43 protein-coding genes and 5 pseudogenes (1 of these 48 running past the window's edge) are annotated in these 57671 nt (G+C 57.9%); 17 read left to right on the top strand and 31 right to left on the bottom strand.

Annotated features, from left to right (window positions below; translation table 11 throughout):
- The 3 genes in view from KGA98_RS14160 to KGA98_RS14150 are tightly spaced (at most 58 nt apart) and all read right to left on the bottom strand, a layout consistent with a single transcriptional unit that may run on beyond the window.
- Window positions 1–579 carry the 5' portion of a YncE family protein gene (locus tag KGA98_RS14160; protein ID WP_154862923.1) on the bottom strand. 348 nt of this gene lie to the left of the window's left edge, so 579 of the gene's 927 nt are visible here — the first part of the coding sequence; its start codon is at window positions 577–579; its stop codon lies off the left edge, out of view.
- A gap of 37 nt (window positions 580–616) precedes the next feature.
- Window positions 617–1900 carry an MFS transporter gene (locus KGA98_RS14155; protein ID WP_154862925.1) on the bottom strand — a complete coding sequence of 428 codons (1284 nt, stop codon included), beginning with the start codon at window positions 1898–1900 and terminating at the stop codon, window positions 617–619.
- A 58-nt stretch (window positions 1901–1958) separates the two neighbouring features.
- Entirely contained in the window at window positions 1959–3011 is a 1053-nt protein-coding gene (locus KGA98_RS14150; protein ID WP_154862926.1) for a 4-hydroxythreonine-4-phosphate dehydrogenase PdxA, read from the bottom strand.
- A 464-nt stretch (window positions 3012–3475) separates the two neighbouring features.
- On the opposite strand from KGA98_RS14150, the gene KGA98_RS14145 reads away from it, so the two are divergent.
- On the top strand, window positions 3476–4438 hold the full coding sequence (locus KGA98_RS14145; protein ID WP_154862928.1) for a LysR family transcriptional regulator: 963 nt from the start codon (window positions 3476–3478) through the stop codon (window positions 4436–4438).
- Here the strand turns inward: KGA98_RS14145 and KGA98_RS14140 are convergent.
- Window positions 4380–4532, bottom strand: a complete 153-nt coding sequence (locus tag KGA98_RS14140; RefSeq protein ID WP_223502636.1) for a hypothetical protein — start codon at window positions 4530–4532, stop codon at window positions 4380–4382. The genes KGA98_RS14145 and KGA98_RS14140 overlap by 59 nt on opposite strands.
- 578 nt (window positions 4533–5110) lie before the next feature.
- Between KGA98_RS14140 and KGA98_RS14135 the strand changes: the two are divergent.
- Window positions 5111–5932 (top strand): annotated as a pseudogene (locus tag KGA98_RS14135) (DeoR/GlpR family DNA-binding transcription regulator).
- Window positions 5933–6126: 194 nt separating this feature from the next.
- The gene (locus tag KGA98_RS14130; RefSeq protein ID WP_191622223.1) at window positions 6127–6597 is read left to right on the top strand and encodes a cyclic nucleotide-binding domain-containing protein; all 471 of its coding nucleotides are present in this window, start codon (window positions 6127–6129) and stop codon (window positions 6595–6597) included.
- Between the two features lie 845 nt (window positions 6598–7442).
- Here KGA98_RS14130 and KGA98_RS14125 read toward each other — a convergent pair.
- Window positions 7443–9497: a TonB-dependent receptor gene (locus KGA98_RS14125; protein WP_154862931.1), complete on the bottom strand. Its 2055-nt coding sequence runs from the start codon at window positions 9495–9497 to the stop codon at window positions 7443–7445.
- Between the two features lie 261 nt (window positions 9498–9758).
- Here KGA98_RS14125 and KGA98_RS14120 point away from each other — a divergent pair.
- Window positions 9759–9917, top strand: a pseudogene (locus tag KGA98_RS14120) (c-type cytochrome); the annotation flags it as partial.
- A 174-nt stretch (window positions 9918–10091) separates the two neighbouring features.
- On the opposite strand, the gene acs reads toward KGA98_RS14120, so the two are convergent.
- The 7 genes and pseudogenes from acs to gabT form a co-directional block, all read right to left on the bottom strand.
- On the bottom strand, window positions 10092–12047 hold the full coding sequence (acs, locus tag KGA98_RS14115) for an acetate--CoA ligase (RefSeq protein ID WP_223502594.1): 1956 nt from the start codon (window positions 12045–12047) through the stop codon (window positions 10092–10094).
- Window positions 12048–12298: 251 nt separating this feature from the next.
- A pseudogene (locus tag KGA98_RS14110) lies at window positions 12299–12431 on the bottom strand (Lrp/AsnC family transcriptional regulator); the annotation flags it as partial.
- A gap of 564 nt (window positions 12432–12995) precedes the next feature.
- Window positions 12996–13724, bottom strand: coding sequence for a DUF4198 domain-containing protein (locus tag KGA98_RS14105; protein ID WP_154862934.1), 729 nt, complete (start codon window positions 13722–13724; stop codon window positions 12996–12998).
- A 143-nt stretch (window positions 13725–13867) separates the two neighbouring features.
- Entirely contained in the window at window positions 13868–15991 is a 2124-nt protein-coding gene (locus KGA98_RS14100) for a TonB-dependent siderophore receptor (protein WP_154862936.1), read from the bottom strand.
- 203 nt (window positions 15992–16194) lie between these two features.
- Entirely contained in the window at window positions 16195–16683 is a 489-nt protein-coding gene (locus tag KGA98_RS14095; RefSeq protein WP_008017091.1) for an Lrp/AsnC family transcriptional regulator, read from the bottom strand.
- Window positions 16684–16730: 47 nt separating this feature from the next.
- Window positions 16731–17387, bottom strand: a complete 657-nt coding sequence (locus tag KGA98_RS14090) for an HAD family hydrolase (RefSeq protein ID WP_154862938.1) — start codon at window positions 17385–17387, stop codon at window positions 16731–16733.
- A 93-nt stretch (window positions 17388–17480) separates the two neighbouring features.
- Complete coding sequence (gabT, locus tag KGA98_RS14085; protein WP_223502593.1) at window positions 17481–18773, bottom strand: 4-aminobutyrate--2-oxoglutarate transaminase; 1293 nt, start codon at window positions 18771–18773, stop codon at window positions 17481–17483.
- A 287-nt stretch (window positions 18774–19060) separates the two neighbouring features.
- On the opposite strand from gabT, the gene KGA98_RS14080 reads away from it, so the two are divergent.
- The 6 genes from KGA98_RS14080 to KGA98_RS14055 all read left to right on the top strand — a co-directional run bounded on the left by KGA98_RS14080 (window position 19061) and on the right by KGA98_RS14055 (window position 25340).
- Complete coding sequence (locus KGA98_RS14080) at window positions 19061–19987, top strand: 2-hydroxyacid dehydrogenase (RefSeq protein ID WP_154862942.1); 927 nt, start codon at window positions 19061–19063, stop codon at window positions 19985–19987.
- 424 nt (window positions 19988–20411) lie between these two features.
- Window positions 20412–21752, top strand: coding sequence for an OprD family porin (locus KGA98_RS14075; protein WP_154862944.1), 1341 nt, complete (start codon window positions 20412–20414; stop codon window positions 21750–21752).
- Between the two features lie 334 nt (window positions 21753–22086).
- A complete protein-coding gene (locus KGA98_RS14070; RefSeq protein WP_154862946.1) occupies window positions 22087–22944 on the top strand; it encodes a GNAT family N-acetyltransferase in 858 nt (285 codons plus the stop codon).
- Between the two features lie 45 nt (window positions 22945–22989).
- Complete coding sequence (locus KGA98_RS14065; protein ID WP_154862948.1) at window positions 22990–23697, top strand: cupin domain-containing protein; 708 nt, start codon at window positions 22990–22992, stop codon at window positions 23695–23697.
- 84 nt (window positions 23698–23781) lie between these two features.
- The gene (gene tatA, locus KGA98_RS14060; RefSeq protein WP_154947527.1) at window positions 23782–24006 is read left to right on the top strand and encodes a twin-arginine translocase TatA/TatE family subunit; all 225 of its coding nucleotides are present in this window, start codon (window positions 23782–23784) and stop codon (window positions 24004–24006) included.
- Between the two features lie 149 nt (window positions 24007–24155).
- Complete coding sequence (locus KGA98_RS14055; RefSeq protein ID WP_154862952.1) at window positions 24156–25340, top strand: aminotransferase class V-fold PLP-dependent enzyme; 1185 nt, start codon at window positions 24156–24158, stop codon at window positions 25338–25340.
- A gap of 83 nt (window positions 25341–25423) precedes the next feature.
- Here KGA98_RS14055 and KGA98_RS14050 read toward each other — a convergent pair whose 3' ends face one another.
- The 14 genes and pseudogenes from KGA98_RS14050 to KGA98_RS13985 form a co-directional block, all read right to left on the bottom strand.
- Complete coding sequence (locus tag KGA98_RS14050) at window positions 25424–26254, bottom strand: substrate-binding periplasmic protein (RefSeq protein WP_154862954.1); 831 nt, start codon at window positions 26252–26254, stop codon at window positions 25424–25426.
- Between the two features lie 229 nt (window positions 26255–26483).
- Complete coding sequence (locus tag KGA98_RS14045) at window positions 26484–27563, bottom strand: tartrate dehydrogenase (protein ID WP_154862956.1); 1080 nt, start codon at window positions 27561–27563, stop codon at window positions 26484–26486.
- Between the two features lie 41 nt (window positions 27564–27604).
- Window positions 27605–29062, bottom strand: a complete 1458-nt coding sequence (locus KGA98_RS14040) for an NAD-dependent succinate-semialdehyde dehydrogenase (RefSeq protein ID WP_154862958.1) — start codon at window positions 29060–29062, stop codon at window positions 27605–27607.
- Window positions 29063–29266: 204 nt separating this feature from the next.
- Window positions 29267–31348: a methyl-accepting chemotaxis protein gene (locus KGA98_RS14035; RefSeq protein ID WP_154947528.1), complete on the bottom strand. Its 2082-nt coding sequence runs from the start codon at window positions 31346–31348 to the stop codon at window positions 29267–29269.
- A 210-nt stretch (window positions 31349–31558) separates the two neighbouring features.
- On the bottom strand, window positions 31559–32716 hold the full coding sequence (gene argE / locus KGA98_RS14030) for an acetylornithine deacetylase (RefSeq protein WP_154862962.1): 1158 nt from the start codon (window positions 32714–32716) through the stop codon (window positions 31559–31561).
- On the bottom strand, window positions 32713–33867 hold the full coding sequence (locus tag KGA98_RS14025; RefSeq protein ID WP_154862964.1) for an NAD(P)/FAD-dependent oxidoreductase: 1155 nt from the start codon (window positions 33865–33867) through the stop codon (window positions 32713–32715). The genes argE and KGA98_RS14025 overlap by 4 nt, the downstream gene beginning before the upstream one ends.
- Window positions 33864–35255 carry an NAD(P)/FAD-dependent oxidoreductase gene (locus tag KGA98_RS14020; protein ID WP_154862966.1) on the bottom strand — a complete coding sequence of 464 codons (1392 nt, stop codon included), beginning with the start codon at window positions 35253–35255 and terminating at the stop codon, window positions 33864–33866. The genes KGA98_RS14025 and KGA98_RS14020 overlap by 4 nt, the downstream gene beginning before the upstream one ends.
- Window positions 35237–35545 (bottom strand): (2Fe-2S)-binding protein, encoded by a 309-nt coding sequence (locus tag KGA98_RS14015; RefSeq protein ID WP_108232305.1) that lies wholly within the window; start codon window positions 35543–35545, stop codon window positions 35237–35239. Before KGA98_RS14015 ends, KGA98_RS14020 begins: the two co-directional genes overlap by 19 nt.
- Window positions 35542–37387 (bottom strand): annotated as a pseudogene (locus tag KGA98_RS14010) (ABC transporter ATP-binding protein). Before KGA98_RS14010 ends, KGA98_RS14015 begins: the two are co-directional and overlap by 4 nt.
- Before the next feature lies 1 nt (window position 37388).
- A complete protein-coding gene (locus KGA98_RS14005; RefSeq protein ID WP_154862970.1) occupies window positions 37389–38261 on the bottom strand; it encodes an ABC transporter permease in 873 nt (290 codons plus the stop codon).
- Window positions 38258–39214 (bottom strand): ABC transporter permease, encoded by a 957-nt coding sequence (locus KGA98_RS14000; protein ID WP_154862971.1) that lies wholly within the window; start codon window positions 39212–39214, stop codon window positions 38258–38260. Before KGA98_RS14000 ends, KGA98_RS14005 begins: the two co-directional genes overlap by 4 nt.
- A 46-nt stretch (window positions 39215–39260) precedes the next feature.
- Window positions 39261–40907, bottom strand: a complete 1647-nt coding sequence (locus KGA98_RS13995; protein WP_154862973.1) for an ABC transporter substrate-binding protein — start codon at window positions 40905–40907, stop codon at window positions 39261–39263.
- 86 nt (window positions 40908–40993) lie between these two features.
- Entirely contained in the window at window positions 40994–42268 is a 1275-nt protein-coding gene (locus KGA98_RS13990) for an NAD(P)/FAD-dependent oxidoreductase (protein ID WP_154862975.1), read from the bottom strand.
- A 36-nt stretch (window positions 42269–42304) separates the two neighbouring features.
- Window positions 42305–42973 (bottom strand): haloacid dehalogenase type II, encoded by a 669-nt coding sequence (locus KGA98_RS13985; RefSeq protein ID WP_154862977.1) that lies wholly within the window; start codon window positions 42971–42973, stop codon window positions 42305–42307.
- 876 nt (window positions 42974–43849) lie between these two features.
- Between KGA98_RS13985 and KGA98_RS13980 the strand changes: the two genes are divergently transcribed.
- A complete protein-coding gene (locus KGA98_RS13980; protein WP_154862979.1) occupies window positions 43850–45337 on the top strand; it encodes an aldehyde dehydrogenase family protein in 1488 nt (495 codons plus the stop codon).
- Between the two features lie 160 nt (window positions 45338–45497).
- On the opposite strand, the gene KGA98_RS13975 is transcribed toward KGA98_RS13980, so the two are convergent.
- From KGA98_RS13975 to KGA98_RS13960, 4 genes are all read right to left on the bottom strand, one after another.
- Window positions 45498–46400 (bottom strand): pirin family protein, encoded by a 903-nt coding sequence (locus tag KGA98_RS13975; RefSeq protein WP_154862981.1) that lies wholly within the window; start codon window positions 46398–46400, stop codon window positions 45498–45500.
- Window positions 46401–46419: 19 nt separating this feature from the next.
- On the bottom strand, window positions 46420–46827 hold the full coding sequence (locus KGA98_RS13970) for a DoxX family protein (RefSeq protein WP_154862982.1): 408 nt from the start codon (window positions 46825–46827) through the stop codon (window positions 46420–46422).
- 281 nt (window positions 46828–47108) lie between these two features.
- The gene (locus KGA98_RS13965; RefSeq protein ID WP_154862984.1) at window positions 47109–47978 is read right to left on the bottom strand and encodes an NmrA/HSCARG family protein; all 870 of its coding nucleotides are present in this window, start codon (window positions 47976–47978) and stop codon (window positions 47109–47111) included.
- 34 nt (window positions 47979–48012) lie between these two features.
- The gene (locus KGA98_RS13960; protein WP_154947529.1) at window positions 48013–48948 is read right to left on the bottom strand and encodes an NADP-dependent oxidoreductase; all 936 of its coding nucleotides are present in this window, start codon (window positions 48946–48948) and stop codon (window positions 48013–48015) included.
- Window positions 48949–49050: 102 nt separating this feature from the next.
- Between KGA98_RS13960 and KGA98_RS13955 the strand changes: the two genes are divergently transcribed.
- A complete protein-coding gene (locus KGA98_RS13955; RefSeq protein WP_154862988.1) occupies window positions 49051–49926 on the top strand; it encodes a LysR family transcriptional regulator in 876 nt (291 codons plus the stop codon).
- A 170-nt stretch (window positions 49927–50096) separates the two neighbouring features.
- Here KGA98_RS13955 and KGA98_RS13950 read toward each other — a convergent pair whose 3' ends face one another.
- Window positions 50097–50999: a LysR substrate-binding domain-containing protein gene (locus KGA98_RS13950; protein ID WP_154947530.1), complete on the bottom strand. Its 903-nt coding sequence runs from the start codon at window positions 50997–50999 to the stop codon at window positions 50097–50099.
- Between the two features lie 251 nt (window positions 51000–51250).
- Here KGA98_RS13950 and KGA98_RS13945 point away from each other — a divergent pair, with 251 nt between their 5' ends.
- The 5 genes and pseudogenes from KGA98_RS13945 to KGA98_RS13925 all read left to right on the top strand — a co-directional run.
- Window positions 51251–52450, top strand: a complete 1200-nt coding sequence (locus KGA98_RS13945) for an agmatine deiminase family protein (protein WP_223502592.1) — start codon at window positions 51251–51253, stop codon at window positions 52448–52450.
- Window positions 52451–52772: 322 nt separating this feature from the next.
- The gene (locus tag KGA98_RS13940; protein ID WP_223502591.1) at window positions 52773–54062 is read left to right on the top strand and encodes a polyamine ABC transporter substrate-binding protein; all 1290 of its coding nucleotides are present in this window, start codon (window positions 52773–52775) and stop codon (window positions 54060–54062) included.
- 118 nt (window positions 54063–54180) lie between these two features.
- Entirely contained in the window at window positions 54181–55890 is a 1710-nt protein-coding gene (locus tag KGA98_RS13935; protein WP_154947532.1) for an amidase, read from the top strand.
- A 146-nt stretch (window positions 55891–56036) separates the two neighbouring features.
- Complete coding sequence (gene speB, locus KGA98_RS13930; RefSeq protein ID WP_154947533.1) at window positions 56037–56993, top strand: agmatinase; 957 nt, start codon at window positions 56037–56039, stop codon at window positions 56991–56993.
- Between the two features lie 505 nt (window positions 56994–57498).
- A pseudogene (locus KGA98_RS13925) lies at window positions 57499–57671 on the top strand (efflux RND transporter periplasmic adaptor subunit); the annotation flags it as partial.

The following is a 57671-nucleotide window of genomic DNA, read 5'->3' as shown; positions in this document are numbered from 1 at the left end:
GGTGGTCACGTAAAGCGTGCGCTCGTCCTGGCTGAAGCAGTTGCCTTCGGGCTGGCTGCCGGGCTGCAGCGGCAGCGGTGCGATAGTCGGGTCCTGAGGCTTAAGGCGGGTCACGGTGTTGCTCAACAGATTGAGCGCAAAGCCCGTTTCACCGTCACGGGTCAGTGCCATCAGGTGACTCTTGTAGCCGCCTGAAGGGATTGCCCGGTCAGGGACATTGCGCAGTTGCGGCTGATCGAAAATCAGCAGGGTCGAGTGCCCTTCGCTGAGCACGTAGAGACGATCCTGTTGGTCCATCGCCAAACCGTGCGGACGAAAGTACGGCCAGATGTCCAGGGTGCGCACGTGCTCACCCTTCTCCAGATCGATGACAAACACCGAGCAGCCACCCTCGCCTTTGTGGCTGGAAGTTTCGATGCCGTAATGACCGACATAGGCAAAGCGGTTCTGCGAATCGACGACGAACTCGTGGGGGAAGTCCGGCAAGCGAATATGCTTGATGGCTTCGCCGCTGGCGACATCGTAGAAGCTGAAGGTGTGGGCGCACTTCTGCACCAGCAAAAGAATTTCCTGACTCATGGTTTGACTCCTCATTCGTTATGCGCAGATAGTTGGCTTAAGCTTTTTCGCATTTGGCTGGCAGGATCCACGCTAGCAATGCAGCCAGTGCCACTGATATCGCCAGGCTGTAGACACCGACACTCTGGTCATACTGGGAGATCAGGACGCCGACAAAATAAGGCCCGCAGAAACCGCCTAGGTTACCCAGGGCATTGATCACACCGCGCGCACCGCCGGCCACTTCGGCACTGAACAACTTCGCTGGAATGGTCCAGAAGACGCCGGCTGCCGATTGCAGAAAGACCCCACAGCCGACCAGTGCTGCGAAGGACCACCACATGTGCTCCCGCAGAGTGACGGAGAGAAACAGGCACAGTGCGAAGCAGGCCAGCGGCACGACGATGAACACTTTGCGCTTGCCGCTACGGTCAGACAGGTTGGAGAACAGCAGCATGCCGAACATGGCTCCGATGTACGGCAGGGTGGCCAACATGCCAACCATGCCCATACCGCTGTGAGTCAACTCTTTCAGGATGGTCGGCAACCACAAGGTGTACCCGTAAATGCCCGCCTGATAGAAGAAGTTCAGCGCGATCAGATGCCACATGGTTCTGTCGCCCAGTATGGTTTTTAACGAAACGCTCTCAACCTGTTTGCCCTGGATAGCACGCTGCTCTTCGCGCAACGTCGTGATCAGATAGTCCCGCTCTTCCTTGGAGATCCATTTCGCCTCTTGCGGACGGTCGCTCACCGTCAGCATCCACAACACCATCACCACTGCCGACAGCAGCCCTTCGATGATGAACAGCATGCGCCAGTCCAAAGCGGAAATAATCCAGCCCGACAAGGGTGCGGTGATGATCCCGGCCAACGGAACGAACATGATCACGATGGCATTGGCACGACCACGTTCCTTGTCCGGGAACCAATTGCTGATCATTGTCAGCACCACCGGTAGCATGCCGCCTTCGGCCACCCCCAGGGCAAAGCGCAGGAAGAGCAGTTGGTAGTGGTTGGTGACCAGACCACTCAATACCGAGATGACGGCCCAGGCCAACAACGACCAGCCAATGAACTTCTTGCCGCTGCCATGCACTGCCAGCTTTCCACCGGGCACCTGCAGAAAGAGATAACCGATAAAGAAAATGCCACCGGCCAATCCCATCATGCTGGCAGTGATACCTAGCTCCGTCGCCATGCCGCCGGGCATGGCAAAGGCAATGTTGATCCTGTCCATGTAGGAAATGATGCAAGTGATCAGTATTGGCGGGATAACCCTCAACCAACGTGTATTAGGGATAGCCGGACTGTCTGCGGCGGCGAGCGTGCTGGTGTTCATCATCGGGTACCTTTTATTGTTTTAGCGGAGCACTGGAGCGGTACGCGGCGCTTTCGGCTTAACGCCGGCCGCTGCCCATCCGGCAGGCGATCTCGAAAGCCTGGCGGATGGCTCCGACATTGGCCTTGCCCTGCCCGGCGATATCGAAGGCGGTTCCATGTGCCGGTGTGGTGATGGGAATCGGTAATCCACCCTGCACGGTCACCCCGCGGGAGAACCCCATCAACTTGATCGCGATCTGCCCTTGGTCGTGGTACATGGTCACCACCGCATCGAAAGCTTTGGCATCGCCCTGAACCTTGAGAAAAATGGTGTCGGCCGGATAAGGGCCATCGGCGTCGATCCCCTGCTCCCGCGCGGTCTTCACCGCTGGGCCAATGATGTCGAGCTCTTCACGGCCGAAACTGCCGTTGTCACCGTTGTGCGGGTTGAGCCCACAGACACCGATCCGTGGCTTGGCGAGACCGTTGCGCTTGAGCGCCGTGTCGATCAGCTCGATGGCTTCCACGACCCTGGCTTGACTGAGCAATCCCGGCACCTCGGCAAGTGCCACATGAGACGTCACTCGCGATGTCCAGAGGTTGTCGAGGACATTGAACTCGCAAAACGGCCCGTGGAAATCTAGGTACTCGGCGAACCAGTGCAGCTCGTCGCTATGGGTCATGCCCGCCATGTGCAACGAGGTCTTGTTCAACGGGCCAAACAGCAGTGCGTCAGTGGTCCCCTGCTGAGTCAGGCGCAGACCTGTTTCCAGAGTGTCCAGACAGTACTGACCGCCAATGGCACTAGCCTCGGAACGCGGGAACTCGCCCTGCGCTGCGCCGCGATATTGATAGAACAGAGGGGTGTCATCACTGAAATCCAGGGACTCCAGTGAATCGATGGTGCGATAGGGAAAGGTGCAACCGGCGATGTCCATGCCAAGGCACATCTGCGCCTCGTCGGCGATCAACAGCAGATGGGCTTTGGAGCGCACATCCGATTCGGCGAGCAAGCGGGCGATCAGTTCCGGACCGATTCCAGCCGGATCACCCAAAACAAGGGCGATCTTCGGTTTGTACGATTGAAGGTTTTCTGACAGCTCGCGCTGAACAGTACTTGAATGGGCCATGTCGCAAACCTCAGCCTTTATTTTTATAGTTAAGGCAATGAAGGCATAACTGCTTTCCCGCCTCCCGGTAGGACGAACTATCGGAGAACAGGCGATAACCGTCTAATCAAAGCTTCTGATAGGGTGATCACCTCAGGGTATAAGCGAAAAGCTAACGACCTAGCTCTAGTCCGAGCAGGGTCGCTTGTATCCATGAAAGATCCCATCTCAAGCATCCGCTTGCCTATAATTCAAGCTGACATAACCGTGGGCTATCACCATATTTATTTTTTTGACTAGACGCTCGATACATAGCCCCACACACTCATCCTGCCGCAAGACGCGGTGATACCTTGCAAGTTGCACTAGGGTTCGTTGCCGCCATCCACGTTTGATGATGGAAAAATGGCTGCCTGAACAGCAACCACTGGCAGCGCCGGAGATCTCTTTCAGGCTTGCCGCCACCCCATTGCCGAGCCGAACCCATGACCCGAATTCCCGATGCCAGCGTGATACACAGCCGCTTGCGCCTGCGCCAATTGCGGCTGATGCTCGCTTTGGAGGAGTTTGGCTCTCTACGCCGCGCCGCCGAAAATATCGGAATGACCCAACCCGCAGCGACCAAAATGTTGCATGAGGCCGAGGGAGTACTCGGTATCGAACTGTTCGAGCGTTTATCTCGTGGCATGCGCCCCACACCGTTCGGAGAAACTGTTACCTACTACGCTCGTATGGTTTTCGCCGAACTCAGTGGCATGCGTGAAGAGTTGGTTGCGCTGGAATCTGGCAATCTTGGCCGGGTCACCGTCGGGGCCATTCCAGCCCTGGCCTCGGGCTTACTGACACGGACTATTGCAACCTTAAAGAAAAGTCATCCACGACTGTCGATGAGCATTCAGGTCGACACCAGTGACGTACTGGTGAATGCGTTGCTTCAGGATCAACTGGATTTGGTACTAGGAAGGATTCCACCCGGAGCGCGGTCCGAAGAGTTGCTCTTCGACAGCCTTGGCGAAGAGCAACTATGTGTCATCGCCGGAGCGCAGAATCCCTTGGCCCAAGCCACGCAATTGACCTGGGGAGAACTACAGAACATGACTTGGGTTCTGCAACAACAACCCAGCCCGATGCGCACAATCATCAACCAGGTATTTCACAACGCACGGGTCGATGTCCCCAGCAGCATCGTCGAAACCACATCAATCATGACCCTGCTTTCGCTGATCCAACACACCGACATGCTCGGCGTTACACCACTCTCGGTGGTCGAGGACTACCCTGGACGTCACCTACTGGCCATTCTGCCGATTAGCTTCGAACCGCGCTTGCCGCCGTTCGGTCTGATCACTCGTCGTCATCGGATAATGTCATCAGCCATGCAAGCCTTCATCAGCACCGTGAAAGCTGAACACCAGCTGAAAATATCCACAAGCGTATCAGACACATAAATAAGCTGGTTTGGGTGGAGGCCGCGATGCCATACAGAAACAGTACAACCTCCGAGCCCTCTCGCAACACCGCCAAAGCTGCCACGACAGCCATCGCCGTGAGAGAGGATTCCCCCATCTGATACTGCATCTCCGATTACTCGCACCCGGACGGCCAGTTCGCGGCCGTGAACGACCATCCACAGGTTATGCCAACCCAGCATGATGACCGTTATGATCAGAATGACTCCATTAAGCACTTCCTGGCCGAAACCGGAGAGCGCATGGGTAATAGTTTCGGCAAACAAGGCGAGTAAGCCAGCACCGATGAGACCGGCTAGGATGCCAGCAGCGTGAACTCGTTTCTGCGGCAAATGCCTTGAGTGGCCGCCAGTAAGATACCCAAGATGATACCGGCCTCGAACACTTCTCGGAAACGATCAGCAGACTAGCGAGCATCATCGTGCACCTTGCCAGGCTTTACGGTGACAGTGCCAATTACACGGTTCGGTGAGTGTTCAGGTAGCTTAATATGTCGGCGGTTTGGTCAGACGTAGGACATATTCGAACAAGTCCCTACGTGTGCTGAAGTAGGTCTTTACCAAGTTCGCAACAACTCGTCCCTTCACCATAGATTCGCTACTATGTTTGCCCGCGTACCTTGTCTGCGGATTTCTTCATTCTGGAGCCCGAATGCCTAATCAAAAGGACATCGCCGCCGAAAGCGGCGCACCGATGATTCCTGAACAGCGCCGTGAATTGATGCTGCGGCAGTTGCGCAAGCATCAGGTGCTGAGCGTTCATCAATTGATGGACATGTTCGACTGTTCGCACATGACCATACGCCGCGATATCGCGTTGCTGGAGCAGGAAGGACGTGTTTACTCGGTAACGGGTGGGGTACGAATCGCCAGCCAGCTGCACAGTGAGCCCAGCCATCAGCTCAAGGCGGTGGTGGAGTTGCCGCAGAAGCAGGCCATGGCCAAGCTCGCCGCCCGGCTACTGCATGCTGATATGACGATTTACCTGGATGCGGGAACCAGCACGCTGGAGATCGTCCCCCACATCAAGGCACTGTCCGGCATGACCGTGGTGACCAACGATTTCGGGATTGTCCAGGCGCTGATCGATGCGCCCCATGTCACGGTGATTCATACCGGCGGGCAATTGGATCACTCCAATCAATCGTGCGTGGGCGGTCTGGCGGTGGCCACCTTGCGTCAGGTCGTCACCGATATCGCCTTCATCTCCACCAGCTCCTGAGATTTGCGTCGCGGCCTCACCACGCCTTCGGCCCTGAAGGTGGAGGTCAAGCAAGTCGCGATGCAGTCGGCCTCGCAAGTAGTACTGGTGGCCAGCAGTTCGAAGTACGGCACGTTCAGCATGTACCGGATCGCCGGGCTCGAACAGTTCGACATCATCCTCAGCGACGACGCGCTGACCCCCGCCGCGGTCGATAGCATCCGTAAGCAGGGTGTCGAGCTGTTGCTTCCGTCTGACAGTTCTCCGGCCTGAAACGCATCCTGTCTGCCACGGAACTAGCTCAAAGGGGCCATGTAGTCTCGTATGCCTTATAATGCTTGCATGCATATTGGCAGCCATGCAGAGGCGCAAAGCCCAGTATCGGCCAAATGTCCATGACGGCGCCAACGTCGCCAGTTTATGAATAGCACGCGATTCCAATGGGGGAGGACAGCAGGTGTACAGCCATGCAATCTCTCGACAGAGCATTACTCAGCGATATCCTTCCTGCGGAAGTGTTCCGGAATATGTCCGCTTTCGGAGCCCTCTCGGACTATTTCGTGGAGCAAGTACTGGCGGGCGGTGAGTTGATCAGATTAGCGGAAGGCGAGATGCTCTATCGCCAGGGAGAAAGTGCAGGTTGCTTCTATGTCGTTCTAAAGGGGCATGTGAAGATCTATCAGGACACCCAAGCCGGTTGCAAAATCATCCGAACGACAAATGAGGGGGAAAGCGTCGGGTTTCCCGCAATGCTGGCGATGCGGCCAAGACTCTTTAATGGCGCAGCGACCGGCGAATGCATAGCGCTTAAAATTTCCTGTCAGTTTCTATACAGCCTTCATGAACTGGATAGCCTGCAGTACGAAATATTTTTTATGAACCTTTCTCGTGATATGAGTCGCTTCATGAGTGATTGCGCGCGCCACTCATCCACATAACAAGAGATTGTTGTTTGAGACAGTTGCCACCATCGCGCGCAGGCCAAAAAGCTCGTTGAAGATCACTGCAGTGTTGACGCCAATGCCGAATTGCCCCACGTGCTGACGCTCAACTAACCCACCTTAAAATCGGCTCAAACCCACCAAAGGTAGTGGTTCGCGAGGAATCGGACCGGGTCAGTGATATCTCGGCAACTGGGTCAGTTCGGCGTCGGCGCCAACAGCATTCGGATTCAAATTTCACGTAGCAGCGTGTAAAAAGGCGCTGTCATCGATCAGTCTTCGGGCAGTTTGAGAAAACCGACTCTTTCAACAGCATCGGCCATTGGCACTCATTCCATGCAACTCAACCCATCAGTACGGTGGCAAACGCTTCGGTGTCGTACTTTCCTGCCACCGTGCACACCTCCGGCAGTACCAGCCAAGGCTATTTGCGTCTGATCTAGGCACGCACCACTTGCATCCCGGGTGCCGCCGTGGTCTCGTTGAACTGCCGGGTACCACACACGCAGTAGGCATACTACGTCGACGTCTGCCAGTCGTGCTCGTGCACATGAGTGCAGGGCTCGCCATTCACGCGCACCGCCTCTGCCGCGTACAACAGTGCAGGCCGAACGCGCTACCGCTCCAGCGCTGGCAATTGAGGCGATGACAGGCATACAGTGTTGCCACTGACCGGCCGGCGAATACCTGGATCAATCTCAAGCAACTCCACAAGCAACGGATCACCCAGGCGCAGCCCGCCTCGCGCAGCCAGAGGCTGCCGTGCTGATAATGTCTAGGACAGTGAAGACCAATAAGAACTTTGACGGCGGCGCGGCGCCCCCCCGTCTGCAATCTAAGGTTCAGAGCTTCAGATTGAGGGACACGTAAGCGGTTCGTCCCGGTGCTGGCGAAAACATAGGCTGGTTGTCGCCGCCCCAGAAGAAGTTGTCGTACCAGACGTACTCGTACTCTCTGTTGGTCAGGTTCTTCAGTTGTAGATCCAAGCTTGTGGTTTCGGAAAGGGTGTAGCGCACGTTGGCGTCCAGCACTGCATAACCACCGTACTTGCCTTGTTGGTTCAGAGAGTCGATGTAGTAGTCGCCCTGAGCCCTGGCCTGGAGGCCGAAGCGCCAGTCCTGATTGAATTGGTAATCGGTACCAAGGTTGCTGATATAGCGCGGCGTGGAGAACACTTCCTTGCCCGCCAGAGACTCGCCATCGGAGGTGTACGCGCTGACCACCTTGGCTTCCTGTATAGCGTGGGATCCCCAGAGGCTCCATCGTTCGGTGATGTTCGAAGTAAATTGGAGGTCAATACCGCGTCGCCTGGTTTCCCCCAAGCCTACGGTGGTACCGGTGCTCGGCATGTTTGCCACTTCGTCAGTGGCATCCTGCTGCCAGACTGCGATGCGCGCTTCGGTGCCACTAACCGGGGTAAACTTGATGCCCACTTCCTTGCCGGTGTTGATGGACGGATCGAAGCTCTTCTGCCCGGCCGCTATGTAGGCCGGCCCGCTGGAACCCGTGAGTATCTGGAAGGTTCGACCCCAGTTGGCGTAGAGGTTGATGTTCGGGGTCAGGCTGTAAACCACGCTCAGCTTGGGCTGCTGAATCCAGCCGTATTCTTGCAGGTCGGCGTCAACGCCATCCGGCAAGTTGGTTTCACCATAGAACCGATCCACCCGAAAGGCCGGGATGATCTTTAGCGAATCGATGGGCTCAATCACTGCCTGTATGTAGGCGCCGAAGTTGTCGAGGGTGTAGGCGTCGTCGTTCTGGATCCGCGCCGGGGTGACGTCGAAGTCGGTGGGCACGCTATAGTTGTAGCGGTAGCGGCGGTATTCGTTGTCCTGGTGCTCGAAGTTGATACCGCCATCCAGGGTAAGCCCACCGGTGGCGGCCCAGACAACATTGCTCAGCATCCCGGTCTGCCGTTCATCCCATTGGCGACGCTGGCGCGGGGCATTGCCAGCTGGGTAGCTGGTGAAGGTCATTTTCCGGTCGTCTTCGTAGCTGTTGTAGTAGAGCTTATTACTCAGGCTCAGGTCGTCGCGCATCTGCCAATCGAGATGTACCGCCACCTGCTTCATGTCACGGTCGTCGCCGTCGTTGGCGTTCTTTGGAGCCGAATCGGTGCGGCTGGCATCTAATTCCGCTTTGGTCATAAAACCTGACTCCTCAGCCTCGTGGTGATAGAGGCGGGTTACTAGACCGAGCTTAAGCAGGCCCTCGTCATCGGCATAGAACCACTTTCCGCTCAGGGAGTACTTGTCGGACTCATCATGGTCGCGAAAGCCATCGGAGTCCTGCTTGGCGAGAAAGTAGTTCTGCGCGAAGTTCCCCGACTCGCGGCCCACCGCCAGTTGCAACTCGCGAGTGTTGAAACTGCCGTAGGTCAGACGGCTGTCGGTGTAATTGCCGCCCTGGCGGGTGACAAAGTTGATATTGCCGGCGATGTTGTGCAGGCCGTAGCGTGGGTCGTTAGTGCCGCGCACCACCTCGATATAGTCGATATCGAGGGGGAACACCATGTCGATGAAGCGCTGGTTGCCGCTGTTGACGTTACTCGGAACCCCGTCGATCAGCGTCTTGATGCCGTTAATGTAGCCCTCGCCATTGAAGGCACGAAAGGTGACCTTGCCGGATTCGGCGCCCTGACGGGTTTCCGTCAGTTGGATGCCAGGCATCTGGCCCAGTAGCTCCCAGCTGTTCATCACGCTCTTGTCTTCGATTTTATCGGCGCCGAGTACATCCACCGAGGTCAACACGCTGCTGCCAGTCTCTAGCGGCTGGCCGGCGTTGCCATCCACATGAATCTCGCCGAGGGTAATGGTAGATTCTGCGGATTGCGCGGCGAGGCTATCCCCGCTGGCTAGGGCGGCGAGCACGGCAAGGGGAGCCAGATTGTTCTTCATGCATGTTCCTTGTAGTGATTGTCCCAGGTACCAGACACAGCGCTTCGCCGTCAGCTTTCGCGCGCCGACTGGCAGGCGGGGCGTACAGGGCTCGAAGGATGGGGGCATCAGGAAAGTGTGCTTGCGTGTTGGCTGCCTATCCAGTTGTGGGGCGCCTACGGCTGACTGACAGCTCGGCAAAGTCGTGCAAATAATGCCACCCCATAAACAATGTTATATCATATCAATTAACAAGATAAACACGTTACCAATGGCGCCGAAAAAGGTGACAAGGCCGTGTGGAAGCCGCGCCAGGAGCAAGGCAGCGACGTGCCGGTCAAACACGTGACCGAAGGCTTTAACGCCATGTAGGCGCGGGGCCTGTGCATGAACTGTAGCGCCGAAGACTACAAGCCCGTTATCGCCTGGATGTCGAAGTAAGTATCGCTCCAGCCGAACGATCCTGCCTGTTGGAAGCGCCTGAGTTTTCCAGGATCGACTATTTTCAGAGATCACGGTGAAGACAACTCACTGTCCGACAGCTCAATGAACAAAAAAGCTCCTCCCGGTAAATGATCGGGCGAAACTTCATGCTCGACATGGCTTTTTTGTAGTTTATGAAGCGTTCATGGTTTTGTGGGTGTCGATCAGGTGCTGAACCACACTCGGATCAGCCAGGGTGGAGATATCGCCCAACCCCTCATATTCAGCGGTAGCAATCTTGCGCAGAATCCGGCGCATGATCTTGCCCGAACGGGTCTTCGGCAGCCCCGGCGCCCACTGGATGACATCCGGCGAAGCAATCGGACCGATCTCCTTGCGCACCCAGTTTTTCAGTTCCAGGCGTAGCTGCTCGTTCGGCTCTTCACCGTTTTTAAGAGTGACATAGACATAAATGCCCTGCCCCTTGATGTCGTGCGGCACACCGACCACAGCGGCTTCGGCGACTTTCGGGTGAGCGACCATCGCGCTTTCGATCTCGGCAGTGCCCATGCGGTGGCCGGACACGTTGAGCACGTCGTCCACGCGACCGGTGATCCAGTAGTAACCATCGGCATCGCGACGGGCGCCGTCACCGGTGAAGTACATGCCACGGAAAGTCTTGAAGTAGGTATCAACGAAGCGGTCATGGTCGCCAAACAGCGTACGCGCCTGGCCGGGCCACGAATCGAGAATCACCAGGTTGCCCTCGGTCTCGCCTTCGACGATGTTGCCCAGGTTGTCCACCAGTGCCGGCACCACGCCGAAGAACGGACGCGCCGCAGAGCCTGGCTTGAGCGCGTGAGCGCCTGGCAGCGGACTCATCATGTTGCCGCCGGTTTCGGTCTGCCACCAGGTGTCGACGATCGGGCAACGGGACTTGCCGACATTCTTGTAGTACCAGTCCCAGGCTTCCGGGTTGATCGGCTCGCCCACCGAACCCAACAGGCGCAGACTGCTACCGTCGGCACCTTCAACAGCCGCAGTACCCGAGGCCATCATGGCGCGGATCGCGGTCGGCGCGGTGTAGAGGATGTTGACCTTGTGCTTGTCGACGATCTTCGCTACCCGGGTGATGTCCGGGTAGTTCGGCACGCCTTCGAACAGCAGCGTGGTCGCGCCGTTGGCCAGCGGGCCGTAGACGATATAACTGTGGCCGGTGACCCAGCCGACGTCGGCGGTGCACCAGTAGATTTCACCCGGGCGGTAGTCGAACACGCGCTCGTGAGTCATGGCCGCGTACAGCAAGTAGCCGCCAGTGGTGTGCTGCACGCCCTTCGGCTTGCCGGTGGAGCCGGAGGTATAAAGGATGAACAGCGCTTCTTCAGCACCCATCTCTTTCGGCGCGCAAACGGTGCCGGCCACTTTCATCAGGTCCTCGAACCAGATGTCGCGATGCTGGTTCCACTTGATGTCGCCGCCGGTGCGCTTGCACACGATGACTTTCTGGATGCTGCTGGTTTCCGGGTTGGTCAGCGCGTCGTCGACGTTGGCCTTGAGCGGGATCTTCTTGCCGGCACGAATGCCTTCGTCGGCAGTGATCACCACTTTGGATTTGCAGTCGATGATGCGACCAGCCAGGGCTTCCGGCGAGAAACCGCCGAACACCACCGAGTGAATCGCGCCGATCCGGGTACAGGCCAGCATGGCGACCACGGCTTCGGGGATCATCGGCATATAGATAGTCACCACGTCGCCGCGGTGCACGTCCTGACCACGCAGGGCGTTGGCGAACTTGCACACTTGCTCGTGCAGTTCGCGGTAAGTGATGTTGCGGCTTTCGGCAGGGTCATCGCCCTCCCAGATGATCGCGACCTGATCGCCGCGCTCGGCCAGATGCCGGTCGAGGCAGTTGTAGGAAACGTTCAGGGTGCCGTCGGCGAACCATTTGATGTCGACATGGTGATCGTCGAAAGAAGTCTGCTTCACCGTGGTGAAAGGCTTGATCCAGTCGAGGCGCTTGGCTTGCTCGCGCCAGAAGCCATCCGGGTTGACGACGGACTGCTGGTACATCGCCTTGTAGGTCGCCTCGTCAGTCAGCGTGTTGGCCGCAACCTCGGGACGAACGGGATACAGAGAAGCCGCACTCATCTTTTTTACCTCGGTGGAATAATTCTTATTAAGTATTTGTACTGATTAAACGTGCTCGGCTCGCAAGCGCTACAGCCGACGTCTCAAGCCCGTCCGTGAAGGTATTGTGCTTCTTAACGACAAGTCATATCTGGAAGCGGCTGAGCAATATGGAATTGGACTTCGTACTACTTCTTACTTCGTCTGATCTATTGGACATAGGTGGAATAAGTGATGCAATAGCCTACGCAGCAGGCCCACCGGCGATTTGACTCTCGCTCATGGTCGCTGAGCGTGATCTCAGTTATTACCGTGACCGAGTCCGTGATCTTGGCAAGATTGAGATGAGCTCTAATACCTGGAAATATAGCCGGCCGATTCAAGCCGTTTGACCCGCTGCAAACAAGCTCGGAGTTTCTTCAACTTTACTGTTCATGGCATGTCCTCTAGAGAATCTGGCAACCGGGAAACGGCTGCGATTTTTTCCACAGATTAAGCTTTCGACGCAATTGTCTAAGCCGAACTTGGCCCCTAAGAAATTCGGATCGACTGTTTTCACCCCTGAAAACAGCAGAATCCGTCAGCTTTAGTCATCCCCATGTAATCTGCCGACATGCCCAAAATTAAACGTAACGTAACTCTCATCCAACGTTGATGAGCATGGATGGAAATCGGCTTTAGTTATACGACTCGGTTAAATTACCGTAAACTTAACCGTTACGTGAAGATCTGCCAGGCGTTGTTGAGCGTCGGAGCTTCCAGCTCGGAAATCGACAAGTGCGTATAGACCTGAAGATAGAGAAAGCAAACAACAGACCAAACTTTTGAGAATGGTAAAATTCGCCAAGCCGTTGATGAAGCAACCATGCAGACGTTATACCGATAGATAAATTACTGAGCCCAGCGTTTCGTCTTCCAGAGAAGTACGAAGACACAACACGCAGTACTTCTTTGAGAGAAATATCTGCACTAATCATGGTGCGGACTGCCAAGAAAAGTCAGAGAGGTGAATAGGCCACGTTCGCTGATATCTTTGTCATTCTCGACCGGCACATGGACTTCGGCAGCGATGATGTTGAGGCCTTCGTTACGCACCACTATTTCTGCGCGACCTTCGGCATTTGTCTCGGCGCTGACCTCATGCGGCGCGCTACGGTAGTCCCCTATGAGCTTGACGCCCGCTGCGGGTTTGCCGTCCAGCAGTACGCGCACCGGCAGTGGTTTACCAGGACCGACGTTAAGCGGGTCGTTTTGCGGCACAATGACTAACTTCATGTTCTCCAGCGCCGGGAGTCTGGCCCCCTCCTGATAGATGGCCAAGGTGTATTTATAGGTATGAAGCGAATGCACGGAGTTCGGAACTTGCGAGCGTCCGGAATTCACCCATTTCTTATCGGGTGTTTGTGACCAGGCGCCATTATCCAGAGCCACGGCCAAGATTGCCGGGGGCTTGATCGGTTGCAGGCGCGCGTGATCATTGAGGCGCTGTACTGTTACCGGAACCTGTTTGCCGGTTGCGTCATAGGCCCAGGCACCGCTGATTTTTTCCGCTTTGAACGCATCATCTTCCGCGCCATCACCATAGATAACTTCGATGTTGCCGCGACGCTGTTCAGTCCACAAACCATGCGCTTGAACTTGTCCAATAAACAAGGCAGCACTTAGGATTGCCAGGAGGGAGGGCTTGTGAATAGTCATGAAATATTACCGTGCATTTAGAGGTTATTGGTTAGGCTAAAGCTGATGTTGCGCCGATCGCCGGCATGACCCAGGTACTGTTGCAGAAGCATTCGTAATACTTGCTGTCCAAAGGCCTCTCGCGCGTCTCGGGAAAATTCTTCCTACAAGGTGTATGAAATTCCCACCTGCACGGTTCTCGGCGCCCCTGGATAGGCATAGACGTTGCCGAAAGCCCCTTCCTCATAGTCGTCGTCAGTCAGGTTCTTCACATCCAGATTCAGCCTGATCCGGTCGTTGAGCTTGTAGTAGCTCAGCAGGTCGACAACCGTGTAACTGCCCATTGAAAACGCCGTGTTGGCCGTCTGCCCGGCGCGCTCATCGACGTACTTGAGCCCTGTACCGAGACCCAGCCCCTTGAGTGCACCATCCTGGAACTCGTAGACATTGAGCAGGCTGAAGCTGTTTTGTGGAATATTCATCAGTCGGGTGCCGGACTGGATGACGTTGTCCTTGGTCACTTCTGCATCGACGTAGGCGTAACCACCGATCATGCGCCACTCAGGCGTGAGGTTGCCGGCCACATTCAGATCAAAGCCACGGCTGCGCACCTCGCCGGCTGCCACGCTGAAGGTCGAATCCACAGGGTCGGTGGTGAGCACGTTGCGCTTTTCGATCTGGTAGATCGCCGCCTCGACACTCAACTGACTGTCCAGTGCTTCCCACTTGATACCCAGCTCATAGGATTTACCCTTTTCCGGGTCAAAACCACCGCCCTGGCGACTGGCGCCGGTATTGGGCTTGAACGAGCGCGCCGTATTGGCATAGACCGCCACGGTGTCGGTGAGGTCATAGGTCACCCCCACGCGCGGGGTCACGGCATTGTCGCTGGCCTGCCAGCTTCTGCCGCCGGGCACGAAGGTCTGGTAGTCATGCTCGAAGCGCTCGAAACGGGCCCCGGCCAATACTTTCAAGCGTTCGGTCAAGGCCACCTGATCCTGGACGAATGCCGCGTAGGTTTTGAGGTTTTCCTGGTCGTTGGTCGGGGTGCGGGTCAGGGCTGGACGAGGCTGGCCATACACCGGATTGAAGATATCGATCGGGTAGGCACTCACCGCGCCGCTGGAGCGCTGGATGATCGACCGGTAGTCGTAATCCTCGTACTCCACGCCGGTCAGCAAGGTGTGGTCGAAACCGCCTGCGCTGAAATGCCCGGTGAGGTTGAGTTGAGTGTCCTTGTCCGTCCACTCCAGTTTGCGGTAGTTGAAGTTGCGGCCCAGGGTGCGCCCGTCTGCGGCCACACCGTTGGCTTCGACCGCATTGCCCTGCAGGGTGCCATTGAGCCATTGGAATCCGCCGCCCAAAGCCCAGTTATCGCTCAGCAGGTGCTCGAAACGCAGCTGCGCCATGTTGTTGTCGTTGTGCAGTTTGCCAACGTCTTTTTCGCCGAAGAAGGTGTCACGGGATGCCGTGCCGATCTGGTTGGGGTAGCGCGTCAGGCCGCGATCCAGTGGGTGATTGTTGCGCATGAAATCGCCTTCGAAAATCACCTTGGTGTCGTCGTTGACCTGCCAGGCAAGCACCGGCGTCACGCCGTACCGCTCGGTTTCGACATGATCGCGGAAGGTGTCGCCGCCCTCACCCACTACGTTCAGGCGATAGGCCAGGCGCCCTTCTTCGTCGAGCGGGCCGGAAGCATCCAGCGTGCCACGCTGCATGCCCTGGTCATCGAGCTGGCTTCCCAGGGTCACAGTGGGCTCGGCCAGGGGTTGTTTGGAGATGACGTTGAAGGTGCCACCCGGATCGCCGCGGCCGTACAACATGGTCGCGGGGCCGCGCAGGACTTCCAGGCGCTCAATAGTGTTGGCATCCGGCATGTTCGGATAGCCACGGTTGATCGGAAAGCCGTTGCGATAAAACTCGCCGGTAGTGAAGCCACGCACGGTGAAGGTGGTTAGCCCCTGGCCGCCGAAATTGTTGGCCCTTCCCACCCCGCCCGCGTAATCAAGGGCGTCCTGCAAGCGCGTGGCACTGATGTCCTCGACGACATCTTTGGGTACCACCGTGATGGACTGAGGCGTTTCGTGGATCGAAGTGTCAGTACGCGTGGCGCTGGCCGAACGGGTCGCGCGATAACCCTGGACCGGCCCTTGGGCCTGCTCTTCGAATGCGCCATTGATGTCGATCGCTTGTAACTCTATCAATGCAGGATCAGTCGTTGATTGTTCAGCCCAACTGGTCTGGGAGATAGCTTGGATCACACATAGAGAAACGAGAGTTCGACGCATGGACATGCAACCTTTGAGAGATTACCGGATACATCAAGAGCCGGCAGGAATTGCACTTAATAATATCAATTCCCATTCTCATTTAATAGCTGTTACTTTCAACAATTGTGCTAAATGCGCAGTCAATTGCCCCCATTGCCTCTCGTTGGCAATCGAGTTTAAGCAGCCAGTGAAATCAACGAAGTCAACTCACCGCAGTAGCGTCAGTGACGCAATAGCCTACGGAGCGGGACCCCATCTTTAAGTACAGGGGATTTGATGACGATGTAACTGAAGTACTTGGAGATACCGATATTCTTGTCCAGCAGCCCTTCGATCACTTCCTGATAATGCTGAATACTGCAGGTCATGAAGCGCACCAGGTAATCGTAACCACCACTGACCAAATGGCACTCCAGTACCTCATCGACCAAACGAATATTGGACTCGAACTTGGCGAAGTCCTCCCGTTTATGGTCGCTGAGCGTGATTTCAGTAAATACCGTGACCGAGTCGGTGATCTTGGCAAGGTTTAGATGAGCTCTATACCCGGAAATATAGCCGGCCGATTCAAGTCGTTTTACCCGCTGCAAGCATGGGCTGGATGACAAACCCACTGCATCAGCCAAACTGACGTTGGTCATTCGACCGTCTTTTTGAAGTTCAACCAGGATACTGATATCAATTCGGTCTAGTTTAATTAAACCTTCCATCGGGTACCTCGTGATTGCCGTTCAGTTAGACAGTGGTTTTAGCAAACTCAACGTCGCAAAGATAGCTGATGCTGAGCGACCAGGTCGGCCATGCTGGTGATGTAAAAATCTGCGGAGTACTCCTGAGTAGAATCTTCATGGCCGCGGCGAATCAGGCACAAACCAGCCGACTTTGGCGGCTGCGCAGGAGGTGTGGAAACCTGCAGAATTTTTTTGGGCTCCAGGTTGTTGGCCCGCAACCATTCACTGTCCTCCAATGGATTATTGGCTCGGGAATGTAGGTCTTCGGGCAGAATCCCCAAACGCTCGCAGAGCTGTTCGCGATCCTCGGCATCACGATCGCAGTACACCAGCAGCCGATAGAATTTTCGCAGATACAACATGGCTCCGGGCGCGTCCTCGAACAGCGACCAGTTGCATGCCGAACGGGCGAAACTCATGCCCTCTTCCCAACTGACCCTGAGCCCAAAATGCTCTGCCAGCTGACGATGGGCAAAGCACAACAAGCCACTGAAACCCAGCTCGGAAAAACGTGGATAGAGCGTGCGCACCGCCTCGTCAAACTCAGCCAATACCTCTTCCCTGCCTAGCATACCCGGATGGTTTTCGAGCAAAGGTTGCAGGGCAGTCCAGATACCGGAATCCCGATCGACCAGGACTTCGTCGCAATCAATCAGCAGTGCACGATAATCAGTCAGGTACATGGTGTGTAGCCTCCCATGATGCATTCATCAATCCATGTGCTCTTAATGCCCTCGGTCGGCGCATTGATACATTGCGCCAACCGAGACCTGAGATTAATCCAACACTCGCAACAATGCCGCTTCAAGAATTGTCAGCGCTTCGTCGATCTGATTTTCTTCGGTTACCAGAGGAGCAAGGAAGCGCAGCACATTTCGGTACACCCCGCATTTGATCACCAACAGCCCACCAATCCTGGCCTGATCGATAAGTTGTTGGGTGAGCTCTGCATCGGGGCTGCGGGCCTCATCGTCTTTGATCAATTCGATTGCCAGCATGAAGCCGGTGCCGCGCACGTCACCAATACAAGGGTAACGTGCCTGCAAGCGCAGCAGGCCCTGACGCAGCCGCTCGCCCAATACCTCACCACGCTCGAGCAACTGATCCTGTTCGTAAGTTTCGATCACCGCCAACGCGGCCGCACAAGCCAGGGCGTTACCGCCGTAGGTACCGCCAAGACCACCGGGTAATGGCGCGTCCATGATGTGCGCACGACCTACCACGCCCGATATTGGCAAACCACCTGCGAGACTCTTCGCGACGGTGACCAGATCCGGCTGAATCCCGGCGTGCTGAAAACCGAACCATTTGCCGGTACGGCCGAATCCGGTCTGAATTTCATCGAGAATGAGCACGATGCCATGTTGTTCGGTCAGAGCCCGCAGCGCCTGGAGAAACTCCGGCGGCGCGCTAAGGAAGCCTCCATCGCCCTGCACTGGCTCGATGATGATCGCAGCTACTCGATCCGGAGCGACTTGGGTCGCCAGCAATTCGTTCAGAGCTTGCAGCGCCATCTCGCTGCTGAAACCGCGATAGGCGTTAGGGTATGGGGTATGGAAGACTTCGGGAGCGAAGGGCCCGAAGTTCTGCTTGTAGGGTTGGCTCATGCCCGTCAGCGTCGTACCGAGTAAAGTACGCCCATGGAAACCGCCACGAAAGGAGATAACGGCTGGACGATTGGTATGTGCGCGGGCGATCTTCACCGCGTTCTCCACAGCCTCTGCACCGGACGTAAACAGCGCCGCCTTGTAGGCTTCTTGACCACCCACCAACTCGCACAAACGCTGCACCAGGTCGATATAAGGTTTGTACGCCACCACCTGGAAGCAAGCATGGCTGATCTTTTGCAACTGGCTCTGCACTGCCGCGACCACCTTCGGGTGATTGTGACCGATGTTCAAAACGCCAATGCCGCCGACGAAGTCCAGGTAGCGCGTCCCGTCCACGTCCCACACCTCAGAACCCTGGGCCCGGTCGATGACCAACGGGTGTGCCGTGACCAAACCCCGTGGCACGAATTGATCGCGCTGACGGAGCAAACTCGGGGTTTCTTCGACTTTACTGTTCATGGCATCTCCCATAGTGAACCTGGCAACCGGGAAACGGCTGCGATGTGTTCCAAAGGTTAAGCTTTCGACGCAATTGTCTAAGCCGAACTTGGCCTCTGAGAAATTCGGATCGACTGTTTTCACCCCGGTAAACAGCAGAATCCTTCAGCTGTAGCCAGCTTCCATGGAATCTGCCGACGTGCACCCCATACAACGCAACGTTATGCGTTTACGCAGATTCTTTCGACATATCCTGCTCTGCCACTCGGGCATGCTGGATACTCCCAATCTAAAGCGAGAAGTTACCCATGGCCCTGCTCTATAAAGCTGACCCGGTGCGCGGCGAACAATGGAAACGCCTATTCGCTGAGCACGCTCCGGATATCGAATGGCGTGCCTGGCCGGACATCGGCGATCCGAAGGATATTCGCTACCTGGCAGCCTGGCAGGCGCCGGACGATCTCGAAACATTGTTGCCAAACCTGCAGGTACTGTTCGCCTTGTCGGCCGGGGTCGACCAACTTGACCTTGAACGTCTGCCAACGACCCTGCCGGTGGTACGTTTACTCGACCCGAGCATCACCCGAGGCATGTGCGAGTACGCCAGTTTTGCGGTGCTTAGCCTGCACCGGGATATGCTCCGTTATCGCCAGCAACAAATGGCTCGGTGCTGGCAGGCTCACTTGCTACAGCCGGCAGCCAAACGTCGGGTAGGTGTCATGGGTCTCGGCACGCAGGCTCAACAGATTCTGGCCACCTTGCAGACCTTTGGGTTCGACTTATCGGGCTGGGCACGCAGCGAGCACCACATTGCCGGAGTGGACTGCTTTGCGGGTGCCGAGCAACTTCCAGCGTTTCTCGGCCAGTGCGACATAGTGCTTTGTGTCCTGCCATTGACCGAGGAGACTAAAGGGATTCTCAACCGACAGTTGTTCCAGCACCTGCCCAAAGGCGCTGCCTTGGTCAACATGGGCCGGGGCGGACACCTGATAGAAGAGGACCTGCTTGAGGCATTGGCCAGCGGCCAGCTCAGTGCGGCGGTGCTCGACGTACTGGAACAGGAGCCGGCAGCGCCGGACCACCCCTTCTGGCACCATCCGCAGATATTGCTGACACCGCATATCGCCGCAATGACCCAACCGGAAAGTGCGTTTAGCGTGTTGCTGGAGAATATCCGCCGGCATCAACGCGGCGAATCAATGCTTGGTCAGGTTGACCGCGAGCGAAGTTACTGAGCAACGGCTGTCAACTCACCAGTAACAACCAACCGGCGCCAGATTTTTTTACTTCTCTGAGGCAAATCTGGCGCTATACAAAACAGACCTGATGCTCATCCCATTTTGCTGTTTATGCGCACACCTACCCCCAAGAATCAGCCGACATTTGCTGCCGATCTCACCCCCCGATTGAGCACTAATTGCGGCTCGTGAAGCCGCAACTTATGCAATCTACCGAATTGACTGCACCCCATTGTCAGGTCTCGCCGTAACTGCGATACAGCCACCGCTGTGCGAAGCCCGGCTGCGGGTCAAGTCCACTGCAAGGCACTGATCGACAGGACTCTCCCGGGTTTACTTCGCAGTGGTTTACCTGAGCTGCCGCAAGGGCATCGCCTGCCGCGCAGATTACCAACACTAATAAGATCAAATGGGGTAAGCGATGAACATCGCAAAACTAAGCTCTCTCTCCTTGGCTGTCATTGCCGCCACCACGCAACTGGCAATCGCTGGTCAGCAACAGGAGGCCGATGGCTTCATTGAAGACAGCAGCCTCGGGTTGCTAAACCGTAATTTCTACATGAATCGCGACTTCCGTAATGGCGGCAGCAATAGCCAAGGTACTAACGGCTCCAAGCCGGCCAGCGAGCGCAATGGCTATCGCGAGGAATGGGCACAAGGGGCCATGCTCAACTTCGCCTCCGGTTTCACCCAGGGCACCATCGGTTTCGGCACCGATGCCTACGCGTACGGTGGGGTCAAGCTGGACACTGGCCGCGGCCGGGCCGGCAACGGCCTGCTGCCGATCAGCAACAACCGCACTGCCGAAGCTGAAGTGCCGGACAGCTATGGCGAGATCGGCGGCGCAGTGAAGATGCGCATTTCCTCTACCGTACTGAAGTACGGCGAACAACGCCCGACCGCTCCGGTATTCGCCACCGGCGACAACCGCTTGCTGCCGGAAACCGCTACCGGCTTCCAACTGTCGAGCAAAGAGTTCGACGCTGTTTCTTTCGAGGCTGGCCACTTCACCGCATTCAACAATCGAGCCTCGACCAACTCCGATGACAAACTGCTCACCACTTACGGTGGGACCGAAGCTGACAGTGTCGACTTCATTGGCGGCACCTATAAAGTCAACAACAACCTCAGCCTGATGGCGTACACCAGTGAGGCCGTCAATGTCTGGCGTCAGCACTTCGGCAGTGCCTCCTATACGATTCCTCTGGCTGACCAGCAGTCGCTGAATTTTGGCTTGATAGCCTATAAGACCCAGGACCAAGGCGAAGCGCGTGCCGGTAAACTGGACACCACGAGCTGGTCGGCAAAGGCGGCCTATTCCTTGGGGGCCCACAAGCTCACCCTGGCCTATCAGAAGATTGATGGTGACGAGTATTTCGACTACATCGGTGTGGACTCGATCTGGCTGGCCAACTCGATTCAGTACTCCGACTTCAACGCCCCCAACGAGCGCTCCATTCAGGCTCGTTATGACCTGAACATGGCCACGTTCGGCATACCGGGGCTGAGTTTTATGGCCCGCTATGTCAAAGGTGATCAAATCGATGGCACCAAGGCCGATCCAAACGGTGCCTATGCCAACAAGGTGGGTGACGACCAGAAGGAGTGGGAGCGTGACCTGGAAGCCAAATACGTGGTCCAGGCAGGGACCGCCAAGGACCTGTCCTTGCGCCTGCGCCAGGCTACGCATCGCGCGACCTCGTTTGAGAGCGATATCGACGAAGTCCGCCTGATCATCGAGTACCCGCTGAGCATTCTGTAACGTTAGGTCCTGGCCGATTTACCTGTGGACCGGCCGGTTTATTGAAGGTCTGCTCCACGCTCCCTTTGCCTTGAGGCGCCCATCCGGGCGCCTTTTTTTGAGCAATCTCCCCATCAAAAGTGGCTTTTGCCGTGCTCTGCATCCTGAAAGTCGACCCAGTATTTGCTGCCGATACTGCTTCTCATTTGAGCAGTAAATGTGGCTGGCAAAGCGATCGCTTAAAGAATCTACCGAATCAATGGCGGCCTCTTGTCAGGCCTCGCAGCAGGTGAGATACCAATACTTTCCACGGAGAAATCCGACCGGTCACGCGCCCTGTATACGGAGATCTGTCATGTCAAACTCGCAACGCCCAACGTATAGCTATCGCCCCATGACCCCGGCCGATGTGCCGTTGGCCCACGCTTTGTCCGTACAGCTGAAATGGCCCCACCGCCTGGAGGAATGGGCCATGTTGCAGCGCATCGCGCAGGGTTTTGTCGTAGAAGATGGAGGTCGCCTGATAGGTACCGCGTTCACCTGTGCGCAGGGAGATTACGCCACTATCGGCCTGGTGATCGTCAGTGATGAGTACCAGGGCCAGGGTATCGGTCGCAAGCTGATGGAACTGGCACTTGAGGCTTGCGGATCACGTACCGCCATGCTCAATGCGACGTTAGCCGGTGCCCCACTTTATGCCAGCCAGGGATTCATTGACTTTGGACATATTCAACAACATCAGGGGCATGCGCTGTCTCCAGTACCCAATGATCTGCCAGCCGGTGAGCACTGCCGCCCGCTGACCGAAGCCGATCGAAGCGATCAAATCGAACTGGCTAACGCCGGCAGCGGCCTGAACAGACAGGCCGTGCTCAATGATCTGTTCGAGAGTGTCGAACACTCGGTCGGTATCGAGCGCGAGGGTCAGCTACGCGCCTTCGCCATGCTGCGCCCATTCGGCCGTGGTCGCTGCATCGGCCCGGTCATCGCGGAAAGTCCAGAGCAGGCCAAGCACTTGATCGCGGTGTTGTTGGCCCGAGTTCCGGACGCATTCGTGCGCATGGATATACCGTCCGATAGCGGACTGGCCCCTTGGCTGGAAGAGGCCGGGCTGAAGCAGGTCGACACCGTTGCGCAAATGGTTCGTGGCACCCCACCGCAGGCTATCGGCGCAGTGCGCCAGTTTGCGCTGGTGACTCAGGCCATCGGCTGACAAACCAGCGTTACATCCAATGCATTTTCCTGGAGAAACACCTTCATGCTCGAACCCACTGCAGTGCTGTTGGCACACGCCGACGGCAGTCCCGCTTCAACAAAATTCACCCCCGGTTCGTTAGGGGCCACCGATCCTTTCGACCGGCACATTGCTTATCTCGGGCCGGATGACATCGCTGCCGGCGTGGTCCAGGCGAGCGGACAGTTCAACGTCGATGACTATCCCTATAGCGAAACGATCGTGGTTCACGCGGGACGCGTCACCCTGCAGAGCCAGGATCACAGGCTCCAACTAAATCCCGGCGACAGCGCCGTGATCGCCCGCGGTACGTCGCTCCAGATCGAGGCGCAACCCGACTCTCTCTGGGCATTCTGCGCGGATACCCAGCTCGTTGAAGAGCGCCATCCCGGGCTCACCTTGCTCCCCCCGCTAACCCTGCTCTCTCCCTCGGCGGCACCGGGGCCAGAAATTCTGCTAAGCCCGCCACCGCAATGTCGCTCGCACAATTTGTTTGTTGAAGAGGCGACCAACCTGCGCATCGGCGTCTGGGATTCGACACCCTATACCCGCGGGGCGAGGCCGCACCTGCTGCATGAACTGATGCACCTGATCGAAGGTAGCGTCACCCTCCAGCTGGCGGACGGGATCGATCTGACAGTCAACACTGGCGATACGGTATTCGTGCCCCGAGGCGCACCATGCGCCTGGCATAGCAGCGCCTATGTACGCAAGTTCTACGTCGTCAAATAACTCGAACCGAGTTAGCGCCGGCAGACGGATTTTCCTCCTCCGGCCCCACCACCAAACCGATCAATCATTTGCGGAGTACAGACAATGGGATTGGGTGGCTTCAGTACCGGAAAACTCCTGATCATCCTGTTGATCGTTGTCATGCTGTTCGGAACCAGGCGTCTGAAAGGCTTGGGATCGGATCTCGGCGACACGATCAGGGGGTTCCGCAAATCCATGGACGACGATAAGCCAGTCACCGAGGAGCCCAGCGACCCGCCCATTGACGCTCAGGCGCGCACACTCGAAGACTCGGTAAAAAAATACTAACCCCTATTCTATATCGGCTTTAGCGAACGTCTATTGGTGGTCCAGACAACTCTGAAGAGATCACTAATCGTGCCATTGAAGCTCGTCGGCGTGGCGAGCGCCCAAGCCCAAGCCCAAGTAAACAATTCAAACAGAGGTGAGAAGCGAAAATGGAAGTGCAGCTGATGTCAGACAAGTCTGTCGCTGAGGAAGCATTCTGGGAGCGCGTGTGCGCAGCCTATCCAGAGCAGCGCCCCCTATTGAACCTGAACAACGCGGCCGTGAGTCCGCCACCGCTGGTGGTAGAGCAGGCTATGATTGATGCCTATCGGCTGATCAGCCACAACCCGGACGTCAATATGTGGAGCAAGCTCGACGCCGAGCTCCCTGCGATCAAGCAACAGCTGGCTGACATGGCCGATTGCGATCCCGATGAGATCGCCCTGAACCGCAACTCATCCGAAGGCTTGTCGACAGCCATCTTCGGCATTCCATTGAAGGCCGGCGACCAAGTGCTGGTATCACAGTGGGACTATCCGAGCGTAATAGCCGGATGGTTGCAGCGTCAGCAACGCGAAGGCATCGAAGTGGTGACTGTCGACTTCGACCTGATGGACGATGAGAATGTCATCGTGCAAGCGTATGCACAGGCAATTACCCCGCGTACCCGGGTGATCCAGCTGACCCACATGCTGCATTGGACCGGGCGAGTCCTGCCGGTCAAGCGCATCTGTGCGCTAGCCCGAGCGCGGGCAATTGTCACTGTAGTGGACGGTGCCCAGACGTTTGCGCAGATGCCGCTCAGCTTCCGCGAACTGGATTGCGATTACTTCATCACCAGCCTCCACAAATGGCTGGGGGCGCCGGTCGGCAATGGCATGCTAATTGTCAGGCGCGATCGAATCGACAGCACCTGGCCGTTGCTGGGGCCTTTCGATCCGCCGCCGCTTCAAATCGACAAATTCGACCACTGGAATCTCGGCACCTATAACTCGGCGATACAGGCGGGCATTGCCCCGGCCATCCGTTTCCATGCTCAAATCGGCACACGAGTCATTCACGCGCGCCTACAGGAGCTGACCCGTTACTGGGTTGACCTCGCCAAAGACATTCCTGGTTTCAGGCTCCACACGCCACTTGATACCGTCGAACTGGGCGCAGTAAGCCTGTTCTCTATCGATCACTGTGATGCTCGATGGGTTGAGCAAGAGCTTCGAAAAACCCACCAGGTGCATGTCAAGTTTCGCCAGATCAGACACATCAGCGGACTTCGGGTGTCGCCGAGCATCTACACGCAGAAGAGTGATCTAAGGCGCTTTGTTGAGGCGCTAAAGCAGGTGGTTGCAAGCAAGTAACCCCGGCGGGCCAGGGGATACACTTGAGACCCGCAGAGGCAGTGGCCCCTGAAGGTAGCTTGGGTGTGTTCCCCCCACCGCTGCTAGATGCCATCACCCGGGGAGTACAAAGGGTTAACCAAATCGTAATTCTTTGTCAGGCGCTCGATGCTGCCATCACGTTCCAACTCCGCCAGAACCTTATCGAGACGCTGCATGAACTGGGGCTTGTAAGGATAAGCCGAAGCATTGAGCCGGGTATAACCAAGGTACCCCGCCTCACCGGAGAGCCAAGGTCCTTCGACTAGCCAGTTGAGATCGTTCTGGGCAAAGACGCCCTCGCGTTGCATCTGCTCAAGTTCCCATTGGACCGAAAGGCGGTCATTGATATAGGCATCTATTCGCCCATGATAGAGCCTGGCCAGGTTGCTACGATTGTCGTTGGCATAACTCTGCTTCAAGGCACCTGTAGCGAGCATGCGTTGGTAGTCCTGATCATCAATGCTCATGAACCCTCTGTTCATGCCAATACGTAGACCGCTATAGCCGAACGGAAAGTGTTCGACCGATCGTATTCGCGTCAATTCTGCGCGCACAAAGACAACTACCTTTTCCATCAAAATAGGCCGTGAGTAGTCCATCCAGGGCCGTGCGATGGGTCGATAGTAGGGTGGATAGAGAGCAAAGGCGCGGCCGCTGGCCACTTCTGCCAGACCGCGCGCCCAGGGCACGGGACGAATTTTCACGTTGTATTCCGGCATGCGGGTAAAGGCTTTGCGCAGAATATCGGTGTAAAGCCCCTTGGCCTCATCCCCTTCGGCATAGCTATATGGTGGATAGCCGGCGTCACAGAGAATGACCACGTCTATGGGGGCGCTCGCCCAACTCTTGGCGTGTATGGCGCAGCCCACCAAAATCATCAATAACAACCGCATACTCGCCTTCCTTCACATTCCTTTGAACCCTCTTCTCTGGACCTTCGCAACACTGAAGGAAAGAGCCGTTAGAAGCAGTTCCACTGTGCAGGCGCTCAGCAGGGCACCTTGAAAAGAGACTGTCAGAGGGGTATTCGCACGCGATAAAAAAAGCCCGCAGTGAGACGGGCTAAAAGGGTGAGACACAAGAAGGGGTGGAGCTCTCCAGCCGACCTGCTGCTATCTGGAGTTAAAGCGCCGCTGCGATGGCCATACCGACATCCTGGGTCGAGCCTTGTCCACCCAAATCAGGGGTGATCGGCCCCTCGGAGATGACCTGCTCGATAGCCTTGAGAATGCCGTCATGGGCCGCACGGTAGCGCTCATCGCCATTGCCCAGGAAGTCCAGCATCAAGGCACCGGACCAGATCATCGCAATCGGGTTGGCGATGTTCTGTCCATAGATATCCGGCGCTGAGCCATGGACCGGTTCGAACAGCGAAGGAAAGCGCCGCTCCGGATCGAGGTTGGCCGAGGGGGCGATGCCGATGGTACCGGCGCAGGCCGGTCCCAGGTCGGAGAGAATGTCGCCGAACAGATTCGACGCCACCACCACATCGAAACGATCTGGTTGCAGCACGAAGCGCGCACAGAGAATGTCGATGTGTTGCTTGTCCCAAGTGACGTCCGGGTACTGCTGCGCCATTAACGCCGTGCGTTCATCCCAGTACGGCATGCTGATGGAAATGCCGTTGGACTTGGTGGCCGCGGTCAGACGTTTGCGCGGCCGGGTCTGGGCCAGATCGAAGGCGAATTTGAGAATCCGGTCCACGCCGCGCCGAGTGAACACCGACTCCTGCAGCACGAACTCATGCTCGGTGCCTTCGAACATCTTGCCGCCGACCGACGAATACTCGCCCTCGGTGTTCTCGCGGATCACCACGAAATCGATGTCCCCGGCTTCGCGCCCGGCCAGCGGACACGGCACACCGGGAAACAGCCGTACCGGACGGATGTTCACGTATTGGTCGAATTCACGGCGGAACTTCAGCAGCGAACCCCACAGGGAAATGTGATCCGGCACTTTGTCCGGCCAGCCCACGGCGCCAAAGTAAATCGCGTCGAAGCCCTTGAGTTGTTCGAACCAGTCAGCGGGCATCATCTGCCCGTGTTCCAGGTAGTAATCGCAATGAGCCCAGTCGAGCACCTCGATGCTCAAATCCAGCTGCCATTTCTTCGCGGCCTGCTCCAGTACCCGCAGCCCTTCAGGCAAGACTTCCTTGCCGATACCATCGCCGGCAATCGCGGCAATTCTAAATGTTTTACTCATCAATCGTGGCTCCTCAATGTCCTGTTCAAACGGTGACCGGATCACAGCCCACCGATGTGGAAGGCTTTGACTTCAAGGTATTCATCCAGGCCGTACTTGCTGCCTTCACGGCCCAGGCCCGATTGTTTGATACCGCCGAATGGGGCGACTTCCATGGAAATGAGCCCGGTGTTGAGGCCGATCATGCCGAACTCCAGCGCCTCGCCGAACCGCCATGAACGGCGTAAGTCCTGGGTGAAGAAATAGGCGCCCAAGCCATAAGGCGTGGCATTGGCCAGGGCCAGCGCTTCTTCTTCACTGGTAAAGCGCATCAGCGGTGCAACTGGGCCGAAGGTTTCTTCGTTGGCCAGCAACATCCCGGCATGGGCCTCGCCGAGCACCGTTGGCTGGACGAACTGGCTGTCGCCCTCAGGGATACCGCCACAAAGCAGACGAGCTCCCTGACTCAAAGCATCGTCGATATGCCGGGCAACCTTGCTCACCGCCGCTGCATTGATCAGTGGGCCGATGGTGGAATCTGCGTCCAGGCCATTGCCGACCTTGAGTTTGCCCACCTCCTCCACCAAGCGCTGGGCGAAGCGCTCGTAAATCCCATCCTGCACCAGGATCCGGTTGGCGCAAACGCAGGTCTGGCCAGCGTTGCGGAACTTGCTGAGCATGATGCCGGCCACTGCCTGTTCCAGATCAGCGTCGTCGAACACAATGAATGGCGCGTTACCGCCCAGTTCCAAGCTCAGGCGCTTGATGTGTTCGGCGCTCTGACGCATCAGCAGCCGACCGACAGCGGTGGAACCGGTAAAGGAGATCTTGCGCACCGTCGGGTTGCCGGTCAGTTCTTCGCCGATGCCGACGGGCATACCGGTCACTACGTTGAACACCCCGGCCGGAATGCCGACGCGCTCGGCAAGCACCGCCAGAGCCAAGGCGGACAGCGGAGTCAGATCCGAGGGTTTGACGATGACCGGGCACCCGGCGGCCAGGGCCGGCGCGCACTTGCGAGTGATCATCGCGTTGGGGAAGTTCCACGGGGTGATCGCGGCACAAACCCCGACCGGCTGCTTGAGCGTGAGCAAGCGGCGGTCGCCACTGGGTGCCGGTATGGTCTCGCCGTAAACCCGGCGGGCTTCCTCAGCGAACCATTTGACGAAACTGGCGCCATAGCGGACCTCGCCCTTGGCTTCATTCAGCGGCTTGCCCTGTTCGCAGGTCATGATCAGCGCCAGGTCGTCGAGGTTGTCGATCATCGCCTGATACCAGCGCTCCAGCAGCGCTGCCCGTTCTGCCGCCGGGCGTGCGCGCCAAGCCGGCCAGGCGCTTTCGGCAGCTTCGATGGCGCGTCGGGTTTCGCTGCCTTGCATCGCGGGTACGCGGGCGAGCAACTGGCCGCTGGCCGGGTCGATAACGTCAAGGGTCGCGGCGTTGTCGGCGCTGATCCACTGACCGTCGATGTAAGCGAGTTCTACCAGCAGGCTGGGGTCTTTCAGGCGATTCTTGAGCATGGTCGAGTCCTGTTCCGAGACAGCCTTCAGTCTATTGTGTCGCCACAGACGAGGATGCTGAAAGCGCCGCCCCGGCAGCCTTGAATGCTGAAAATCAGCATTCGACAGCAGGCTCTACTGTTGGTTTGTGATGGCGATCGTCACGCTCCCAGGTGCCGAGATGCAGCCGGTTATCGGGCATGAATGAGGCGCAACGAGTCTCGATCAGACGATGAAATGCTTGACCATGCTATTCAGCTCGCTGGCCAATCCCGCGAGTTCCCGACTAGAGGCCTGGCTCTGATTGGCCCCGACCGTGGCCTGTTGGGAAACATCACGGATATTGAGCAGGTTGCGATCCACCTCACGGGCAACATGGGATTGCTCTTCGGTGGCACTTGCAATACACAGATTGCGTTCGTTGATCTGGGCGATGTCGTCTACGATGGCATTCAGTGCCGCGCCAGCCGCACGGGCGACCTCCAGGGTCTCCCGGGTTTTACCATTACTGCTTTGCATGGCTCGCAGCGTGCCGTGACTGCTTGTTTGCACTGAGCCGATGATGCTCTCAATCTGCTTGGTCGACTCCTGGGTTCGTTGCGCCAAGGCCCGGACCTCGTCGGCCACCACAGCGAAGCCCCGTCCGCTTTCGCCCGCGCGAGCCGCCTCGATCGCCGCATTCAAGGCGAGCAGATTCGTTTGTTCGGCAATGCCACGAATCACATCCAATACCGAGCCGATGTCACCTATCTGACCTGCCAGGGCTTGCAGGGTGCTTGCGGTATCCTCGATATCCTCGGTCAACGATTCGATGGCACCGACTGTACGGCTGACGCTCTCTTGCCCCTGACGCGAACGCTGGTCTGCAGCTTGGGAAACCTCCGAGGCCCAGGCGGCATTACGCGCCACGTCTTCGATCGCACCTGTCATCTCTGTGACCGCAGCGGCCGCCTGGTCGAGTTCAGCGCTCTGCCGTTGCACACCACGAGTGGTGTCATCGGTCACGGAACTTAACTGAGCGGACGTCGTGGCAAGTCGCTCGGAAGAACTCAAAACCTGCCTGACCGTACTGCGCAGATTCATTTGCATGCGCTCTAGCGCCTGCAGCAGGCGTGCAGCTTCATCCATACCAACGATATCCAGTGGTTGGGTCAGGTCACCCTCGGCGATACGTTCGGCTGCTGCCATGGCCTTCGCCAACTGTTTAAGAAGACGCAGCACGATCAAGGTGGCCAAGGTGCCGCCAGCTAACAACAGCGCCAGCAAACCTGCGGACATCAGGATGACGCTCTGCCGGGCGCTGTCGCGACGTTCAATCAGCGCTTCATCGAGCGCCGTCAGCGCCGAACGGCCAAGTGTGTACAAGGCGTCAACGGGTTTACTGTAAGCAGTCAGATAGTCGCCGACCGGATAACTCAGCTTAAGCGCGTACAAGGCATCGGTAGGCTCGTTATTTCCTGCGGTGCTTACGCTGGGCGCGAAATCCATGTCCATTTCGACGGCCGATACCAATCGCGCATTGCTGAGTTCAAGTGCCTTCTGGATTTGCGGGCCTAGTGCCGTTAGCGGTGCTTCAAGTAGAGCCTTGAGTTCCGGCTCGGCGGCACTCGCCTTGGTCAAGGCACGTATCGTCTTGTCTACGCTGCTCAGCGCCTGGGTAGCCAAGCCTCGCAGTGCACCTTGTTGCTCAGGCAGGATCCGGCCCTGTGCCAGATACAGGCCGCCGGCACCCCGCAACTGACCTAATGACTCGGTGGCTTGCGGCAATTCGATCAAGGCACCCGCCATTAGCGAGTAAGTCCCTAATACTGGATCCAGGGAAAGTTTGAAGTGATCGAGCATTGCGTCCTCGATCAGCAGGTAGGCTGCGATCAACTGGCTATGACGGGCCAGACTCTGCGGGCCCTTGACTGTGGACTGAGCAACCTGGCCGGCCAGCTCTTGCCATTGTTGCTGCGCCTGTCGCCAGGTAGCCAGAATGGTGGGGGCGACTTGGGCCTCCTGTAAAACCCGATCGGTTGCCGCGAGGACGCGATCCACTTCGGCCTGTTTATCCAGACGGGCTTTGTAGAAGCCCCGGTTGCCGACCAGCGCGACGGATGACAAATCGCGATGCTGCTGCGTCAAGTGAATAAGCTCGAGCAACGCCTGCACCGGTCGTATGCCGCGAAGCTCCTGATTTGTCTGGTTGCTACTCTGATAGGCGCCCAGTACGTAAAGGCAGGTTGGAATGGTAATCAGGGTCACGGCTAGCAAGCCGAGCAAGACGAACTTGCCAGAGAATGACAGGCGCTCAAGCACTTTCATGGGGGACTCCGGAAGAGTTGCGAGTGGCTAGCGTTTTTTTCTGAGCGGGCACAGCTGAGCAAGCTAGGGAAGCCTTTCTCAGCGCTTCCCACACTGTCTGTAAAGTGAGTGGGTGAACTCGGGGTCGAACATCACACTTCCTTGGACATCAGGTCGTAACCGAGTAACGAGCGTGATGACCTAGTGTCAGACACCCGGCAAAAAGGAGCATTAGAGCCTTAGCGAGCCCAATAGCCCTTGCAGAAAGTGCTCGCCGGCTTCCATCTGGCTGATCTCGATGAACTCGTCAGGCTTGTGTGCCTGTTCTATCGAGCCCGGGCCACAGACCACCACCGGCACATCCAAGCGTTGTTTGAATAACCCGCCCTCGGTGCCGAATGAAACTTTGGCAGTGCCGGTGTCCGGCGCGGCGAAGTTTTTCAAAAAACGCACCGCTTCAACGCTCGGGTGGGTATCGAGACCCGGATAGACATTCAGGGTTTCGATCTCGATATCCGCCACGCTGGACAGCTTTTTGGCTTCGCGAACGATCAGCTCGGCCCGTTCGCGCATCTGCTCCAGGAACTGGTCCAGGTCGTCCGCCGGCAAGTTACGCACTTCGAAATCCAGGGTGCACAGGTTCGGCACGATGTTCAGCGCCTTGCCGCCGATAATCTGCCCGACATGCACGGTGCTGTAGGGCACGTCGTATTCGGTATCCTGAGCGCCCTGCTCTTGCAATTGCTGCTGGCCCTGACGTAGCGCGGTGATGAAGTCGCAAGCCACGTGAATCGCATTGACCGAGCGCGGTGCCAGGGAGGAATGGGCTTCCAGGCCGCGACAGTAAGAACGGTAAGAACCCTTACCCTTGTGCCCAAGCACAAACTGCATGTTGGTCGGCTCACCGATCACGCACAGAAACGGCCGCAACGGCGCCAGATGCAATACATCCAGTAAGCGTCGAACACCCACGCAGCCGATTTCTTCGTCATGGGACAGCGCCAGTTGCAACGGCCGACTCAACGGATGATCGGCGGCATCGAGCATGACGTCGATAGCCAGCGCGACAAAGCCCTTCATATCGCAACTGCCACGGCCATAGATCCGACCCTCCTGCACGGTCGCCTGAAACGCCGGAAAGGTCCAGGCCTGCCCCGCTGCCGGCACCACGTCGGTATGGCCGGAAAGCAGAATCCCCGGCACCTCCCGCGGACCGGTACTGGCGAACAGGTTGGCCTTTTTGCCGCTGGAATCCTTGACGATCAGCGACTCGATGCCCTTGGTCAGCAGCAGATCGCGCACGTACTCAATCAAGGCCATGTTCGATTCCGAAGAAACGGTTTCAAAGGCCATCAGGCGTTTAAGAATGTCCAGTACACGGGGCTTCATGAGGCCTTGCTCCGTTGCTCGACTGAAGAGGCGAAGCGGTTGATGGAGAACGGCAAAATCGAAGTGCTGGTGCTGCCGGTGCTGATCAGCTCGGCCATAACATCGCCGACACCTGGGCCGAGTTGGAAGCCATGACCGCAGAAGCCGAACGCATAGAACAAACCATCAACGGTGCCGCTTGGCCCCATCACGGGCAGTGAATCAGGCAGGTAACCTTCGATACCACTCCAGACCCGAATGATGTTCAGGTTGCCGACACCCGGCAGCAGGCGACGCATCTGATCGAACTGATTGAGAATGCTGCGCGGCTCGACATAGGCCCGGCGGTTGAGCATGTCCGGTTCGCTGCGATAGCCGCCACCGATGATGATGTTTCCACGGGGTATTTGGCGGAAATAAATCACTTCCTCGGGAATCTTGGTATAGACACCGATGACTGTCGGCAAGGCGTAAGGCACTGGCTCGGTCACGGCCATTTGCGGGCCGTGGGTGTCCAGCGGCACCGGTTCGCCGAACTGCGCCGAGAGTTTTTGGCCCCAGGCGCCAGCGGTGATCAACAGCTGAGCGGCGCTGAACTGACGACCGTCGGTGGTGCTGATGTGGAACTCACCGCCGATCTTATGCACCTCGGCCACTTCCGTGCGCTCTTCGATCCGCGCACCGAGGCGTCGTGCTGCACGGGCAAACGCCGGGGCCGCCAGACGCGGGTTGGCGTGCCCATCGTGGGGGGCATAGGAGCCGCCTTTCACATCCGGGCCGAGAAACGGAAAGCGCTTGTGTAATTCGTCGCCACTAAAGATCTTCAGGTCCAACTGCTCTGCCTCAGGGGCGTCTGCGTAGGCTTGCAGCTCGGCGATCTCGTCTTCGCGGTAACACACCCGCATATGCCCGCTGGCGATGAATTCCAGGTCATCGTCAATCAGTTCTGGCAGACGCTTCCATAACGCCCAGGAACGATTGGCCAGTTCCAGCTGCCCGAGATAACGCCCTTGACGTCGCACGTTGCCGAAATTCACGCCGCTGGCGTACTGACCGATCTGGTCGCGCTCTAGCAAAATCACCGACTGCCCGCGCAGGCGCAGGAAAAACGCCGCCGCTGAGCCCATCAGGCCGCCGCCAACAATCACGACATCGGCTTTCTGTACCGTCATGGCGACACCTCCTCGGTAAGTATCGAAAGGGGTTTGACCGGCGCCTGCCCCCGTTGTCGGCCGACCTGTTGCACACTGACGCCCGCGGCGGCGGCAATCACCTCTGCCCCGGCCTGCGAGCAATAACGCCCCTGGCAGCGGCCCATGCCGACCCGGCTGAAGGCCTTGGCCCGATTGACTTCACAGGCTCCCTTCTCACTAACGGTCCGGCGCAACTCGCCGGCGCTGATCATCTCGCAGCGGCAAACGATGGCTTCGTCCGGCAGAGCTTTGGCCTGGGTGGAGGGCCAGGGAAAGGCCTGCGCCAGGCCGAGACGGAATTCATCCATCACCGCCAGGGCATGGCGTTGTTCGTCGCGCGACCCTACATTCACTGGTTGCTGCAGATCCTCCAGCAACGCGATGGCCACCAGGCGCCCGGCGTGCTCGGCGGCATCGGCGCCGCGAATCTTCGAACCGTCACCGGCGGCATACACGCCGCTGACCGAGGTCCGGCCGTCTTCATCCGTAGCCAGCCACCATTGGCTCGACGCGTCATCGAAGCGCATACGGCAACCGGCCAGGTCGGCCAATTGAGTTTCCGGCCGTAGGTGATAACCCAGTGCGACGGCATCGCAATCCACCGTCAAGGTCTCACCACGTGCCGTGCGCACGCGTACGCCACTGACACCGCTGGCCGCATCGCCCTGCACTTGAAGCGGCGAAATGCCCAGATGCACCGGGATCTTCGCGCGATACAACTGTGCCAATAATTTCATCCCGGTGAACAGCAACCCCGGGCGCGCCAGCAGTTTCGGCATGGCAAGAATGCGTTTGCTCAGAGGCGAAGTGTCGAGCACTGCCGCGACCTTCGCTCCGGCCTTCACATACTGACTGGCAACCAGATACAGCAACGGCCCGCTGCCCATGAACACCACTCGGTGGCCGATAGACACAGCCTGAGATTTCAGGGCGATCTGCGCACCGCCGAGACTATACGTGCCCGCCAACTGCCAGCCTTCGATCGGCATCAAGCGGTCGGTAGCACCGGTGCAGAGGATCAGCGCGTCGTAATCCACTGTCGAGTGCTTGCCTTGGCTGACACAGCACAGTTGCCCCGGTGTCAGGTTCCACACCAGCGTGTCCGGGCGATAGTCGATCTGCCCGCGCAAGCGATCGAAGCTCTGGTGCAGATCGTTGGCCTTGGCGGCTTCGGTACCATACAGCGTGGCGTAATTCCGGGTAAAACCTTCGGGCTGGCGACGGTAGATCTGCCCGCCATCCCGGCGATTTTCATCGATCAGGATGGGCTTGAATCCAACGGCGACCAGGGTTTCGGCACAACGTGTACCGGCCGGCCCGGCGCCGACGATAACGACTCGATGAGTGCTCAGCCGCGCAGTGGCCATATCGCCTCCGGTTGTGTGGTGACAATATCCAGGCCTTCACGGACCTCATTGGAACAGGCGCGTAGACGCTCGCCGCTGCGGGTCCAGACCCAACAGTCCTGGCAGGCTCCCATCAGGCAGAAACCGGCGCGCCGACCCGGATCAAACTCCGATTGGCGCAACGCCGAGCCCTGAGTCAGCAACGCGACCATCAGCGTATCGCCCTGCAGCGCCTCTATCGGCATGCCGTCGACCTTCAATTGGACGGTTGGCCGGCCCTGTTCGGCCAGCCTGACGAAACGCCCGTTCATGCATAGGCTCCCACGATCAGGTTGTTTGAATGCTGCTGAGTTTTCATCAACTCCGCACTGTCGTGATGGCAAAGGATTTCACTGCCACCAACAATCATCCGGCGCTCCGGCGGGACGCAATTACACAGACCGTCAACCCGCACAGGACAGCGATTGAGGAAGGTGCATAACCCTGGCACATTGGCCTTCGCACCTATGGTGCGGCAGCGTGCCACAGGTCGTTGTTCCGCAGCTTTCCAACCAGCCCTGGCGCAACTCCGGCACTGAATGGATCAACAGATCGGTATAGGGATGGAATGGTGCTTCAGCGTACGATTGTCGAGTACCGGCCTGAATCTTGTAGCCGCTGTACATCACCACAATGTCGTCGCACAGGGCTCGCACGGTGGAGATGTCATGGCTGATGAACAGATAGGACACCCCCAGTTGCTGGCGCAGGTCGCGCAGAAGTTCGAGAATCGCTGCACCGACCACGGTATCCAGCGCCGAGGTCACTTCGTCACAGAGAATCAGGTCTGGCTTGGCCGCCAGGGCTCGGGCCAGATTGACCCGTTGTTTCTGCCCGCCGGACAGTTCGTTCGGAAGACGTTCAGCCATCGTGCGCGGCAAACGAACGAGATCCAGTAACTCACCAATACGCTCGCGCAAAGCCGCACCCTTGAGGCCGAAATACATCTTCAGCGGGCGACTTAGAATAGTGCTGACGCTGTGCATTGGGTTGAGTGCGGTGTCGGCATTCTGGAAGACCATTTGAATGCGTCGGAACTGCTCGTCGGTACGCGACGACAGGCTGCCACTCAGGGGCTGGCCATCGAAGGTCAGCCCGCCGAGGGCCGGCTCCAACAACCCGGCCACAACCCGCGCCAAAGTCGACTTGCCAGAACCTGACTCACCGATGACTCCAATCGCCTGGCCCCGCCGCACGGTCAGATCAATGTCCTCCAATACGCGGATCGATGGCATGCCTTGCGCGTTCTTGTTGCCGTAACCGGCGGTCAGACCCTGGATGGTCAGCAAAGGCGTGTCTTCAGCAACACCACAAGGTGGACGAATTGTGGTGTCAGGCCGAGCTGCCGCCAATAAGCTGCGGGTGTATTCGTGGGCCGGGCCTTTGAGCAATGGTGCCGTGGCGCTCTGTTCGAAGATCTCGCCGCCATTAAGCACCACGATCTGATCGGCCATCTGCGCCACCACGGCCAAGTCGTGGGAGACGTAGACCGCCGTCGCACCACGTTCGCGTACCACTCGTTTGAACGCCCGCAGTACATCGATCTGGGTCGTCACATCAAGCGCCGTCGTCGGTTCGTCGAGCACCACCAGCAATGGATCGCTGATCAGCGCCATGGCTGCCATCACACGTTGCAGTTGCCCGCCGGAAACCTGATGAGGGTAGCGCTGGCCAATGTGATCGGGGTCTGGCAGGGCCAAGTCGCGGAACAACTCGATGGCCTTGGCCTCAAGCACAGCCTGGCTACCCAAGCCATGAATCAACGCCCCCTCAATCACTTGATCGATGAGTTTTTTCGCCGGATTGAACGCCGCTGCGGCGCTCTGCGCGATATACGAAACTCGGTTGCCCCTCAATTTTTGCAACTGGCTTTCGTTCAACGCCAGCATGTCGTGCTCGCCGATTTGCACCATGCCGCCAGCCAGCCGACAACCGCGTCGGGCATAACCGAGTAACGCCAGGGCGATAGTGGTCTTGCCAGAGCCGGACTCACCGATCAACGCCAGCACTTCGCCTTTCTGCAGGGAGAAGCTTACGCCCTTGACGATTTCCACCTCACCAAGCTCGCCACAAGCGACCACTCGCAGGTCCTGAACCCTAATTAATTCACTCATTTCAATGGCCTCCCGAACGTCGACTACGTCGCGACGACAGTCGGTCGATAAACAGATTCACACCGATGGTCAGGGTGCCAATGGCCAGGGCCGGTATCACAATGGCCGGCGCGCCCTGATTGAGGCCGCCGATGTTCTCGCGAACCAGCGAGCCGAGGTCGGCATCCGGTGGTTGCACACCCAACCCCAGGAAACTCATGCCACTGAGCAGCAGCACGATGAAGCCAAAGCGCAAACCCAGGTCCGTCAGCACGGGGTTGAGCATGTTCGGCAAGATTTCCACGCAGGCGATGTACAGCCGACGTTCGCCGCGAGTACGGGCAACTTGCACATATTCCAGCGCTTCGATGTTCACCGCCATGCTGCGGGCGATGCGGAATGCGCCCGGAGTGAAGCTCAATACCGCCGTGCAGATCAGCAAGGTGACCGAGGAGCCGAAGGCCGAGACCATGATCAGCGCCAGCATCTTGCTGGGGATTGAAATGAAAGCGTCCATCAGGCGACTGATCAGCTCATCCAGCCACTTCGGTGACACCACCGACAACAATGCACAACTGGTCCCCAGACTGCTGGCCAACACCGCGGCCACCAACGCTAGGCCGACGGTGAATCGTGCGCCGACGAGGATTCGACTGAGCATGTCGCGGCCCAGGTAATCGGTGCCGAACGGGTAAGCAGCGCTCAGGTTGTCAAAGACATTATCAGAGACCACTTCCCCGACCGGATGCGGTGCCAGCCATGGGCCGAAGATGGCCACCAGCAACCAGATCACACACAGCGCAGCGCCGATCAGGCCGACCCAGGACGATCCGTGGGAAACCTTGCCCAGTGCCAGTTTGGTAGTAGTCGGCGATTTCACAATGAGATTGTTCATTGATTTCTCAGCCTCGGATTGGAAAGAATCGCGCAAAGGTCGGCAATCAACACCAACGTCAAATACGCCGTACAAAACAACATGGTGCAGGCTTGAACCAGGGCCATGTCGCGGTTGGTCACGGCATCGACCATCAAGCTGGCGATGCCGGGGTAGTTAAAGATCGTTTCAACGATCACCACCCCGCCCAACAGGTAAGACAGGCTCAGGGCGATGGCATTGGCAATGGGTCCGATTGCGTTGGGCAAGGCATGGCGTAAAACGATCCGAATCTTGCTCACACCTTTGAGCCGGGCCATTTCCACGTAAGGGCTGTCGAGCTGATCAATCACCGCCGCCCGGGTCATGCGCGCCATTTGCGCGACAATCACGCAGCACAGCGTCATCACCGGCAATGCGTAAGTGCGCATGAATTGCCAGGGTGAAGTGATGTCACTGGCGTAGGACAGCGCCGACAACCAACCCAGGTTCACCGCGAAAATCAGAACCGCCAGGGTCGCGACCAAAAACTCTGGCACCGCCACCATGGTCAAGGTGAAAAAGCTGAGGACACTGTCGATGCGCCCGCCCCGGCCCATGGCCGAACCGATGCCCAGAATCAACGCCACCGGCACTGATACCATCGCCGTGGCGGCCGCCAGCATTAGGGTTTTGGGCAGGCGCCCGGCCATCAAGTCGCTGACCGGCATGGCGTTGGACACCGAGAGCCCCATGTCACCGCTAAGCAGGCTCATCAACCAGTGCAGGTAACGCAACACACCGGGCTGATCCAGCCCCATTTTCAGGCGCAAGGCTGCCACCTGTTCCGGCGTGGCGAATTGCCCCAGAGACTGTTGTGCCGCGTCTCCCGGCAGCACAGCCGTGATGGCAAAAACCACCATGGACACAATCAACAAGGTCACGATCGCCGCGCCCAAGCGCCGGCCGATCAACCACAGTGTGTTGCTGTTCATCACCAAATCCTCATGCAATGTAGCTGCAGCAAAAACCCAACTTTCATCAAGCGTCCAGCCAGACCTGCTCGGAAAACATGTACCCCATGAAACCGCCTAGGGGATTGGTGCCGTAGCCCTTGACTCGCTGATCGACGCCATCGATGTTGCTGATGAACACCGGCACGCCGATACCGCTGTGCTCATGCACCAGGGTTTGCATATCTCCATACATCTTGCCGCGCTTGGCCTCGTCGGTTTCACCTCGGGCTTGCACCAACAGTTGGTCGAACTGTTCGTTTTTCCAGCCGGACTCATTCCAGGGTGCTGTCGACTGGAAGAACTGCGAGAAAAGCATGTCGGCATTGGGCCGCGGGTTGATGTTGCCGAAGCTCAGCGGATGCTTCGCCCAGTGATTGGACCAGTAGCCATCGGCCGGCAGGCGGTTGACGTCGAGCTTGAGCCCGGCCTCTTTGGCCGACTGCTGCAGCAGCACGGCGATGTCCACCGAACCGGTCGCGGCCGGCGAGCACATCAGAGGCATAGTGATGCTTTCCATGCCGGCCTTTTTGAGCAGGAACTTGGCTTTTTCCGGATCGTAGGCACGTTGTGGCAGGTCGGCGTTAAAGAAGCGCGCACCGGGTGCGATCGGGTGATCGTTGCCGACCCTGGCGTAACCACGGAATATCGCCGACTTGATCTGCTCCCGATCCAGTAGCAACTTCATGGCCTGGGTGAATTCCGGGCTTTTGCCCGGCATCTGGTCCTGACGGATGATCAGGTCGGTGTAGTTACCCGACGGCGAGTCCACGACCCGATGCTTGGTGCTGGCCTTGATGCGGATCGTTGAGCGCGGGTTAACCTCGTTGACGATGTGAACGTCGCCCGATAACAGGGCGTTAATCCGCGACGGCTCGTCAGCAATGGCGATAAATTCGATCTCGTCCAGATACGGCAAGCCGGGTTTCCAGTAATTGGTATTGCGCACACCAATCGAACGCTCCCCGGGCTTAAACTCCTTGGCCTTGAACGGGCCGGTACCGATGCCCTGATTGAAATCGCTCGTACCCTCGGGAACGATCAACATGTGAGAGATGGCAAGAACCGACGGCAATTCAGCATTCGGGCCGCTCAATTGTATCTGCACTTCGTGGGTACCGACGGCCTTGACCTCGGCGAACTGCGACGCCAGCGGCAGGACCTTGGAACCGGTGATTGGATCCTTGTGCCGCAACAGAGAAAACACCACGTCGGCTGCGGTCAGAGCCTTGCCATTGTGGAAGGTCACTTCCTTGCGCAGGGTGATCACCCAGAGCGTGGCGTCAGTGGTTTCGATGCGCTCGGCCAACTCCAGTTGCGGCACCATATGGTTGTCGAAACGCGTCAGGCCGTTGTAGAACATGTAATGACGCACGTAGTCGGTGGACGATGAGCCTTTGGCCGGATCCAGGGTATCGGCGGTGGAGGAGGTCTGACCCGCAACGCGAATCCGTCCGCCCGGTTTGCCTTTGCCAGGGCTTGCGGCTTCATCATCGGCAAACAGCTTACCGGCGGCGCCGAACAGACTACTGGCACCCGCGACAGCCACCCCGGCCAACCCCAGCATCTGCAATGCATTGCGGCGTGACATGCCGCGATTGAGCCCTTCGAAAACGCGCAGACTTTCTTCACCGGTGATCAGCTGGGAGTCGATATTCTTTTTATTGTCAGTCATGTCAGTCCTACCTTTCGTCAATGATAAGGCTCGAGTGCTGGCGATTAAGCGCAGCGCGGTTGAAACGTAAAACAAACTCCATGAACTCAGTGCAGGTAGTCCTGCAGACGGTAATACGCCCCCACCAGAGGCAGGAACCAGGGTTTGCCGAAATGCCCGGGAATGGCTGGCCAATCGAGTTCGCGCCACGGATTGGCCTCAACCTTGCCGGCCATTACCTCAGCCATGGCCTGCCCCATGTGCACCGACATTTGCACCCCATGACCGCTGTAACCCATGGAGTAATAAACCCCTCCATGCTGCCCGGCGCGGGGTAACCGATCGGAGGTCATATCCACCAGGCCACCCCAGCAGTAATCGATCTTCACGCTAGCCAGTTGCGGAAACATCTGGACCATCGCCGCCTGCAACACCTTGCCGCTCTTGGCGTCGGAAGTGCTGTCGGACATGGCAAACCGGGCACGACCGCCAAACAGCAAACGGTTGTCCGGCGTCAGGCGGAAGTAGTTACCGATCATGCGGCTGGTGACATAGGAACGCCGTGCCGGTAGCAAGCTGTCGATCAGGGCCTGCGGTAGCACCTCGGTGGCGATCACGAAACTGCCCACCGGCACGATACGCCGCCGATACCAGCCCAATCCGCCCTGCTGGCACGTGCCTGTGGCCAGCAGAATCTGCGTGGCGTGTAGCGAGCCCTTGGTGGTATTGACCTGAAAGCCGCCGGAACTGGCTTTCCAGTCCGTCACTGACACGCCCTGAAAGATCAATGCGCCGTGACGAGCTGCCGCCTCGGCCAACCCAACACCGAAGCGCCCGACATGCATCTGCACGCCGTTGCGCTGCAGCATGCCTCCATGGAACTGAGCCGAGTTGGCTTCAGCACGGGCTTCTTCTGGAGAGAGCAACTCGACCTCGGCGTCGACCTCCCGCCGAATCAATTCGCAGGTGCGCGCCAAACCTTCGTAATGCATCGGTTTGGCGGCCAGCTTCAGCTTGCCATTGCGCTTGAGATCGCAGGCGATCTGCTCCTGCTCCACCAATGAAACGACGCTCTGTACGGCGCTTTCATAGGCTTGGTAATAAGCACGCGCCTTATCAGCGCCGAGGCTGGCGCTGAGTGCCGCGTAGTCTTGGGCAACGCCGGTGCTGCAGTGGCCACCATTGCGCCCCGAAGCCTCGCCAATCACCCGCCCTCCTTCCAGCACCACCACACTGGCCCCCTTCAAGGCCAGGGCTCGGGCCGCCGCCAGGCCGGTGAGACCACCACCGACGATGGCCACATCGACCTGCCCGGGCAATGCGCCGAGCCGTGCACCGGTGAATTGCGGTGCGGTATCGAGCCAATAGGACTCACTGCCCATGTCTAACCCCTTTTGCCTTGAAGAGTGCCTTGAGACTTAGAGACCGACCAACCCGGGCAATGCGCCGATATCCGGGATCTGGTGGTAGCCATAGACGGCATTCGCCGGCTGTTCATGACCACGAGCAACGAAGGCTTTGTTCTTGATCTTCATGTCGTGGGCCGGCATCAGGTCATAACGGAAGCTCGAGGACACGTGCAGAACGTCCTCCGGCCCGCAGCCGAGGTTGTCGAGCATGAACTCGAAGGCGGCCAAGCGCGGCTTATAGGCTTGGGCTTGTTGAGCGGTGAAGACTTTATGGAAAGGTGCGCCGAGCTTGTCGACGTTGGACATGATCTGCTCGTCCATCGCATTGGAGAAAATCACCAGCGGAATCTTGTCGGCGATTTTCGCCAAGCCAGCCGGCACGTCAGCATGCGGACCCCAAGTCGGTACGGCGTCGTAGTAGAGCTGGCCTTCACCTTTGTACTCGACACCCCAACGCTTGCAGACCCGCGCCAAGGAGGTCTTGATAATCTCATCATATGGCCGCCAGTCACCCATCACCTGATCCAGGCGATAGGCGGAGAAGTCCTTGACGAACTGATCCATTTGCTCAAAAGGGACACGATCGGCGAACAGTTCGCGCGTCATGTTTCCCATTTGAAAGTTGGTCAACGTGCCATAGCAGTCAAAGGTAATAAACTTGGGTCGAAGAAAGCTCATGAGTGCGGTCCTTAATGATTGTTGAGGTCATGACGGGGCAAGCAGTTACTCCGTTCTGGAAGCATCGGTGCAACGCTGCATCACGGATTTATTACAACACCAAGAGACCATGCATAAACTGTTAAAAGTATAGGCTGCTTGGTACAAACCACCGTTTTGCAGGGCTTGCTCAGCAGACTTTGCGGGACGCTCCAGACTCGGGCGCTCCCCCCCCTGTTCTTAAGCCTTTGCGGGCTTTTATGGTGCGTTGGTAAGCCACGCACAACGCCATGTGCGGCAGTTTTTATGACTGGTGGAAGGAGAAAGAGAGCTTTCGCTGAGGATGCGCCCGCTGATTGTGCTGCGAGGTGAGGCGGGGCTAATTAAGAGTCATGCGCTATGGGACGACCTTGCTTCTATCGGCGATAGGCGTGACATACCGGCCAAAGCAACATCTATATGCGTCGCGATAGCTCTACAAAGGCGGAGAATCGCTCGATGCATTACCACGCCCCCCATCTGCCTATTTATATGACCCATCACCGCCACCGATGTGCCTACGAATGCACTGACCAGGAATGCTCTCACTGAGCGGTCCATCAGAAGGTTTACTGACGAAATCGGGTCAACCTGCTCTCATACAAAGTCAGCCTGAAAGAAACAGCAGATTCTCCCTTGCGAACCTGAAGAACAGCACATTTTATCTGGTCCGCTTTGTTAGCTTATTGAGAAGACCCGGCATAGCGATGCCCTGGTCGCCACCGCGATGTTCTGGTGATTTGCCAATCCCAAGGCCACCTTCGACTTAGCCGTTTACTTCAGCGGCCTTGCAAGGTCGCGAGCCAGACCGCCCTCTGCTGCTTGCAGTGCCTATCACCGCTCTAGGGAGCCAGTTAGATGACAATACAATCTTCGAATAGCTACAGCGTTGATCCGCAAACGTCTCACAAATTTTATATCAATGGCTGTTGGTCTTCCCCGGCAATCCCGGCAAGTTTGCCCGTGGTAAATCCGGCAACTGAAGAGGTCGTCGCACAGGTCGCGCAAGGCTCTGCCGAGGATGTTGATCGGGCAGTAGCTGCGGCGCGTGCAGCGTTTCCTGGCTGGTCTGCTACCTGCGCAGAGTCGCGCGCGCTTGTCCTTGGAAAGATCCATGAGCTCATCCTTGAGCGAAAAGAAGTGCTCGCGCAGGCCCTCTCTCTCGAAATGGGCGCGGCGATTGGCTCCGCCCGGGCAATGCAAGTGCCTCTCGCGGCAGAACACGTTCGGGTCGCCCGCGATCTGCTGTCCACTTATCGTTTCCAGACGGTTGAAGGTGGAACCGCGATTGAACGCGAACCCATAGGCGTCTGCGGTCTCATCACTCCGTGGAACTGGCCGCTTTATCAAATCACCGCGAAAGTCGCCCCGGCTATTGCCGCCGGATGCACTGTAGTCCTCAAACCAAGCGAGCTGTCGCCTCTGAGCGCCCTTCTGTTTGCACAACTGGTCCACGACGCGGGCCTTCCGCCAGGCGTCTTCAACCTCGTGAACGGAAGTGGATCCGAGGTCGGCGCAGCGATGGCTGCGCACCCTGATATCGATATGATTTCGATTACCGGCTCTAACCGCGCGGGCGCGCTGGTCGCACAGGCGGCCGCCCATACGGTGAAGCGCGTAACGCAAGAACTGGGAGGAAAATCCCCGAACATTCTGCTTCCCGACGCCGACTTCGCCAAAGCCGTCCCACTCGGCGTGATGTCAGCGTTCCGCAACGTCGGACAATCATGCAGCGCCCCGACACGAATGATCGTTCCGAAGGACAGGTTGGCGGAAGTCGAATTGCTGGCAGCCGAAACCGCCAATGCGATCATCGTGGGTGATCCGCGCTCGGAAGCTACGGTGCTCGGTCCCATTGCCAACGAGGCCCAGTTCAATCGCGTGCAAGCCATGATCGAGGCTGGCCTGAATGAGGGCGCAAAACTCGTTTGCGGCGGACCTGGACGTGTGCCAGGTTTTGAAAAGGGCTTCTACACTCGACCGACAGTATTCTCCGACGTAGATACCGCAATGCGGATCGCACAAGAAGAAATTTTCGGGCCGGTGCTGTGCATTATTCCGTATGAGACCATCGATGAGGCGGTCGTTATCGCAAACGATACGGTATACGGACTGGGCGCCCATGTTCAGGCTCAGAGCCTTGATCTAGCGCGTGCAGTCGCCTCTCGTATCCGCGCGGGACAAGTGCATCTGAATTACCCCGCCTGGAATCCAATGGCTCCATTCGGTGGTTATAAACGTTCTGGTAATGGTCGTGAGTATGGTGTCTACGGATTAGAGGAATACCTGGAAACCAAGGCAATCATTGGGTTTGGCGGAACACTTGATACTACTTCCCACACGTAGAACTCATTCAAATGTTCGGTGCCGTCCAATTTGGCTATCCGGTAGTCGGTTTGCCTGAGATCAGGCGAGCCGAAAATCCGACTTTTCAATAGTACCGGCCAAAAGCGGACGGTGAAAAGAAATGACATAAACCCGGTAACCGCCGATGGATTGCAGGCCGTCAGCGGAATACCGGAATCGTTCCTGACGCGGCACGACGGTCCCCGGCAGCCTTCAACTTCTTAGCCAACTCGGCTATGCGACGCTCGCCCGCCTCAAGCGCCTGCGCACTTGTATGCACCGAATAGTATCCAAGGTGTAGCGGGTGCGGATGGGGTACAGCCGAACCCAAGACGAACACTGCGTTCTCTTGACCTGATGCCTGTAAGGCGATAGGTGCCTCGCTGAAATCGAAACTAACCATCTCACCAGCCTGGACAACGCCTCCGGCATTCAGCGCCCCCTTGGCGAGCGCGAGCCATCCGACACTGTGCCCAGCCGGTGGTTGGTACACCCAGCGTTCTCCTGGTTTTAAAGTGACCAGCAAGTAGTTGACGTCTTCCGGTGCAGGGACAGGGCTTTGCACACCTTGGTAGTTGCCGAGAATGACATGAGCAAGTTGGCTTTCATTGGCGCTCACTGACTCGATGTAGCGACTTTCAGGCTCACCGTTTTCGAGTTCAGCCGGCAAGGCGATCCACAGTTGAAACCCCTGAATGCGAGGGACTTCCTCGGCTGTCAGTTCTTTGCCATGCCAGATACCTCCACCGGCCCGCATCCATTCGACACCACCGTAACCGATTGTCCCTTCCCCGTTGCCCGGATCGTTATAGCGCACCCGGCCTTCTGTAAACACCGTCACTGTGGCTATACCCGAATGGGGATGCAAAGGCATGCTGGACATCGCATGGATGGCATCTCCACTGACGTCAAAGATGTCGAGGAACACGAAGGGCTTGAGAGTCTGCCCCAGATCAGAAGGACTCATCAGGCGGGTAATAGGTCCATGTCCTACCGCTCCTCGCGTGTACTGCGCAATACGCCGGGACAAACTCGTATCAAGGTTGGTTGAGGAGGTAGTCATGGTTTCGATTCCCGTAACGTCAGGCTTGCATTGGACGGATGAGGTTCAAGATGCTGGCGCGGTGGAGCCAGGCAATACTAGCCGTGATCAGTAGCAGCACGATTGCCGGTATGGGACTACCGCCAATAACGGACAGGTGGGTGAAAATAGCAAAGCACATGGTGATCGCGAGCAGCAGACCGCCCAATCCTGCGGTGACGGGTATGAGCAGGGCGATAGCAGCGGTTACTTCGACCAGTCCCGTCACGGTACGGAACCACTGACCCAAGCCAATATGTTCGAAGACCTCGACCATCATTGGCGCGCCAGCAAGCTTGGCACTGCCAACTGCCAGGAATGCTGCCGCGGCAACAAGAAGTAATCCGAGGGATGTGTACTTTGAAACTCTGCTCGGGGTGTTCGACGTTGTGGAAGCTTGGTTGCTCATAGTAGTGTTCTCTTTAGAGGGTTCAGAGCCAAACTTTCAGGTCTCTGACAGTCAGGCTTACCGCAATGGCCATAAACTGCGGACCGGAAACAACATCACCGACTCCAATATTTCCTGGCATGCGCCTGGCTGAGGGAGCGCAGGTCGACCCTATTTTCCTGCCGGCAATGTCTGGTGCCTTACGTCCATTGAGGGAGTAGTGGTATGGCGAACGAGGACAGGTTTTTTATGGGTGCAACACACCAACCAAAAAATAACCCTGTCCTCACTGCCCTGGCTGTTTAAACTTCTGCATTGGCCTCGCGAACGAAGTCTTCATAGGTGCGCAGTGGGTGCCCGATGATGGTCTGAAGCTGTTCTACGGTTCCTTCAGTTGATTGCATGCCGAACTTCTGGATACCCACCATCATCAGGCGCATGTCATAAGCCAGCCAGGTGGGGCCGTACGAAGCCAGCTGCCCTTCGAAGGTCGCCACATCGTCACCGCCGTAGGCAATATCGCGACCCAAGGCGGAACTCCAGATCTTTGCCACGGACGCACCGGTAAGCGCTTGCGGTCCAACCAACTCCAGGGTTACACGATCCAGAGCAGAAGGCGCTTTGTCGCGTCGCAGCAACTCTGCAACGGCGACATCGGCGATATCGCGCGCATCAATCATCGAGACGCCCGCCGAGCCGATTGGCATCGGGTACACCGAGTAGTTCTGAATCGTCTGTTGGACCATACGGTCGTTTTGCATGAAGTAAGCCGGACGCAGGATAGTTGCGGGGATGTTGAAGCTTTCGATCATCCGTTCAACTGTATGCTTGCCGGTGAAGTGCGGAACATTGGTGAACTTGTCGGCATGAATCACCGACAGGTAAACGAGGCGCTCGATGCCAGCCTCGCGAGCAAGGTTCAGCGTGATGAGGGCTTGCGTCACCTCATCGGGCGTAACGGCGTTGAGCAGGAACAGCGTCCGCACCGACGACAACGCGACGCGCATCGACGGTACATCGGTGAGGTCTGCAACAACTTCAGTGACTCCGGCCGGGAAATCGCACTTTCCCGCTTGGCGTACTAGCGCTTTGACCTCGGCGCCCGCACTGGCAAGGCCCTTAGTGATGAGTGAACCAATGGTGCCCGTGGCACCAATAACGAGAATGCTCATTTTTGAATCTCCTACAGTGGATACTTAGGGTGGGTCAGCGAGAGAAGTCCACAACGACCTTGCCAGTCCGTGAAACGCTGCGATTGCGTTCGATGGCCTCAGGGATGTCGGTGAAGCCAACCACGGCGCCGATCCTGGACTGCAGCGTGCCGCTGGCGATTTCCTGGGCCAGCGTCTCCAGCAATTCGGGGGCGGGCTTGTTCATGAACCAGAGACCTCGGCGATTCGCTGGCGTGCGCGCCAGAATGTCGGGGGATGACGTGCCGACAATGACGCCGTTTTCCGCCAATACCTGCCACGAGCGATCCAGTACCTCACCCCCGACGTAGTCGAGCACCAGGTCAATGTCCTGGACGACATCCTCGAAACGTTGGGCTTGATAGTCGATCACATGATCCGCGCCGAGGCTGCGCACATAATCCAGGTCAGCAGTGCCCGCCGTTGCGAAGACCTCGGCGGCTGCCCGCTTGGCGTACTGCACGGCATAAGCGCCCAGCCCACCGGCAGCGCCGTGAATAAGGATTCTCTGGCCTGGATGAATCGGACCCACATGATGGAGGCTCTTCCAGGCCGCCACGGCTGCGACGGGTACAGCGGCAGCATGGACGTCATCAAGGTTTTCAGGCGTAAGGGAGAGGCTCAATTCATTGACGATCACGAAATCGGCGTACGCGCCCAGTCCACCCACCGCGCCCATGACCCGATCGCCAACACGGAAGCGAGAGGCACCGGGGCCGACTGCCTCGACAACACCCGCCAGTTCAGCGCCCAGTACTATTGGCAATTGAAGCGGGAAGGCATTTCGCACATTGCCTTCGCGGACCTTCCAATCGATACCGTTCACCCCGGCGGCTCGAACTCGAACCAGAACCTGGTCTTGCGCCGGCTCTGGCTTTGCAATCTCGGCTACTTCCACGATATCAGCGCCGCCATAGGCTCGGATCAGTACAGCGCGTTGCATGGTGCTCATTGCAGTTCCTCGTATCGAGTTCCGATGACGAGAAGATATTCTGTTGCATCAATAAAACGAAGACGCCAACATGTAGACACTACGTTTCAAAAATGGAACACCATGAACCTGAACGCTCTGATCGATTTCACACTCGTCGCGACGAACGAGGGGCTCGGAAAGGCAAGCCGTGCGAGCGGCATATCCAAAGCCACCTTATCGCGTCGTATTTCCGACCTTGAGGAACAACTGGGTGTGAGGTTGATCGAGCGCAGCGCACGCGGTCTTAAGCTCACCGAGGCTGGAGAGATACTGATGGCCAGAGCCGAAGGTCCGTTGGCCGAGGTGGCCGAAGCCATGACTGCGGCAAGGGAGGGTGTATCGACGCCTCGCGGACGCTTGCGTGTTGCTTCCCCAGTCCTGTTCTCGCAGCTTGCGATGGGGCGCATCGGCGCAGAATTTTGTGCGGCCTATCCTGAAGTCATGATCGAGGTCGTGGCGGAGGATCGCGTGGTTGACCTAGTCGAGGAACAATTTGACGTCGCCATTCGGATCAACCCCAGCCCAGACAGCAGTTTGGTCGGCCGCTGCTTCGCCAAGGACCGGCTGGTTGTGGTGGCCGCGCCTGGAATACCGATGCCTACACCCGGCGCAATCAGGTCAGTTCCCAGCATTGTGGTTTCGAGTTTCGAGCCCACTAATTGGAAACTCAATGGAGGGCACTTGGTCCTGGAGCCCATCCCAAAGCTGCGGTTCTCTTCGTTCCTGATGATCCGCGATGCTGCTATCGCTGGCGGTGGTGCTGCCCTCATCCCACAGTCCATCGCATGGAACCAGCTTGCTAGTGGCGAACTGGTCCAGTGGGGCACGGTATCGGGTGTAGAACCCGAGCTCTGGGTCTTGCACACATCCAGGCGCCTTGCTGCTCCGAAGGTTCGCGCATTCGTCGATTTCATGTGCGCTAAATACCCGGACATGTCTCTGGTACTAAAGGGATAGAAGACCGCTCACTGGTCTCGGGTATTGATTCGAACATCTGGTTAGGGTCGTTTTCAGCCGGTCGCCACAGGCAGAAAACGGCCAATAGCAGCCGCTCAAGACGCCTAAAAATCCAGAGGTCATTCAGCATTGTGCTGAGCCACGTGAGCGTTAAATCGCCCCAACGACGCTTACGGGTAGGCCGGGACTATCTTTGCCTGCTCAATCAGCCAATCGATGAGCAAAGCTATCTCAGGGATATCGCGACTCTCCTCGTTGCAGATGCAGAAATAATCCATCCCTGTCGGCACCTTCAGTGCAAAGGGTTGCACCAGGCGTCCATCATCCAGGTCGCGTGACGAGTTGATCTCATCGCTGAGTGCAACACCATAGCCATCTCGCGCCGCCTGCAAGGCGATGCCGAGGTCTTCGATATGGACATCGGCATCGCCCGGATAGGGCAGGCGAGCCTCAAGCAACCAGCGCCGCCATTGAGTGCCGTCATCCTCATGCAAAAGACGATGGTGAATCAGGTCAGAGGGTTGCTTGAGCGCGTGGGGGCCGCGCAGCAATTGCGGGCAGCAAACCGGAAACATGTGCAGGTTCTGCAATGGTCGCCACCAGAAACCTTCCCAGATCGGGGCGTCATAGAGCACGGCAACATCAGCCCTGCGCCAGTCCACCTCGCTGATGTCGTCGGCAGTAATGACGCGCAGATGAATATGCGGATGTTCTGCACGAAAGGTAAACAACTTCGGCATCAGCCAGGCCGCGCCAAAAACCGGCTCTGTCGAAATGGTCAAGACTTTCGCCGTCGGCTCTTGGAAATCTGCCTCGCAGATTTGTCGCACCCCTTCAGTGATTTCGCCGATGCCTCGCGCTACCGAACGTTGTAGTGCCAAACCACGCTCCGTCAGCACCAGGTGGCGCCCCTGCTTATAGAACAGTTTGATGCCAAGTGAACCTTGCAAGGCTCTGATTTGCTGGCTGACGGCGCCCGCAGTCACATGCAGTTCAGCGGCGGCAGCGCCGACATGGCCCAGCCTTGCAACACATTCAAATACGCGAAACGCATGGAGCGGAGGCAAGGGCATGCGGGTCTACCATTTAGTTTTTCTGCCTATTTTGTTGGCAATTTATATAGGTTGATTGCGCCTTCAGCAACCGCAAAAATTCAGCGGAGGGAGGCTAAAGACAACAATTCAATAGGTGGCCCTACGAAGCACAGGCAACAACAGGCGTGGCAAGTAAGCGATGAGGGGTGGGCTCGGTGCACCTCTACCTGTTTCGCTCGTGTGCCTTGGTAAATGAGATATCTGGCTGGATAACCTGGGGGACTCGTTACATGGATCAAGAACAAGACATTCAGTTGGCAACAGAGCCTTTGATGGCAGATCAAGCCGCGATGGAGGGGCCCTCGAATCCGGGAAGGCGCCGGTTCAACATGGGTGCGTTGGCGGCTATTACTGCAACTGCCATCGGCACATCAGGGCTTGGACGCCTGGCCCGAGCGGCGGAGCCCAACCCTGCCGCCAATGGCTATCGGGTGCCCGCAGAGTGGGAGCCACACCAGAGCGTGTTGATGGCGTACCCCTATGACAAGAGCTACGAGGACCAGCTGAAACCCATGCAGGATTCTGTCATCAACGTAGCGAATGCCGTTGCGCAGTTCGAACCGGTCTTGATGATGGCGATGACCGGCTATACCGAGGTTGTACGCAAGCGCTGCGGCCCTAACGTTACTGTCATCGAGAATCCATACAACGATTGCTGGACCCGTGATACCGCGCCAGTCTTCGCGCTGAGCCCATCAGGAGGCGACATGCTGGGACGAGATTTCATTTTCAACGGCTGGGGTAACAGGTGGTCGGCGGCCCTGGATGATCAATTGCCCACCGGCGTGTGCGCCACCCTTAACGTGCCTAAATCACCAGTCAATATGGTCTTTGAAGGTGGCGCGGTGATTACCGATGGGCAGGGCACGCTCATTACCACCGAACAGTGTCTGCTCAATCCCAATCGTAATCCGAGCATGACCAAGGCTCAGATCGAGACCGCGCTGCTGCGTGCCTATAACGCGACCAAGATGATCTGGCTGCCGTATGGGGTGTACGGCGACGACGGCGCTGCCGCTACCGATGGGCATGTCGACCTGGTTGCTGCCTATATCGAGCCAGCCCATTTGTTATTGAATTACCCGTCGGACCCAAGCAACCCCAACGTGCCCAGGATGGCGGCAAACCTGGCAGTGCTGCAACAAAGCACCGATGCAAGGGGCCGCCCCTTCAAGATTACTAAGATGCCCGTTCAGCCAACATTCAAGGTGTCAGGCCTGACGGTGGAGAACTTCAGCTACATCAACTTCTACAAATCCAACGTCGGCATCGTGGTTCCCACTTCAGGCACTCCTGCAGATGAGATTGCCTTGAATCTCTTCCGGAAGATTTTTCCGGGACGGCCAGTCGTGGGTGTCGATGGCACCATCCTTGCCAACAATGGCGGTGGTGTGCATTGCATCACCCAACACATTCCTAGTGTCAGTTAGCGCTGAAAAGAATTGCCGCCTATGAGACGCAAGCAATAGCCAGACTGCTTTCCCTCGCAGGGTTGGGCCAGTTCGGCTGATCCAGCCCTGCGCGGGGAATCACCGCCTAACTCCAAAAGATGACGTGCCCGCGTTTGTGCATGCCGCTGCCTGGTGCATCCCGTCAGCGCCTGCACGAAGCGTAGGAGACATCGGCGTCAGACCATATCGTTTAGTTTTTTTGCTTGAATTACTTGTAGTTTATATAGATTGATTGTGATTCAAGCAGCCGTAACAATTCATTTGGAGCTAGGCCAAAGACAATAATTCAAAAGGTGGTCCTATGAAGTACAAGCAGCAACAGCCGTGGCAAAAAATCGATATGGGAGCGGACTCGGTGTCCTGGCGCACCGCCCGCGTTGGAGTCGGCAGCCTGCGTGCCGTCCTGCTGAAAGCTCTGACGATGCTTGCTGGCCCGGCGCTGGCAGCCGAACGAGTGGGCACCATCTCCCAAAGCTGTGAGAAATGGATCAAGCATCAACTCCCCCGCTCGCTCCTCGCTACGATCTGCAGCCTGGGCCTGCTGACCGCTAACGCGAATGCGGAGGAGCGCACCCTGCGTGTCTACAACTGGTTCGACTACGTCGCCCCGCAGACCCTGGACAACTTCAAGAAGGAGAACGGCGCAAAACTGGTCTACGACATCTTCGACAGCAACGAAACCCTGGAGGCCAAACTGCTCACCGGCAACTCCGGCTATGACGTGGTGGTGCCGTCCGACAGTTTCCTCGCCAAGCAGATTCAGGCCGACGCTTTCCAGCCACTTGACCGCAGCAAGCTACCCAACTGGAAGCATCTGGACCCGCAACTGATGAAGCTGATCGAAGCCAACGATCCGGGTAACCGTTTCGCCGTGCCTTATTTGTACGGAACCGTACTGATCGGTTTCAACCCGGCCAAGGTCAAGGCTGCGCTCGGCGAAAACGCGCCGGTGGACAGCTGGGATCTGATCTTCAAGGAAGAGAACATTGCCAAGCTCAAGCAGTGCGGCGTGGCCCTTCTCGATTCGCCGACGGATATGATCCCCATCGCCCTCCACTACCTGGGCCTGCCGCCCAACAGCACTCAGGCCAAGGACTACGCGAAGGCCGAAGAACTGCTGAAAAAGATCCGCCCCAACGTCGCCTACTTCCACTCCTCAAAATACATGACCGATATCGCCAATGGTGACATCTGCGTGGCCGTGGGTTACTCCGGCAGTTTCTCCCAGGCGGCCAATCGCGCCAAGGAGGCCGGTAACGGCGTGGTGGTGGACATGCGCTTGCCCAAGGAAGGCGCACCGGTCTGGTTCGACGTGCTGGCCATCCCCAAGGATGCGAAGAACCCGGATGATGCTCATGCCTTGATCAACTACCTGCTGCAACCGCAGGTGATTGCTCCGATCAGCGACTTCGTCGGTTATCCCAACCCGAACAAGGACGCCACTGCCCTGGTCAGCCCGGAAATCCGCAACAACCCCAATCTCTACCCCGCCGCCGACATCCAGACTTCTCTATTCGCGCTGGTGCCTCTGCCGTCCAGTGCAGAACGCGCTCGCACCCGTGCATGGACCAAGCTCAAGTCGGGAACCTGACAGTAAATTGCGCTGCGCCAGTGAAACTCAACGGAACCAGGCACATGGCCGATGCGGTTTCGCTGGCACGCGGCGCCAATCTAGTCACCTTGCAGACCCAGTAGCCAGTGGTAACAGCATGATTGAAGTAACCGAAGTTTCCATTGCCGAGCTGCGCGCAGCCCTCGAAGCTGGCCGAACCACGGCAGTTGAGCTGGTCCAGGCCTATCTCTCACGGATCGATGCCTACGACGGCCCCAACACGCCCACCGCCCTCAACGCAGTGGTGGTGCGCAACCCGAATGCGCTTGAAGAAGCGCAGGCCTCCGACGCCCGTCGTGCCCGTGGTGAGACCCTCGGCCCGCTCGATGGTATTCCCTATACAGCCAAGGACAGCTACCTGATCAAAGGCCTGAGCGCGGCGTCCGGCAGCCCGGCCTTCAAGGACCTGGTTGCCTATCGCGATGCGTTCACCATCGAGCGCTTGCGCGGCGCCGGTGCGATCTGCCTGGGCAAGACCAATATGCCGCCCATGGCCAATGGCGGCATGCAGCGCGGCGTGTATGGCCGTGCCGAGAGCCCGTACAACGCGGACTACCTCACTGCACCCTTCGCCTCGGGTTCCTCCAATGGCGCAGGCACGGCCACCGCCGCCAGTTTCGCCGCCTTCGGCCTTGCTGAGGAAACCTGGTCGAGCGGTCGCGGGCCGGCCTCAAACAATGGTCTGTGCGCCTATACACCGTCGCGCGGGGTGATCTCAGTGCGCGGCAACTGGCCACTGACGCCAACCATGGATGTGGTCGTGCCCTATGCCAGGACCATGGCCGACCTGCTCGAAGTGCTCGACGTGGTGGTGGCCGAAGACGCCGACAAACGTGGCGACCTATGGCGCTTGCAGCCTTGGGTACCGATCCCCAGCGTCGCCTCGGTGCGCCCCGCTTCCTACCTGGAATTGGCTGCCAGGCCCGCCGCACTCGCCGGCAAGCGCTTGGGCGTACCGCGCATGTACATCAACGCCGACCCCGACGCGGGCACCAGCGAAGCGCCGGGTATCGGGTGGGCGACAGGCCAGCGGATCAACACTCGCCCCTCGGTGATTGCCCTCTGGGAAAACGCGCGAAGGACTCTGGAAGCGGCCGGTGCCGAAGTGGTCGAGACGGACTTCCCACTGGTCTCCAATTGCGAGGGCGATCGTCCTGGCGCGCCGACCGTGTTCAATCGCGGCATCGTCTCCAAAGAATTTTTACAGCATGAACTGTGGGACCTGACCGCCTGGGCGTTCGATGATTTCCTGCAGGCCAATGACGATCCCGGACTGAACCGTCTGGCTGACGTCGACGGCCCGCAGATTTTCCCGCACGACCCAGGCGCTCTGCCTGACCGCGAAGATGGCCCGGCCATTGGCATGGACGAATACGTGCGCATGGCCGAGCGTGGCATCACCCCGTGGGATCAGATCACCACGCTGCCCGATGGCCTGCGCGGGCTGGAACAGACCCGGCGTATCGATCTTGAGGAGTGGATGGATCGGCTGGGGCTCGACGCGGTGATCTTCCCGGCGGTCGCCGACGTAGGCCCGGCGAATGCCGATGTCGATCCGCAATCGGCGGATATCGCCTGGAGCAACGGCGTCTGGGTCGCCAACGGCAACCTCGCCATTCGCCACCTCGGCGTGCCAACGGTCACCGTGCCGATGGGCGTGATGCCGGACATCGGCATGCCCGTCGGCCTGACGTTTGCCGGTCGCGCCTACGACGACTCAGCACTGCTGCGCCTGGCGTCGGCGTTTGAGGCCACCGGATCGAAGCGCTTGATCCCGGTGCGAACCCCACCCTCGCCAGGCGGCTGAAAACCGCAATGGGTCTGGCGCGATAAAGCGCCAATCCTGCCTATTCACGGCAAGCCCGAGCAACAGAAACCAACCTTTGCCCCAGCGAGCACTGCGTGAGCGTACGCATGCCTGGGTCAGCTTCAGTAACCCGCATTGAGAATCCCATGCTAAATGACAATTCGATAATCGATCAGGCGATGACACGTGACAGCCTGTATGGCACCGAGGGTGAACCGACCTACGGTGGTATCACTAGCTTTATGCGGCGTCGCTACACCCGCGATTTACGTGGCGTGGATATCGCCATCAGCGGCATCCCATTCGATACCGCGACCAGCAATCGACCGGGCAGCCGCTTCGGACCGCGGGCCATCCGCGAGGCATCGGTCCAGTCTGCCTGGGCGCGTCACTGGCCGTGGGAATTTGACCCGTTCGATCTGCTGGCTTGTGTCGATTATGGCGATTGCTATTTCGATTACGGCACCCCGGAGCAGACCCCAGTGGCGATCAGGGCCCATGCCGAGCGGATCCTGGCGGCGGGTACAGCGATGCTGACCCTGGGCGGCGATCACTTCATCAGCTATCCGCTACTGCAAGCTCACGCGGCCAAGTATGGTCCGCTGTCCCTGATCCATTTCGATGCGCACCATGACCTGGAGTCCGACGGCGAGGACAAGCGCATCGACCACGGCTCGATGTTCTATCACGCCGTCCGCGAAGGGCTGGTTGATCCTGCGCGCTCCATCCAGATTGGCCAGCGCACGACCAATGACGACGTCATGGGCTTTCAGGTACTGAATGCCAGTGAGGTGCATGATCGCTCTACCAAGGAACTGGCGGAGATTATCCGGGCGCGCGTTGGCGACCATCCGGTCTATCTCACCTTCGATATCGACTGCCTCGACCCGGCATTTGCCCCAGGCACGGGGACGCCAGTCTGCGGTGGACTATCGAGCCATCAGGCCTTGGCGATTCTGCGAGGCCTGCGTGGTATCAACCTGATCGGCATGGACGTGGTGGAGGTGGCACCGCCCTATGACCACGCCGAGATTACTGCGCTCGCCGGGGCCGCATTGGCGATGGAGATGATCTGCCTATATGCCGCGCGGCATAAGCTGTAAACCCGTGGTCTGGACAGCTACAGACACTTTTCGACCAGTTGCTCTCATGACAGCAACTGGCCGGTTTCTGCCTGTCCCCACCGGCCGCTTAGGGCCGAGGCTGTGTAAAAACGTTTTAGAGCCATTTTTGCGGACAGAACCGAAACAAAAATCGCGTCGCTACGCAAATTTCAGGTCTGCTAAATAACCAAACGCTGGCAGATTTTACGCAGCAACGAAGACTTCAAAACGATGCCTGCGTTTTTACACAGCCTGGGTCGCTTGAAGACATTCGGGTATGGGCAAAGCGTGGCACCGTTTCCGGGGATATTTCGACGTCGTAGCGTCGCCGCGGCACGGAGTTTTATTGAGTTGGCATGACTGGGGAATAGCAGTTGCGAGAGAAATAAATCTCATTCGCCATTTATCTGACGCTCGTCTGAAAATCGTCGGATAAATGGCGTTTCGCGTTGAGCTTTTACCCTCCTGACCTAGGCTCAAGCCATGTGGGGAGGAGGTGCAGTCCATGCGCAAATTATTGATTGGCTCGTCGATGCTGGCCTGTCTGGTGCTGCTGGGCGGCTGGTTGAGTCGACCACAGCCGTTGCCGGTCAGGCTGCTAGAGGTTGAGCGGGGGCCGGTGGAGACGCTGGTGGCCAACACTCGCGCGGGTACGCTGAAGTCCTGTCGACGCTCGCA

The organism is Pseudomonas sp. BF-R-24 (assembly GCF_019947335.1).
Lineage (GTDB): Bacteria > Pseudomonadota > Gammaproteobacteria > Pseudomonadales > Pseudomonadaceae > Aquipseudomonas > Aquipseudomonas jessenii.
This window is presented reverse-complemented; position numbering and strand designations above follow the sequence as displayed.

Excerpts from the sequence above, each read along its gene's own strand:
- KGA98_RS14155 (WP_154862925.1), bottom strand. The coding sequence starts at position 1,900 with ATGAACACCAGCACGCTCGCCGCCGCAGACAGTCCGGCTATCCCTAAT.
- KGA98_RS14150 (WP_154862926.1), bottom strand. The coding sequence starts at position 3,011 with ATGGCCCATTCAAGTACTGTTCAGCGCGAGCTGTCAGAAAACCTTCAA.
- KGA98_RS14145 (WP_154862928.1), top strand. The coding sequence starts at position 3,476 with ATGACCCGAATTCCCGATGCCAGCGTGATACACAGCCGCTTGCGCCTG.
- KGA98_RS14140 (WP_223502636.1), bottom strand. The coding sequence starts at position 4,532 with ATGGCTGTCGTGGCAGCTTTGGCGGTGTTGCGAGAGGGCTCGGAGGTT.
- KGA98_RS14130 (WP_191622223.1), top strand. The coding sequence starts at position 6,127 with ATGCAATCTCTCGACAGAGCATTACTCAGCGATATCCTTCCTGCGGAA.
- KGA98_RS14125 (WP_154862931.1), bottom strand. The coding sequence starts at position 9,497 with ATGAAGAACAATCTGGCTCCCCTTGCCGTGCTCGCCGCCCTAGCCAGC.
- acs (WP_223502594.1), bottom strand. The coding sequence starts at position 12,047 with ATGAGTGCGGCTTCTCTGTATCCCGTTCGTCCCGAGGTTGCGGCCAAC.
- KGA98_RS14105 (WP_154862934.1), bottom strand. The coding sequence starts at position 13,724 with ATGACTATTCACAAGCCCTCCCTCCTGGCAATCCTAAGTGCTGCCTTG.
- KGA98_RS14100 (WP_154862936.1), bottom strand. The coding sequence starts at position 15,991 with ATGCGTCGAACTCTCGTTTCTCTATGTGTGATCCAAGCTATCTCCCAG.
- KGA98_RS14095 (WP_008017091.1), bottom strand. The coding sequence starts at position 16,683 with ATGGAAGGTTTAATTAAACTAGACCGAATTGATATCAGTATCCTGGTT.
- KGA98_RS14090 (WP_154862938.1), bottom strand. The coding sequence starts at position 17,387 with ATGTACCTGACTGATTATCGTGCACTGCTGATTGATTGCGACGAAGTC.
- gabT (WP_223502593.1), bottom strand. The coding sequence starts at position 18,773 with ATGAACAGTAAAGTCGAAGAAACCCCGAGTTTGCTCCGTCAGCGCGAT.
- KGA98_RS14080 (WP_154862942.1), top strand. The coding sequence starts at position 19,061 with ATGGCCCTGCTCTATAAAGCTGACCCGGTGCGCGGCGAACAATGGAAA.
- KGA98_RS14075 (WP_154862944.1), top strand. The coding sequence starts at position 20,412 with ATGAACATCGCAAAACTAAGCTCTCTCTCCTTGGCTGTCATTGCCGCC.
- KGA98_RS14070 (WP_154862946.1), top strand. The coding sequence starts at position 22,087 with ATGTCAAACTCGCAACGCCCAACGTATAGCTATCGCCCCATGACCCCG.
- KGA98_RS14065 (WP_154862948.1), top strand. The coding sequence starts at position 22,990 with ATGCTCGAACCCACTGCAGTGCTGTTGGCACACGCCGACGGCAGTCCC.
- tatA (WP_154947527.1), top strand. The coding sequence starts at position 23,782 with ATGGGATTGGGTGGCTTCAGTACCGGAAAACTCCTGATCATCCTGTTG.
- KGA98_RS14055 (WP_154862952.1), top strand. The coding sequence starts at position 24,156 with ATGGAAGTGCAGCTGATGTCAGACAAGTCTGTCGCTGAGGAAGCATTC.
- KGA98_RS14050 (WP_154862954.1), bottom strand. The coding sequence starts at position 26,254 with ATGCGGTTGTTATTGATGATTTTGGTGGGCTGCGCCATACACGCCAAG.
- KGA98_RS14045 (WP_154862956.1), bottom strand. The coding sequence starts at position 27,563 with ATGAGTAAAACATTTAGAATTGCCGCGATTGCCGGCGATGGTATCGGC.
- KGA98_RS14040 (WP_154862958.1), bottom strand. The coding sequence starts at position 29,062 with ATGCTCAAGAATCGCCTGAAAGACCCCAGCCTGCTGGTAGAACTCGCT.
- KGA98_RS14035 (WP_154947528.1), bottom strand. The coding sequence starts at position 31,348 with ATGAAAGTGCTTGAGCGCCTGTCATTCTCTGGCAAGTTCGTCTTGCTC.
- argE (WP_154862962.1), bottom strand. The coding sequence starts at position 32,716 with ATGAAGCCCCGTGTACTGGACATTCTTAAACGCCTGATGGCCTTTGAA.
- KGA98_RS14025 (WP_154862964.1), bottom strand. The coding sequence starts at position 33,867 with ATGACGGTACAGAAAGCCGATGTCGTGATTGTTGGCGGCGGCCTGATG.
- KGA98_RS14020 (WP_154862966.1), bottom strand. The coding sequence starts at position 35,255 with ATGGCCACTGCGCGGCTGAGCACTCATCGAGTCGTTATCGTCGGCGCC.
- KGA98_RS14015 (WP_108232305.1), bottom strand. The coding sequence starts at position 35,545 with ATGAACGGGCGTTTCGTCAGGCTGGCCGAACAGGGCCGGCCAACCGTC.
- KGA98_RS14005 (WP_154862970.1), bottom strand. The coding sequence starts at position 38,261 with ATGAACAATCTCATTGTGAAATCGCCGACTACTACCAAACTGGCACTG.
- KGA98_RS14000 (WP_154862971.1), bottom strand. The coding sequence starts at position 39,214 with ATGAACAGCAACACACTGTGGTTGATCGGCCGGCGCTTGGGCGCGGCG.
- KGA98_RS13995 (WP_154862973.1), bottom strand. The coding sequence starts at position 40,907 with ATGACTGACAATAAAAAGAATATCGACTCCCAGCTGATCACCGGTGAA.
- KGA98_RS13990 (WP_154862975.1), bottom strand. The coding sequence starts at position 42,268 with ATGGGCAGTGAGTCCTATTGGCTCGATACCGCACCGCAATTCACCGGT.
- KGA98_RS13985 (WP_154862977.1), bottom strand. The coding sequence starts at position 42,973 with ATGAGCTTTCTTCGACCCAAGTTTATTACCTTTGACTGCTATGGCACG.
- KGA98_RS13980 (WP_154862979.1), top strand. The coding sequence starts at position 43,850 with ATGACAATACAATCTTCGAATAGCTACAGCGTTGATCCGCAAACGTCT.
- KGA98_RS13975 (WP_154862981.1), bottom strand. The coding sequence starts at position 46,400 with ATGACTACCTCCTCAACCAACCTTGATACGAGTTTGTCCCGGCGTATT.
- KGA98_RS13970 (WP_154862982.1), bottom strand. The coding sequence starts at position 46,827 with ATGAGCAACCAAGCTTCCACAACGTCGAACACCCCGAGCAGAGTTTCA.
- KGA98_RS13965 (WP_154862984.1), bottom strand. The coding sequence starts at position 47,978 with ATGAGCATTCTCGTTATTGGTGCCACGGGCACCATTGGTTCACTCATC.
- KGA98_RS13960 (WP_154947529.1), bottom strand. The coding sequence starts at position 48,948 with ATGAGCACCATGCAACGCGCTGTACTGATCCGAGCCTATGGCGGCGCT.
- KGA98_RS13955 (WP_154862988.1), top strand. The coding sequence starts at position 49,051 with ATGAACCTGAACGCTCTGATCGATTTCACACTCGTCGCGACGAACGAG.
- KGA98_RS13950 (WP_154947530.1), bottom strand. The coding sequence starts at position 50,999 with ATGCCCTTGCCTCCGCTCCATGCGTTTCGCGTATTTGAATGTGTTGCA.
- KGA98_RS13945 (WP_223502592.1), top strand. The coding sequence starts at position 51,251 with ATGGATCAAGAACAAGACATTCAGTTGGCAACAGAGCCTTTGATGGCA.
- KGA98_RS13940 (WP_223502591.1), top strand. The coding sequence starts at position 52,773 with ATGAAGTACAAGCAGCAACAGCCGTGGCAAAAAATCGATATGGGAGCG.
- KGA98_RS13935 (WP_154947532.1), top strand. The coding sequence starts at position 54,181 with ATGATTGAAGTAACCGAAGTTTCCATTGCCGAGCTGCGCGCAGCCCTC.
- speB (WP_154947533.1), top strand. The coding sequence starts at position 56,037 with ATGCTAAATGACAATTCGATAATCGATCAGGCGATGACACGTGACAGC.